The 56,503-nt window shown below is 57.4% G+C and carries 53 protein-coding genes (1 of these 53 cut by a window edge); 28 read left to right on the top strand and 25 right to left on the bottom strand.

The window, feature by feature from the left end; genetic code table 11:
- The 3 genes from GFN93_RS16190 to GFN93_RS16200 all read right to left on the bottom strand — a co-directional run.
- On the bottom strand, nt 1-773 hold the 5' portion of the coding sequence (locus tag GFN93_RS16190; RefSeq protein ID WP_153502341.1) for a glycerophosphodiester phosphodiesterase family protein. It extends 502 nt beyond the left edge of the window; only the first 773 of its 1,275 coding nucleotides appear in the window; the start codon lies at nt 771-773; its stop codon lies off the left edge, out of view.
- A 249-nt stretch (nt 774-1,022) separates the two neighbouring features.
- Nucleotides 1,023-3,848 (bottom strand): excinuclease ABC subunit UvrA, encoded by a 2,826-nt coding sequence (uvrA, locus tag GFN93_RS16195; RefSeq protein WP_153502342.1) that lies wholly within the window; start codon nt 3,846-3,848, stop codon nt 1,023-1,025.
- Nucleotides 3,849-4,015: 167 nt separating this feature from the next.
- Entirely contained in the window at nt 4,016-4,666 is a 651-nt protein-coding gene (locus GFN93_RS16200) for a response regulator transcription factor (RefSeq protein WP_153502343.1), read from the bottom strand.
- Between the two features lie 336 nt (nt 4,667-5,002).
- Between GFN93_RS16200 and GFN93_RS16205 the strand changes: the two genes are divergently transcribed.
- The 5 genes from GFN93_RS16205 (at nt 5,003) to gspD (ending at nt 10,774) form a co-directional block, all read left to right on the top strand.
- Entirely contained in the window at nt 5,003-6,370 is a 1,368-nt protein-coding gene (locus GFN93_RS16205; protein WP_153502344.1) for an MFS transporter, read from the top strand.
- Nucleotides 6,371-6,463: 93 nt separating this feature from the next.
- The gene (ssb, locus tag GFN93_RS16210) at nt 6,464-6,985 is read left to right on the top strand and encodes a single-stranded DNA-binding protein (RefSeq protein ID WP_153502345.1); all 522 of its coding nucleotides are present in this window, start codon (nt 6,464-6,466) and stop codon (nt 6,983-6,985) included.
- A 9-nt stretch (nt 6,986-6,994) separates the two neighbouring features.
- On the top strand, nt 6,995-7,726 hold the full coding sequence (locus GFN93_RS16215) for a type II secretion system protein N (protein WP_153502346.1): 732 nt from the start codon (nt 6,995-6,997) through the stop codon (nt 7,724-7,726).
- A gap of 132 nt (nt 7,727-7,858) precedes the next feature.
- Complete coding sequence (locus tag GFN93_RS16220) at nt 7,859-8,713, top strand: type II secretion system protein N (protein WP_328594820.1); 855 nt, start codon at nt 7,859-7,861, stop codon at nt 8,711-8,713.
- A 12-nt stretch (nt 8,714-8,725) separates the two neighbouring features.
- A complete protein-coding gene (gspD, locus tag GFN93_RS16225; RefSeq protein WP_153502347.1) occupies nt 8,726-10,774 on the top strand; it encodes a type II secretion system secretin GspD in 2,049 nt (682 codons plus the stop codon).
- A 261-nt stretch (nt 10,775-11,035) separates the two neighbouring features.
- Here gspD and GFN93_RS16230 read toward each other — a convergent pair whose 3' ends face one another.
- A complete protein-coding gene (locus GFN93_RS16230) occupies nt 11,036-12,052 on the bottom strand; it encodes a tetratricopeptide repeat protein (RefSeq protein WP_328594821.1) in 1,017 nt (338 codons plus the stop codon).
- Entirely contained in the window at nt 12,036-13,529 is a 1,494-nt protein-coding gene (locus GFN93_RS16235; RefSeq protein ID WP_328594822.1) for an adenylate/guanylate cyclase domain-containing protein, read from the bottom strand. Before GFN93_RS16235 ends, GFN93_RS16230 begins: the two co-directional genes overlap by 17 nt.
- Before the next feature lie 175 nt (nt 13,530-13,704).
- On the opposite strand from GFN93_RS16235, the gene GFN93_RS16240 reads away from it, so the two are divergent.
- Together GFN93_RS16240 and GFN93_RS16245 are read left to right on the top strand one after the other, a co-directional pair.
- Nucleotides 13,705-14,670 (top strand): alpha/beta fold hydrolase, encoded by a 966-nt coding sequence (locus tag GFN93_RS16240; protein WP_153502348.1) that lies wholly within the window; start codon nt 13,705-13,707, stop codon nt 14,668-14,670.
- Nucleotides 14,657-15,157 carry a pyrophosphohydrolase domain-containing protein gene (locus GFN93_RS16245; RefSeq protein ID WP_153502349.1) on the top strand — a complete coding sequence of 167 codons (501 nt, stop codon included), beginning with the start codon at nt 14,657-14,659 and terminating at the stop codon, nt 15,155-15,157. The genes GFN93_RS16240 and GFN93_RS16245 overlap by 14 nt, the downstream gene beginning before the upstream one ends.
- Nucleotides 15,158-15,298: 141 nt before the next feature.
- On the opposite strand, the gene GFN93_RS16250 is transcribed toward GFN93_RS16245, so the two are convergent.
- The 4 genes from GFN93_RS16250 to GFN93_RS16265 form a co-directional block, all read right to left on the bottom strand.
- A complete protein-coding gene (locus GFN93_RS16250; RefSeq protein ID WP_153502350.1) occupies nt 15,299-16,276 on the bottom strand; it encodes a hypothetical protein in 978 nt (325 codons plus the stop codon).
- Nucleotides 16,276-16,716, bottom strand: coding sequence for a hypothetical protein (locus GFN93_RS16255; protein WP_153502351.1), 441 nt, complete (start codon nt 16,714-16,716; stop codon nt 16,276-16,278). The genes GFN93_RS16250 and GFN93_RS16255 overlap by 1 nt, the downstream gene beginning before the upstream one ends.
- The gene (locus tag GFN93_RS16260) at nt 16,713-18,671 is read right to left on the bottom strand and encodes a GMC family oxidoreductase (RefSeq protein ID WP_153502352.1); all 1,959 of its coding nucleotides are present in this window, start codon (nt 18,669-18,671) and stop codon (nt 16,713-16,715) included. Before GFN93_RS16260 ends, GFN93_RS16255 begins: the two co-directional genes overlap by 4 nt.
- 326 nt (nt 18,672-18,997) lie before the next feature.
- Nucleotides 18,998-21,004 (bottom strand): SDR family oxidoreductase, encoded by a 2,007-nt coding sequence (locus GFN93_RS16265; RefSeq protein ID WP_153502353.1) that lies wholly within the window; start codon nt 21,002-21,004, stop codon nt 18,998-19,000.
- Nucleotides 21,005-21,242: 238 nt separating this feature from the next.
- Between GFN93_RS16265 and GFN93_RS16270 the strand changes: the two genes are divergently transcribed.
- The 6 genes from GFN93_RS16270 to GFN93_RS16295 all read left to right on the top strand — a co-directional run bounded on the left by GFN93_RS16270 (nt 21,243) and on the right by GFN93_RS16295 (nt 25,975).
- On the top strand, nt 21,243-21,875 hold the full coding sequence (locus tag GFN93_RS16270) for a TetR family transcriptional regulator (protein ID WP_153502354.1): 633 nt from the start codon (nt 21,243-21,245) through the stop codon (nt 21,873-21,875).
- 116 nt (nt 21,876-21,991) lie between these two features.
- Nucleotides 21,992-22,309: a hypothetical protein gene (locus GFN93_RS16275; RefSeq protein ID WP_153502355.1), complete on the top strand. Its 318-nt coding sequence runs from the start codon at nt 21,992-21,994 to the stop codon at nt 22,307-22,309.
- Between the two features lie 132 nt (nt 22,310-22,441).
- The gene (locus tag GFN93_RS16280; protein ID WP_153502356.1) at nt 22,442-23,119 is read left to right on the top strand and encodes a nitroreductase; all 678 of its coding nucleotides are present in this window, start codon (nt 22,442-22,444) and stop codon (nt 23,117-23,119) included.
- A gap of 76 nt (nt 23,120-23,195) precedes the next feature.
- Entirely contained in the window at nt 23,196-23,558 is a 363-nt protein-coding gene (locus GFN93_RS16285) for a putative quinol monooxygenase (RefSeq protein ID WP_153502357.1), read from the top strand.
- Nucleotides 23,559-23,672: 114 nt separating this feature from the next.
- Nucleotides 23,673-24,602 carry an AAA family ATPase gene (locus GFN93_RS16290; RefSeq protein ID WP_153502358.1) on the top strand — a complete coding sequence of 310 codons (930 nt, stop codon included), beginning with the start codon at nt 23,673-23,675 and terminating at the stop codon, nt 24,600-24,602.
- Nucleotides 24,602-25,975 (top strand): vWA domain-containing protein, encoded by a 1,374-nt coding sequence (locus GFN93_RS16295; RefSeq protein ID WP_153502359.1) that lies wholly within the window; start codon nt 24,602-24,604, stop codon nt 25,973-25,975. The genes GFN93_RS16290 and GFN93_RS16295 overlap by 1 nt, the downstream gene beginning before the upstream one ends.
- Before the next feature lie 10 nt (nt 25,976-25,985).
- On the opposite strand, the gene GFN93_RS16300 is transcribed toward GFN93_RS16295, so the two are convergent.
- Nucleotides 25,986-28,400, bottom strand: a complete 2,415-nt coding sequence (locus GFN93_RS16300; protein WP_153502360.1) for a hybrid sensor histidine kinase/response regulator — start codon at nt 28,398-28,400, stop codon at nt 25,986-25,988.
- 195 nt (nt 28,401-28,595) lie between these two features.
- Here GFN93_RS16300 and GFN93_RS16305 point away from each other — a divergent pair, with 195 nt between their 5' ends.
- Nucleotides 28,596-29,147, top strand: a complete 552-nt coding sequence (locus GFN93_RS16305; RefSeq protein WP_153502361.1) for a porin family protein — start codon at nt 28,596-28,598, stop codon at nt 29,145-29,147.
- Between the two features lie 75 nt (nt 29,148-29,222).
- Here the strand turns inward: GFN93_RS16305 and GFN93_RS16310 are convergent, their stop codons facing one another.
- Nucleotides 29,223-30,560: an ABC1 kinase family protein gene (locus tag GFN93_RS16310; RefSeq protein ID WP_153502362.1), complete on the bottom strand. Its 1,338-nt coding sequence runs from the start codon at nt 30,558-30,560 to the stop codon at nt 29,223-29,225.
- A 245-nt stretch (nt 30,561-30,805) separates the two neighbouring features.
- Complete coding sequence (locus GFN93_RS16315; RefSeq protein WP_153502363.1) at nt 30,806-31,234, bottom strand: hypothetical protein; 429 nt, start codon at nt 31,232-31,234, stop codon at nt 30,806-30,808.
- Between the two features lie 287 nt (nt 31,235-31,521).
- Here GFN93_RS16315 and GFN93_RS16320 point away from each other — a divergent pair, with 287 nt between their 5' ends.
- On the top strand, nt 31,522-31,902 hold the full coding sequence (locus GFN93_RS16320) for a hypothetical protein (RefSeq protein ID WP_153502364.1): 381 nt from the start codon (nt 31,522-31,524) through the stop codon (nt 31,900-31,902).
- A gap of 4 nt (nt 31,903-31,906) precedes the next feature.
- Here GFN93_RS16320 and GFN93_RS16325 read toward each other — a convergent pair whose 3' ends face one another.
- Both GFN93_RS16325 and GFN93_RS16330 read right to left on the bottom strand, forming a co-directional pair.
- A complete protein-coding gene (locus GFN93_RS16325; RefSeq protein ID WP_153502365.1) occupies nt 31,907-32,110 on the bottom strand; it encodes a hypothetical protein in 204 nt (67 codons plus the stop codon).
- A gap of 163 nt (nt 32,111-32,273) precedes the next feature.
- Nucleotides 32,274-33,107 (bottom strand): SDR family oxidoreductase, encoded by an 834-nt coding sequence (locus GFN93_RS16330; protein WP_153502366.1) that lies wholly within the window; start codon nt 33,105-33,107, stop codon nt 32,274-32,276.
- Between the two features lie 165 nt (nt 33,108-33,272).
- Between GFN93_RS16330 and GFN93_RS16335 the strand changes: the two genes are divergently transcribed.
- From GFN93_RS16335 to GFN93_RS16345, 3 genes are read left to right on the top strand one after another with little or no spacing between them, the layout of a single operon-like run.
- Complete coding sequence (locus GFN93_RS16335; RefSeq protein ID WP_153502367.1) at nt 33,273-34,289, top strand: AraC family transcriptional regulator; 1,017 nt, start codon at nt 33,273-33,275, stop codon at nt 34,287-34,289.
- A 55-nt stretch (nt 34,290-34,344) separates the two neighbouring features.
- Nucleotides 34,345-34,755 (top strand): HIT family protein, encoded by a 411-nt coding sequence (locus GFN93_RS16340; protein WP_153502368.1) that lies wholly within the window; start codon nt 34,345-34,347, stop codon nt 34,753-34,755.
- Nucleotides 34,752-34,946 carry a CPXCG motif-containing cysteine-rich protein gene (locus tag GFN93_RS16345; protein ID WP_328594826.1) on the top strand — a complete coding sequence of 65 codons (195 nt, stop codon included), beginning with the start codon at nt 34,752-34,754 and terminating at the stop codon, nt 34,944-34,946. Before GFN93_RS16340 ends, GFN93_RS16345 begins: the two co-directional genes overlap by 4 nt.
- A gap of 145 nt (nt 34,947-35,091) precedes the next feature.
- Here GFN93_RS16345 and GFN93_RS16350 read toward each other — a convergent pair whose 3' ends face one another.
- From GFN93_RS16350 to GFN93_RS16360, 3 genes are read right to left on the bottom strand one after another with little or no spacing between them, the layout of a single operon-like run.
- Nucleotides 35,092-35,367, bottom strand: a complete 276-nt coding sequence (locus GFN93_RS16350) for a SelT/SelW/SelH family protein (RefSeq protein WP_153502370.1) — start codon at nt 35,365-35,367, stop codon at nt 35,092-35,094.
- Complete coding sequence (locus tag GFN93_RS16355) at nt 35,367-35,948, bottom strand: YajG family lipoprotein (protein ID WP_153502371.1); 582 nt, start codon at nt 35,946-35,948, stop codon at nt 35,367-35,369. Before GFN93_RS16355 ends, GFN93_RS16350 begins: the two co-directional genes overlap by 1 nt.
- A gap of 34 nt (nt 35,949-35,982) precedes the next feature.
- The gene (locus tag GFN93_RS16360) at nt 35,983-36,954 is read right to left on the bottom strand and encodes a polyprenyl synthetase family protein (RefSeq protein WP_153502372.1); all 972 of its coding nucleotides are present in this window, start codon (nt 36,952-36,954) and stop codon (nt 35,983-35,985) included.
- Nucleotides 36,955-37,230: 276 nt separating this feature from the next.
- Here GFN93_RS16360 and rplU point away from each other — a divergent pair, with 276 nt between their 5' ends.
- The 4 genes from rplU (at nt 37,231) to proB (ending at nt 40,328) form a co-directional block, all read left to right on the top strand.
- Entirely contained in the window at nt 37,231-37,542 is a 312-nt protein-coding gene (gene rplU / locus GFN93_RS16365; RefSeq protein ID WP_153502373.1) for a 50S ribosomal protein L21, read from the top strand.
- A gap of 31 nt (nt 37,543-37,573) precedes the next feature.
- Complete coding sequence (rpmA, locus tag GFN93_RS16370) at nt 37,574-37,834, top strand: 50S ribosomal protein L27 (protein WP_153502374.1); 261 nt, start codon at nt 37,574-37,576, stop codon at nt 37,832-37,834.
- 147 nt (nt 37,835-37,981) lie between these two features.
- Nucleotides 37,982-39,169 (top strand): Obg family GTPase CgtA, encoded by a 1,188-nt coding sequence (gene cgtA, locus GFN93_RS16375; protein ID WP_153502375.1) that lies wholly within the window; start codon nt 37,982-37,984, stop codon nt 39,167-39,169.
- Between the two features lie 28 nt (nt 39,170-39,197).
- Nucleotides 39,198-40,328, top strand: coding sequence for a glutamate 5-kinase (proB, locus tag GFN93_RS16380; RefSeq protein WP_328594828.1), 1,131 nt, complete (start codon nt 39,198-39,200; stop codon nt 40,326-40,328).
- An 89-nt stretch (nt 40,329-40,417) separates the two neighbouring features.
- Here proB and rpsT read toward each other — a convergent pair whose 3' ends face one another.
- Nucleotides 40,418-40,684, bottom strand: coding sequence for a 30S ribosomal protein S20 (gene rpsT / locus GFN93_RS16385; protein ID WP_022986431.1), 267 nt, complete (start codon nt 40,682-40,684; stop codon nt 40,418-40,420).
- 292 nt (nt 40,685-40,976) lie between these two features.
- Here rpsT and murJ point away from each other — a divergent pair, with 292 nt between their 5' ends.
- The 6 genes from murJ to ispH all read left to right on the top strand — a co-directional run bounded on the left by murJ (nt 40,977) and on the right by ispH (nt 48,492).
- Complete coding sequence (gene murJ / locus GFN93_RS16390; RefSeq protein ID WP_153502376.1) at nt 40,977-42,554, top strand: murein biosynthesis integral membrane protein MurJ; 1,578 nt, start codon at nt 40,977-40,979, stop codon at nt 42,552-42,554.
- A gap of 121 nt (nt 42,555-42,675) precedes the next feature.
- The gene (gene ribF, locus GFN93_RS16395) at nt 42,676-43,626 is read left to right on the top strand and encodes a bifunctional riboflavin kinase/FAD synthetase (protein ID WP_153502377.1); all 951 of its coding nucleotides are present in this window, start codon (nt 42,676-42,678) and stop codon (nt 43,624-43,626) included.
- Nucleotides 43,627-43,637: 11 nt separating this feature from the next.
- Nucleotides 43,638-46,445, top strand: coding sequence for an isoleucine--tRNA ligase (ileS, locus tag GFN93_RS16400; RefSeq protein ID WP_153502378.1), 2,808 nt, complete (start codon nt 43,638-43,640; stop codon nt 46,443-46,445).
- A gap of 66 nt (nt 46,446-46,511) precedes the next feature.
- Nucleotides 46,512-47,006, top strand: a complete 495-nt coding sequence (lspA, locus tag GFN93_RS16405) for a signal peptidase II (RefSeq protein ID WP_153502379.1) — start codon at nt 46,512-46,514, stop codon at nt 47,004-47,006.
- Nucleotides 46,999-47,469 carry an FKBP-type peptidyl-prolyl cis-trans isomerase gene (locus GFN93_RS16410; protein WP_153502380.1) on the top strand — a complete coding sequence of 157 codons (471 nt, stop codon included), beginning with the start codon at nt 46,999-47,001 and terminating at the stop codon, nt 47,467-47,469. Before lspA ends, GFN93_RS16410 begins: the two co-directional genes overlap by 8 nt.
- 84 nt (nt 47,470-47,553) lie before the next feature.
- Nucleotides 47,554-48,492: a 4-hydroxy-3-methylbut-2-enyl diphosphate reductase gene (gene ispH, locus GFN93_RS16415; protein ID WP_153502381.1), complete on the top strand. Its 939-nt coding sequence runs from the start codon at nt 47,554-47,556 to the stop codon at nt 48,490-48,492.
- 104 nt (nt 48,493-48,596) lie between these two features.
- On the opposite strand, the gene GFN93_RS16420 is transcribed toward ispH, so the two are convergent.
- From GFN93_RS16420 to GFN93_RS16450, 7 genes are all read right to left on the bottom strand, one after another.
- Complete coding sequence (locus GFN93_RS16420; protein ID WP_153502382.1) at nt 48,597-49,013, bottom strand: type IV pilin protein; 417 nt, start codon at nt 49,011-49,013, stop codon at nt 48,597-48,599.
- A gap of 86 nt (nt 49,014-49,099) precedes the next feature.
- Nucleotides 49,100-53,221, bottom strand: a complete 4,122-nt coding sequence (locus GFN93_RS16425) for a pilus assembly protein (RefSeq protein ID WP_194285838.1) — start codon at nt 53,219-53,221, stop codon at nt 49,100-49,102.
- Between the two features lie 50 nt (nt 53,222-53,271).
- Entirely contained in the window at nt 53,272-53,883 is a 612-nt protein-coding gene (locus GFN93_RS16430) for a pilus assembly PilX family protein (protein WP_194285839.1), read from the bottom strand.
- 1 nt (nt 53,884) lies between these two features.
- Nucleotides 53,885-54,688 (bottom strand): PilW family protein, encoded by an 804-nt coding sequence (locus GFN93_RS16435; protein ID WP_153502385.1) that lies wholly within the window; start codon nt 54,686-54,688, stop codon nt 53,885-53,887.
- The gene (gene pilV / locus GFN93_RS16440; protein ID WP_153502386.1) at nt 54,685-55,203 is read right to left on the bottom strand and encodes a type IV pilus modification protein PilV; all 519 of its coding nucleotides are present in this window, start codon (nt 55,201-55,203) and stop codon (nt 54,685-54,687) included. The genes GFN93_RS16435 and pilV overlap by 4 nt, the downstream gene beginning before the upstream one ends.
- Entirely contained in the window at nt 55,200-55,688 is a 489-nt protein-coding gene (locus GFN93_RS16445; RefSeq protein WP_194285841.1) for a GspH/FimT family pseudopilin, read from the bottom strand. The genes pilV and GFN93_RS16445 overlap by 4 nt, the downstream gene beginning before the upstream one ends.
- A gap of 244 nt (nt 55,689-55,932) precedes the next feature.
- Nucleotides 55,933-56,466: a pilus assembly FimT family protein gene (locus tag GFN93_RS16450; RefSeq protein ID WP_153502388.1), complete on the bottom strand. Its 534-nt coding sequence runs from the start codon at nt 56,464-56,466 to the stop codon at nt 55,933-55,935.
- Nucleotides 56,467-56,503 lie beyond the last annotated feature (37 nt).

Genomic DNA, 56,503 nt, shown 5'->3' on the forward strand with positions numbered 1-56,503 from the left:
ACGCCGGCCTCACGATATTCCTCGATCATCTGATGGGCATAATCCTGCTGGGTATAGTTGCCCTGCCAGGGCATGGCAACCGAAGGGGTCTTCAGTTCCGGCGTCATTTTTACGCCTAGCTCCTGAAACAGGGCAATGCTTTCCTTGTGGCTGAGCAAGGTACCGTTGTTGCTGTAGAGATCGGTACGAAAGGCTGCCGTACCCCGGAGGTACTCCTGTACTGTCGTTGCTCTGGGGTTGGTGCCATCCATCTTGCCTTTCAGGGTCTTGAATTGCGCAAGGGTAATGTCACTGGTGCAGCACCGGGCGCTGGCGGTGTTGGTGCCATCAAACGGACTGAACGGGGTGCTGCATTGGCTGGCCAGCCCGGTTTCCAGAATGTTGGTCGTCGCGTGAAGATCACACTGTGAGTGTCGGCAGACCAGCTCCTGATCCTTGGTAAAAGCCACGTCACACTCGAGAATGCCAGCCCCCATACGAGCAGCCGCGCGGTAGGATTCCTCTGTGTGTTCCGGAAACTGCAGCGGTGCTCCGCGGTGGGCGATCGAGAAGTCGGATACCTTCATGGGGCGGGGGCTGCGGGCACATTCTTCCAGCGCCCGCTTGAGCGGCCCATCGTCCATATCCGCAACCAGATAATACGGGCGAGGGCCAAGTTCGATGCTGGCCGTTACGGCAGCGTTTGAGTGGGTCGATGGTGACGCGCAAGCAGCGGTGACCATTGCCAGAGTGGCAGCGGCGGCGAAGCTTCTAAGGGCCCAGATCCGTTTCATGATCAACCTCCAGTGTTGTGATTGAGGATGAGTCTGAGCGGAAGTTATGACGTCCGGATTGGGGTCTGACTGCGGCTGCATGACAGAGGCAAGATTCGTGCTCCCGTTCACAGCGGGGAGGGATAAACCGCCTCCGCGCTGCGGTCGACTGGGAACGAGCCTGGCCGAACCAGGGTGTCGCACCCAACAGCCAGGAATGAAGCCTCGAATAGCATCCACGGCTGACATGCCTGCATGTTGCGTGGCGCGCTACTTGAGCATGGGTTTCAGGAAGCGGCCGGTATGGCTGCCTTTCACCTTGGCCACCTCTTCCGGGGTGCCTTCGGCAATGATTTCTCCGCCGCCGTCACCCCCTTCAGGCCCCAGATCCACAATCCAGTCAGCGGTCTTGATGACATCAAGATTGTGCTCGATGACGGCGACGGTGTTGCCGTGATCGGCCAGCCGGTTCAGGACATCCAGTAGCAGCTGAATGTCATGGAAGTGCAGGCCGGTGGTTGGCTCGTCAAGGATGTACAGCGTGTTGCCGGTGTCGCGGCGGGACAATTCCTTGGCCAGCTTGACCCTTTGGGCCTCACCACCGGAGAGGGTGGTCGCCGCCTGGCCGAGTTTGATGTAGCTGAGGCCTACGTCGATCAGGGTTTGCAGTTTACGGGCCAGGGCGGGTACCGCATCGAAAAATTCGCGGCCTTCCTCGATAGTCAGGTCCAGCACTTCGAAGATGTTCTTCCCTTTGTAGAGAATCTCCAGGGTTTCGCGGTTGTAGCGTTTCCCTTCACACACTTCGCAGGGCACATAGATGTCCGGCAGGAAGTGCATCTCTACCTTGATGACCCCGTCACCCTGGCAGGCTTCACAGCGGCCGCCTTTGACGTTGAAGCTGAAACGGCCGGGTTTGTAGCCGCGCGCGCGCGCTTCCTGGGTGCCGGAGAACAGTTCTCGCACCGGGGTGAAGATGCCGGTGTAGGTGGCCGGATTCGAGCGCGGGGTGCGGCCGATGGGGCTCTGATCGATATCCACCACCTTGTCAAAATGCTCGAGCCCTTCAATGGCTTCGTGGGTCGCTGCCGTGAGGGTGGTGGCCTTGTTAAGTTTGGTGGCCGCCAGCGGGTACAGAGTGCTGTTGATCAGGGTGGACTTGCCGGAACCCGAGACCCCGGTAATGCAGGTCAGGAGCCCGACCGGGATGTTGAGCGGATGTCCTTTGAGATTGTTGCCGGTGGCGCCCAGCAGGGTCAGCCATTTGTCGTCCTTGTTCTGGCGACGTTTCTTCGGAACGGCAATCTGTTTGCGACCGGACAGGTAGTCCCCGGTGAGAGAGGCCGGGTTATCAGACACGTCCTGTGCGCTACCCTGGGCGACGACCGTGCCGCCGTGCACACCTGCACCGGGTCCGATATCGATGACGTGGTCAGCCAGCCGGATGGCATCTTCATCGTGCTCCACCACCAGCACCGTGTTGCCGAGATCGCGCAGACGGGTGAGGGTGTTGAGCAGGCGTTCGTTGTCGCGTTGGTGAAGACCAATGGAGGGCTCGTCCAGCACATACATTACGCCTACCAGCCCTGCGCCGATCTGGCTGGCCAGCCTGATGCGTTGGGCTTCGCCGCCGGACAGGGTTTCGGCGCTGCGCTCCAGCGTCAGGTATTCCAGCCCCACGTTTACCAGGAACTGCAGGCGGTCGCGAATCTCCTTGAGAATCTTGTCGGCGATCTCGCCCTTGCTGCCGGGCAGATTGAGTTCGCTGAAGTAGCGGTGCGCCTTGCCCACGGCCAGGCGTACCACGTCCGGCAGGGTGGTTTGTTCGATAAAGACATGCCGGGCGGCTTCACGCAGGCGCGAGCCGTTACAGCTGGGGCAGCTGGAGGTGGACATGTAGTTGAGCAGGTCCTCGCGAACGGCATCCGATTCGGTTTCCCGGTAGCGTCGCTCCATGTTCGGGATAATGCCCTCGAACGGATGGTTGCGTTTAATGATGTCACCGCGGTCGTTCAGGTACCGAAATTCGATGCTTTCCTTGCCGGTGCCATGGAGGATCTTCTTTCGGGTGGCCTTGTCCAGTTCCTGGAAGGGCACATCCATGTCAAAACCGATGCTTTGCGAGAGGGAGTTGAGCATCTGGAAGTAATAAACATTGCGACGATCCCAGCCACGAATGGCGCCCTCAGAGAGGGACAGCTCCTCGGAGTTGATCACCTTGTCTTCGTCGAAGAACTGCTTCATGCCCAGGCCGTCACAGCTTGGGCAGGCGCCGGCCGGATTGTTGAAGGAAAACAGTCTCGGCTCCAACTCTGGAATCGAATAGCCACAGTGGGAGCAGGCGAACTTGGCGGAGAAGGTGATTTCTTCGCCTTCCTCGCCCTCCATCGGAGCCACGATGGCGATGTCGTCAGCAAGATTAAGGGCCGTTTCAAAAGATTCCGCCAGACGATTCTGCAGGTCGCCACGCACCTTGAAGCGATCCACCACCACTTCAATAGTGTGCTTTTTGTTCTTTTCCAGATCCGGGGTGTCATCCATGTCGTAGATGCGGCCATCCACCCGCACGCGAATAAACCCCTGGGCGCGCAGCTCTTCAAAAAGGTGGACGTGCTCGCCCTTTTTCTCGCGAATCACCGGGGCCAGTAGCATCAGCTTGCTGCCTTCCTCCATGGCCAGAACCTGGTCGACCATCTGACTGATCGTCTGGGCGGCGAGAGGGGCGTCATGTTCAGGGCAGCGGGGCTCGCCGACACGGGCAAACAACAGGCGGAGATAGTCGTAGATCTCGGTAATCGTGCCGACGGTGGAGCGGGGGTTATGGCTGGTGGACTTTTGCTCAATGGAAATAGCCGGACTGAGACCTTCGATGTGATCCACATCGGGCTTTTCCATCATGGACAGAAACTGGCGGGCATAGGTGGAAAGGGATTCTACGTACCGGCGCTGCCCTTCAGCATAGAGGGTATCGAAGGCCAGAGAGGACTTCCCCGAACCTGACAGTCCGGTGATGACCACCAGTTTGTCGCGAGGGATGTCCAGGTCCACGTTTTTCAGATTATGGGTGCGCGCCCCGCGAACCAGAATGGTATCCATCTACTGCCCCTGAGTACTGTCAAAATGAACAGGGCAGTATAGGCGAATTACTGTGAAGGGGAAAAGAATGTAGTGCCTGAAGCTAAGCGCCCGATGCTCGAGGCGGGAAATGACGACGCCATCAGGCTCAATGCGTCAGGCATCCGGCGTCGCACGTCAGGCGTTTACTAGAGGTTTTCCTGTGCCCAATTCACCGCTTGAAGGCGATTAGAGGCATTGATCTTCTTGAAGATGTTGTAGATGTGGGTCTTGATGGTGTGTGGGCTCAGGTTGAGGCTGCTGGCAATTTCTGAGTTCTTGGCGCCCGTGGCCATGACCTTGAGCACTTCCACTTCCCGGTCGGTGAGGTTGACCTCACTGCGGGAGAAAGTCTTGTTAAAGGTGCGGCTCTTCATCAGATAGGTCTGCAGCACCGAACGCGGGAACCACAGCTCGCCATCAAAGATAGCCTTGATGCCCTTGCTGAGCAGCGCCTGGGGGCAATCAAACTGGAAGCCGCCATTGACCATGGGCAGGCCGGCCAGTTTTGACAGGGACTCCTCGTCATCCACATTGAACACGGCGATCAGGACGTCATTTTCCACTTCCTGGTCGGCTTCCAGCAGGTGGGCGATCACTTCATTCACGTCCACGCTGTGATAGTCCACCAGAAACAGGTTCTGGTCATTGGTGCGCAGGGTCTCCACCGTGATGTCGAGGACGGTTGGGATGGGGTTTGCTGTAACCTCCTCCTTGACCAGGAACTCGGTGAGCAGCGCATTCTGCAGCTGCTGACTGCCGACTACGTAGACCTGTTGGCGTTGTTGTTGGGTATTCATTGTCCTGTCCATGACTGTTCGGGAGTTTCGGGCTTGTCTGACGCTCGCGAGACGCGCTGGCAAAATTGAAAGACTCCCTAGGCGTAAGCCTAAGAAAAAAAACTTATCAGCATGTGAATCTATCACCGCTTTGACGGGGGTTCAATTTACTGGTTCAGGCTTTTCGTGAAGTTTGACAATTTTCTTGCCCTGTTTGTGACCGGATAGGCCCTATGGCGCGGTGCATGGTGTGGTAGAGCGATGTCCCGGCTGAACGGGAATCTGCTACACTGCCCGCCCTTTAATATAGTGGCGAGCGGCCCTCGGGCCAGAACGGTTAGGAGCATCCAGGTTTCAATGACCGAATTATCTTCCAAGGCGTTGCAGCGAACCGAGCTGAAAACCACCGGGTACATGGCCACCATCTTTGCCCTGCGGATGTTCGGGCTGTTCATGATCTTGCCGATTTTTGCGGTGTACGGGCAGGAACTGGATGGCGCGTCGCCGTTGCTGATCGGTACCGCCATTGGCGCCTACGGCCTGATGCAGGCCATTTTGCAGATCCCGTTCGGCATGTTGTCCGACCGCTTTGGGCGGCGGCCACTGTTGCTGATCGGCTTGTTGCTGTTTGTTGCTGGTGGGGTGGTGGCTGCCATGAGCGACCACATTTACGGCGTGATCGCCGGGCGTGCTTTGCAGGGGGCGGGCGCCATTGCCAGTGTGATCATGGCACTGATCGGTGATGTGGTCAGCGAAAAGAACCGGACCCGGGCCATGGCGCTGATCGGCATGTCAGTGGGTGGCTCCTTTATTCTGGCATTGATTCTGGGCCCCTTGCTGGCGGCCTGGCTGGGCTTGTCCGGCCTGTTCTGGGCGACCTCCCTGCTGGGGGCGCTGGCCCTGGTGGTCGCCATGATTGTGCCTGCACCCAAAGCGTTGCAGGGGGAGTTGTTACCGGCCGGAGAGCGGTTTCGGCGCGTGCTGGGAAACAAGGCGCTGCTGCGATTCGACGTGGGCATCTTTACCCTGCATGTGATCATGACGGCATCTTTTGTGGTGGTGCCGGCGCTACTCACCGAACGGCTTGGGCTGAGTCTGCAGAGTCATAGCCTGCTTTACCTCGGGGTGTTGGTAGCCGGGTTCGTTGCCATGGTGCCGTTGGTGATTCGTGCAGAGCGGCGTGGCGCGGTGCCGGTGAAACGTCTGGCGATTGTCTTGATGGCCGTTTCCCAGTTGTTGCTGGCGCTGGCAGGCGCCGCCCTTTGGCACTATGTTCTTGCCCTGTTGGTGTTCTTCGCCGCCTTTAATCTGCTGGAGGCCTTGCTGCCTTCGCTGGTGGGGAGAGCGGCCCCGGCGGGTACCCGTGGTACGGCCATGGGAGTGTATTCAAGCTCCCAGTTCATGGGCGTTTTTGTGGGTGGGCAGCTGGGCGGAGCGCTTTATCAGTGGCTGGGTCCGCAGGCCGTTTTCTTTGGCTGTATGGCCATGGCGATAATCTGGCTGCTGGTGTTGACTGGGATGCAGGAATTGCCACGTCTGGAAAACCGGGTATTGCAGTTGCAGCAAGGTCAGGACTGGCTTGCGCTCAGTCGGCAGTTGCGCCTGCTACCCGGCGTGGAAGAAGTGGTGGTGGTGGAAGAGCAGGCCATGGTGCTGCTCAAGATTGATACCGGTTCTCTGGATGAGAACCAGTTGCAGGGTCTCGCCGCCGCAGCGCAAAGCTGACACAATGGCGGACTTGCCCTGCTTCTTTGCAGAAGCCGGGGGGCTGACTCGGCTCCCCCTGAATACTGACCATGAGAGTCACGGAGAGAAACGATGGCGCGCGGCGTTAACAAGGTAATTCTGATTGGCAATCTGGGTGCGGATCCGGAAACACGTTTCATGCCCAGTGGTGGCGCGGTCACCAATGTTCGTCTGGCCACCAGTGAGTCCTGGAAAGATCGTCAGAGCGGCCAGATGCAAGAGCGTACGGAGTGGCACCGGGTGGTGTTCTTCAACAAGCTCGGCGAAATTGCCGGTGAATACCTGAAGAAAGGTTCCAAGGTGTATATCGAAGGCTCCATCCGTACCCGCAAGTGGCAGGGACAGGATGGCCAGGATCGTTACACCACCGAGATTGTCGCCAACGACATGCAGATGCTGGACGGTCGTGGTGAAGGCGGCGGCCAGGGTGGCGGTGGCTTTGCTCCCCAGGGTAACCAGGGTGGCCAGGGCAACCAGGGCGGCTACGGCAACGACAACTATGGTGGCGGCGGTAATGCGCCCCAGTCCAGCCCGAATCAGGGTGGCGGATTCAGCGGCCCTGCAGATGATTTTGACGACGACATCCCGTTCTAAGGCGGCCTGATGCCTCGAAAGTGGATACTGGCACTGTTGTTTGTTGCCAGTCTGATGGTTTTTCTGGTGTTCCTGATGCCGGCGGCAGTGCTCATCGAGCGTGTCCCGGCATTGCGTCCAGGTGGCGCTCCTCTGGTGCTGCAGTCCCCCCGCGGCCCGTGGTGGAATGCCCAGGTGAACTGGCGCTGGCAGCAACTCCAGGGCGTGCTGGACTGGCAGCTTGACTGGCATGGGCTGACACCGGGGCTGAACATTGCTGCCCGAACCACCTCAGGCCCGGAAGCACGGGTGAAGGGCTGGCTGGGCGGCACCGGACAGCAGAACTGGTCGGTGGAGCAGTTGCGTCTGGCGTTGCCGGTGGCGATGGTGGCCGAGCGCATCCCCCAGGGCAATGCGGATGGTCGGGTCGATGCCACGATAATGGGATTGGCGGTGTCTGATGGTCAGGTTGAGGATGCCCGCGCCACGCTGCAATACAGTGGCGGCACCGTGACCTGGGGCAAGGGGGGCTCGGCCACGGTGCCAGTGTTACAGGGCAAGGTCAGCATGGAAGCCGCGGCGCCGACCCTGATTGTTACCGACCCGGATGGACAAGTCCTGATGAATGCCAGCCTGGCCGATGGACGTTTCCAGTTGGCAGTGTTGCGTGCCTGGCCTCAACTGTTGGGGGTCAGTCAGGGGGGCAACGCTGACGATGTAGTGTTCCAGATGTCACAGCCGTTTGCGTTGGCCGGCGGCTGAAGCAGGTAAAGAAAAGCCTGCTATTGGTAACACGACAGAGCAACAAATTGCTTTTATGATCCGGTATCTTGTTGATAGTCGGGTCAAGGTTTATACCGCGCCCACCAATAACGATAAAGGAAGAGCGGGACAGTGAAGTCGCAGTTGGCAGAAATAGGGAAGTGGGGCAAACCGGTCCGTGGCGTGATTGCTGTGGTGCTGGTGGTCGCGCTGGCCTGGCTGTTGGCGGAAACCGTCTGGCTATTGATGTACGGCCCCAACCAGCCCATTCCCGAATCCGATCGTACCCGTCTGCAAGTCTCAGGCAGTTCCCAGGGAAATACCCTTTCCCAGAATCAGGTGGATAGCTGGCAGCTGTTTGGTGAATACCAGGCCGTCGCCTCCGCCAAGAATGATACTCCCACCGAGGCCCCTGAAACCCGTCTGCGACTGGAGTTGCTTGGGGTGTTCCAGAATCCTGTTCCTGAACTGTCCAGCGCGATTATCGCGGAGAAGGGTAAGGAAGGAGAGGTTTACCATATTGGTGACAGCATTCCCGGCAATGCCAGCCTGGAGGAGGTCTACCCTGACCGTGTCATCCTGCGTCGGGCCGGCCGGCTTGAGGCGTTGCGCTGGTCAGAAACCGCCCTTGGCGGGGTGAATGAGGTGGCGCCTTCCAATGTCTCCCGTGCCAGTGAACTGCCGGCGGCCCAGGAAGGTGGGCCCGATGACATGGCCAAGCAGCGCAGGACCATTATCAGCCAGCTGGCACTGCGGCCAGTGGCGCAAGGCAGTGATCAGGGTTACAAACTGGGCAAGCGCGCGCCCAAGCAGTTGTTGAGTCAGGTTGGCCTGCAGGCAGACGATGTCATTCTGTCCGTAAACGGCCACGGCCTGGGCACCGAGGAAGGCGATCTTGCTGCGTTGGAGTCTTACAAGCAGACCCAGCAGGCCAGTATCGTGGTTCAACGTGGTGACCAGCAATTTACAGTGAATTATCCGCCCTAGATGGTGTTAACAATGTCCATTTTCAGAGCATCCGTGCTTAAAACCCTGTTGGCGGCCTGTTTGTCGGTGGTCGTTTTGACCGCCCAGGCCCAGGTTGAGGCCAGTGATGATGGCAAGAGCTGGACGGTGAATATTCGCAATGCGGACATTCAGGCGTTCATCAGCCAGATCGCGGACATGACCGGCAAGAACTTCGTGGTCGACCCGCGGGTGCGGGCCCGGGATGTGACGGTGGTGTCTACCAAGGCACTGTCCGCGGATGAGGTCTATGAATTGTTCCTGTCCGTGCTCCAGGTGCATGGTTACGCTGCTGTACCCGCCGGTGACATCATCAAGATTGTGCCCAATACGACGGCCAAGCAAAGCAATCTGCCGCTGGTGGGCAAGGGTATGGGAACCGGTGAGGAGCTGGTTACCCGAGTGATCCCGGTGGAAAACTCCCCGGTGGAAGAGCTGGTGCCGGTGCTGCGCCCGCTGGTGCCGCAGTATGGCCACCTTGCCGCAGTAGGCTCGGCCAATGCCCTGATCATCAGCGACCATCTGGATAACATCCGGCGCATGGAGGCGATCATTGCCAGCCTCGACAATGCTGAGTCCGAAGATGTGCAGGTGATCAAACTGGAGCATGCTTTTGCCGGCGATATGGTGAAGATGCTCGAGACCCTCACCCCGCAGACCGCTTCCCGTCGCAGCAAGGCAAAGGAAGGGGCGGTAACCGTGGTGGCGGATGAGCGTACCAATCGCCTGATCATCAAGGGTGACCGGATTACCCGCGAGCGTATGGCACGCATGGTTCGCAGCCTGGATACGCCAGACAGTGCCAGCAGTGGCGTGCAGGTGGTCCGCCTGACCCACGGTGATTCCAAGACCCTGGCGGAAATTCTCAAGAACTATGCGGATGGAGCGTCCGCCGCCAAACCCGGAGGAGATGGCAAGGCGGCGGTTTCGTCTTCTGCTTCCGGCAAGGTGTCGATTCAGGCGGACGAATCCCTGAATGCCCTGGTGATTCGTGCGGAGCCGGGCATGATGAAAGAGCTGCAATCGATCATCAGCCAGCTGGATGTGCGTCGTGCGCAAATCCTGATCGAAGCGGCCATCGTGGAAGTCACGGGTGAAAACGCCAAGTCCCTGGGTTTCCAGTATGTGGCGGGCAGTGATGAGACCGGGGTTGGCGCAGTGAACTTCAACAATGCCGGCCTGAGCGTGAATTCCATCCTGCAGGCACTGGTCACTGATGATCCGTCCGGGCTGGCGCTGGGTGATGGCGTGGCCGTGGGCCTTGGTGAGACTGATTCCAATGGGGATCTGAAGTGGGGCGCTTTGATGCAGGCGCTGGCCTCATCCACCGACGTGAACCTGTTGTCCACGCCCAGCATTCTGACCCTGGACAATGAGGAAGCATCCATCATCGTGGGTGAGAACGTTCCCTTTGTGACCGGCCAGAGCACCAGTACAGGGTCCGGGGTGTCGAACCCGTTTACCACGATTCAGCGTGAGGATGTGGGTCTGACCCTGAAGGTAACCCCCCATGTGGCGGGCCTGTCCACCATTCGACTGGAACTGGAGCAGGAAAACTCGGCGGTGAAGGAGTCCTCCGGTGAAGCGGTGGATATCGTGACGACCACCCGCAAGCTGCAGAGCACGGTGCTGGCGGATGATGGCGAAACCATCGCATTGGGTGGCCTGATCAAGGATGACATTCGCAAAGTGGTGCGCAAGGTGCCGCTGCTGGGCGATATTCCGCTGCTGGGCTTCCTGTTCCGTTCTACCTCGACTTCCCGGCAGAAGAGCAACCTGATGGTATTCCTGCGGCCGACCATTCTGGCTGACAACGACCGTCTGGTGCAGATGAGCCGCGAGAAATACATGGGCATCACCGCGCTGCAGTTCAAAGTCAATGGCGATGGTGAACTGGAGCAAGTGGTGAAGTACCCGCTGCCCGCTCAGGTGGAGAACGTTTTTGACGGTCGCAAGCCGGTAGATCAGGAATTCCGCGATGCCTATGAAACGGATCGCACCGATGACGAGGACGCTAAAGCGGAAGCGGCCAGCGAACAGTAGAAAGGCCCATGTTGGCCAACAAAAAAACGCGCCATCGAGGCGCGTTTTTTTTTGGAGGCGAGTTAGCAACCTGGAAGCAAACAGAAAATGTCCCGCCATGCATTCCTCTCCTCAAGCCGCAGAAGAGGGACGTTTTCGGGTCAGAGGGCGCGAATAATGTGTCGGCAGTGACCGGCTCAGAGGGGGCCTGTTACTTGCAAGCAAGCTCCTGCAGCAGGTTTCGTGATCAGGCGTGAGGCGTGCTGTGTGCCGCGTTGCTTCTCAAGATTGCTGCAGGCTTTTCAGGTTGGACAGTACCCGGCGGCTGCGCTCCAGTTTCTTGTTGAGCTCTTCGTCGTTGGGGTACAGCGGCGCCAGTTGTTTCCAGATCCGATAGGCTTCCTTGTACTGGCCCCGGGCGTAGAGAGCTTCGCCGGTGTTCATTTCTTCATTGAAACGGCGTCGTGACCATTGCTCCAGACGGTCACGGTGCTTGCTGAGAACCGGGTTGTTTTTGTGTCGGTCGAGGAAACGCCGGGCGGCCAGCAGGGAGTCCATGGTGCCGTCCCGCTGGTAGCGAACCATCAGCTGTTCCGCTTCGGTCTGGATCGCCTGGTTGTGTTTGGCGCGGGCGCGTTGATCCGCGTTATTCAGTACCTGTTGAGCCTTGGCCAGATGGGGCGAAGGTTGCTGTTCCGGCGCCAGTTGCTGCGCATAGCGAAGCAGATCACGGGCTTGCATCCACTTCTGTTGCTCGGCGAAATACTCGCCCAGGCGTTTAAGATCGGCGATGAGCAGTTCGCGTTCTTCATCAATGCGCTGTTTCTCGGCTACCGCCCGGCTGTCGCGGAATCTGGACAGGGTTTCCGAAAGCTGCATGCTCTCCAGCATGGCTTGGGCCTGCTCGACGCGGCGTTCAGCCAGCAGTTCGTTTAGCTGTCGCCCTTCCATGATCGCCAGCGTGGCGGTCAGCTCATCAATGGCGTAGGGGTCGACAACCTTGTTGCGGTTTTCCTGCAGGATGTCAAAGGCGTTGGCCCACTCCTGGCGGCGGCCATAGGCCTCGGCTTCCTGTACCAGGTGATGGCGGAAGTCATCGCTGGCTTGCAGGATGCCAGCGTACTGCTCCTGCAGCAGCGGGTACTGTTTGTGTGACTCCGGAGTGTCGTTGATGACCTCGATGGCACGGGCGTAGTTCTTCTCTTCCAGTGCTGCGATGACTTTCTTTTCCGGGTTGCCGAGGCTGGCGCAGCCGCTTATCACGGAGACGGCCAGCAGCAGGCTACTCGCCTTGTGCACGTTGATGCTCCGTATTCAGTTTGGCCAGGAACTGGGCAATGCGTTGTTCCATCAGGGTTTCTGAAAGGGCATGGACGCCATCGATACGGTAGGTGCCCACCGGTTCGGACTTGCCACGAATACGCATGGCGCCGTATTCAGTGGCCCGTACCCGTGAGCCGATATTGGGGTTCCCGAGCAGCGGTGAGGCGGCAATGATTTCGTTGCCGGCAGCCATATTGGACAGCCGCGAAGCCAGGTTCACGGCATCCCCCACCACGGTGTACTGCATGCGGTCGCGGGAGCCAAGGTTGCCTGCCAGCATGGCGCCAGAATTGATGCCGATGCGGAATTCCACTGTGGTCTGATTGTGGGCACGGCGGAATTCGTTCAGCCGCTCGACCAGCCGCTGGATCATCACCGCGCAACACAGGCCATGGAACAGGTGTTCGTCATCCTTTTCCGGCACCCCGAACACAATCATGGCGCAGTCGCCCATGTATTTATCGATGGTGCCACGATAGAAGCTGGTGGCAGTGGTGATGGCGTCGAAGTAGACATTGAGCATGTCGGCGATGGCCTCGGGCTCAAGTGTCTCGGAAAGGCGGGTAAAGCCAACGATGTCGGCAAACACCACCGTTGCCTGCACGTCCCGCCCGCCCAGCTGCACCTGATCCAGATCGGCCATCATGTTGCGGGCCACGGAGGGGCTGACGAAGCGCTGCAGCACCTTCTCGACCTGATCCTTCTCCAGCATCCCGTGGGCCATGGTGTTGTAGGCCTCAATCAGGCCGCCAATCTCGTCGTTGCGACGATCCTGGATACGGAAGTTCAGATCGCCCTTGCGCATGGCGCTGGTGGCTGCGAGCAGGTCCTGGATGGGCTGAGCCAGGCGACGGCTGATCAGGAAAGAGGCAATGATGGCGATGACGCTCATGATCAGGGTGGCGTTGATCATGGTTTTTTGTACGGCTTCCCGAGCCGCCATGATGGGGCGGTCAGACAGCGAGATAGCGGCATAGCCCGCGGCAGTGTCTCCCACCATGATCGTGGAGTAATAAGTGGTTACCGGTTCGCTTTCCAGTTCCCATCGTTTGATCTGCTCATTGAGCGGGCTGGCCGCGAGGGGAAGAATGCCGGCCTTGTCAGTGAGATTGCCCTCACGGTCGAACAGGGCGGCACCGCGAACGCTTTCACTGCGAGTAAGGTTGTTGAGTTGTACCTTTAGCAGGAAGGCGTCATCGGCGAGCATGGGCTCCCGGGAGGTATTGGCCAGTTGCTGGGCAATGGCGACCCCAAAGGTATCGGCCTGGTCGCGCATGCGGCTGAGCTGATTGTTCAGCAGCAGGGTGCCGAGCACCGTCATGCCACACAGAATAAGCAGGGAGATAGACAGACCGAGCTTCCAGGCTACCGGGAAGTAGTCCGGGACATAGGGCGCCAGCAACTCGCCAAGGCGAGTCCGCGTGGGTTGCTGTGGTTCGGCTGGTTCAGTCACGGTTTCATCCCTGTTATTGCCGTAACGTGAATGATGCAGGCTTGCCTGTGGCCGGCCTTGCTGTCAAATTCATGATAAATCAGTCATGTTTCGTATGCTAACAATAGCATTTTCGTCGTGCAGGGTAAGTAGCCGAGAAATGGTTTTTTCAACCTGCTGAAACCGGGATAAGAGTATGGCGTTTATTCAAGAGCGCAAGGTGGTGGCCAATGGCCTGGATATGTTCATCGCCGAGGCCGGAGAGCCGGGACGGCCGCTGGTATTGTGCCTGCACGGATTCCCGGAATGCTGGGCATCCTGGCGTTACCAGCTGCCCATGCTGGCCCAGTCCGGGTATTACGCCGTAGCCCCGGATTTACGGGGTTTTGGTCAAACAGGTGGGCCGGAATCGGTGGACGCCTACCGGATGTCGGTACTGGTGGAGGATGTGCGTTCGCTGGTGGCCGCCCTGGGTTACGACAAGGTCATACTGGTGGGGCATGACTGGGGTTGTGCGTTGGCCTGGCAGGTGGCACGGCAATACCCTGAAACTGTCGCCGCTGTAGTCGGTATGTCTATTCCCTATGGTGGCCCGGCCCCTGAGGCCCCCACCGAGGCCATGAAGCGCCTGTTCGAGGATCGTTTCTTCTGCATGCTGTACTTCCAGCAGCCAGCGGTGCCGGAGCAAGAGCTGGAAAAGGATGTGCGCGATTCCCTGCGCAAGATCTTCCACTCTCTGTCGGCGGATGGTATCGCCGAGTACAAGGTAGGCGAGAAAGATACCGGCCTGCTGGATTCGATGCATGCGCCTGAGCCGCCGCCGCGATGGATGCGCGAGGAGGACATGGATTACTACGCCGAGCGTTATGAGAGCAGTGGTTTTACCGGACCAATCAACTGGTACCGGGCGATGGATCTGTCATGGCAGGAGAGCCGTGGAGATGACAACTGGCAGTTGACCATGCCGGTGCTGTTTCTCGGTGGGCTTCAGGACCCGGTGTTGATGTTCAACCAGAAGGCGCTGCAGCGCATGCCGGACTACGTTCCGGATCTGCGCACGGTGCTGCTGGATCAGTGTGGCCACTGGATTCCCATGGAGCAGGCAGCGGAAGTCAATCGTGAAATCCTGGCATTTCTGGAGGAAATCCATGGCCAAGACTGATCCCAGCAATTTTCATCGGGTCGGCGAATTTCATCGCTCCTTCTCTCTACCGGTAGAGCCGTTGCCGGTGGTGCCTGATGATCGCACCATTCGTTTGCGGCTGGCTTTGTTGCTGGAGGAGTTTCACGAACTGGCAGAGGCGACCTGCCAGTCCCCGGATGCGGACCAGCAGGTGTTTCTGGATACGTTGGTGAAAGCGCGTGAGCAGCTGGAAGGGCTCAAGAATTTTGATGTGGACCTGGTGGAAGTGGCGGATGCGCTTACTGACATCAACTACGTCACCTATGGTGCCGGGCATACCTTCGGCATCGATCTGGATGCCACCTGTGAGGAAGTGCATCGCAGTAACATGAGCAAGCTGGGGGCCGATGGCAAACCGGTGAAGGATGCGCGCGGCAAGGTGCTCAAGGGGCCGGCTTATTCTCCTCCTTCTCTGGAGAAGGTGTTGGCGGCGCAGGGAGAAACATCCGCAACGAGTAACGAGTAACAAGTTTCGAAAGACAAGCCTTGCAGACTTCTGCAGGGCTGTTTTTACTCTTCGCAACTCGCAACTCGCAACTCGCAACTCGCAACTCGCAACTCGCAACTCGCAACTCGCAACTCGCAACTCGCAACTCGCAACTCGCAACTAGACCTGCAGCGCCATACCCGCAGGCAATATGTCAGTGAGAATCTCGAAGGCGCCGCCGTGCTGACTGTGGAGCACCCGCTCGGGCTTGCCCTTGCGCTGTAAAGTAGCGGTGACTCTTGCCAGCTTGCTGTTCAGGCAGATCTTGTTACCGCCGGGTGGGTTGTAATAGGTCAGTGCGGCAACCCGCTCGGCGGAGGTGTCCATTTTCACCGTCAGCCGGGCGTCACCCTGACGGGTTGCCAGTGACCACTCAAAAGGTCGGTACTGCGCTTTTGCTTTCAGCGCCGTGCTGATGCGGTTGAACTGGAAACGTTCTCCATCAAGACACAGCGCAGCGATAGACAGTTTCGGGCTGTACAGCGGCCCCAGTTTGATCTGCGCGGTAGCACATTCCAGAAATGCTTCAGGATCGTTATCAAACCCGGCCACTTGTCCCCAGGCGTAGCGATCCGTGTGTTGGCTGCCCCAGTTGTGGTTTTCGCTGCCGCGCCAGCCATTCAGCGTCAGGCGCTCACCGTTCACGCTGAGGGACCCATCCAGTGTGATCATGGGCCTGCTGACCAGTGACTTCGCCTTGGGCAGCGGCCGTTGGTAAAACGACTCAGGCAGAAACAGCAGTGTGTCCTCTCCCTGGTCGTAGTGCAGATCCCATTGCAGGGACTGACCACGGTGTTGAAGCTGGCCGGTCAGCTTGCCTGGTTGCAGATGGTTGTTGCCGGCCTCCACGTTCATGCCGTCGCTGGCATAGCGGCACTCCGCCAATGGGAATTCCTCCTTGGCTGCCACGGTACGCTGTTGCTCGCCATCGAACCACATGGCCCATACCTCACCCAGGGCCGGGCGATCATCGGCCGCGCGAAACAGGGTATAGCGAATCCACAGGGCCAGTGGCCGGTCAGGATGATTGGCGCGCACAAACCAGGATTCGTAGTGGCCACCGCTGGACGGGGCCTGCAGTCCATAAAACGGAATCATCAGGTCGGGCTCCGGTAGGCGTTGTCATCGTTGGTCAGGCGCAGTGCTTTAAAAGGGAAGGCCAGCATGCTGTCGCGGTAGGCAACTTCGGCATGGCCGATAGGTTGGTGATCCCGGCTGAGTGTCAGCGGACAGGTCACCAGCGAGGCAACCAGCCCATTGCGGCTGTAGTGCTTCTTGCCCTCGGCGCGGACCCGGCCCAACGTTGGATGGTCGAAGGTCAGCCAGTAATGGGGGCCGCTCAGCAGGATGGTCAGCTCGCCTTCGCAGCGCATTGAGTGTTTTCCGATGGTGACCGTGCCCTGGAAGTAGCGCGGCACAGAAAGACTGAATATCTGCGTGGTGAAGGCGCGGATTTCGAACGCAAAGTCCTGCTTCGCTTCGCCCTCCAGCTGTAGCCAGCCGCTCATGCGTTCTTTCAACAGTAATCCCAGGCTCATGCGCATTCTCCTTGTTGTGTCGGTGTTTGTTCTTCGCCGTCGGTGAGTAGGCGGTCGGCCAGTTGGCTGGCGGCACGACTGGCCAGAGTCATGATAGTGACCTGCGGATTGGCGCCGAGGCTGGACGGTACGCAGGAGCCATCCATAACCGATAACCCGGCGTAACCGAATACCCGATGCAGCGGGTCGCAAACCCCCTGCCCGGGGGTGGCGGCCAGCCTTGCAGTGCCCAATGGGTGATACGCCGTGATCAGAAAATCCGAAGGTTTGTGGCGTTGTTTCATGAACCTGGCCAGCGCCTGTTTGCTGGTCAGAGTCTCGATTCGCTGTGGGCCCGGAATCTGGACCTCACTGGCACCGGCATCAAAATACCAGTTGGCGAGGGTCTCGATACCGCGGAGAAACAGACGGAAGTCCTGGCGGTTCATATGGTAGCGGATCAGGGGTATTCCGCGGGCGGGACCGCGATGCACGCGTCCCTCGCTGGTGTCGCGAATCATGAAACCAAAGTAGGCGGTGTGCGGGTAATTTTCCACCTGTTCGACCCAATTGCGGCCATAGACATTGCCAAGCAGACCATGGCCGGCCAGAGGAACTGTGCCACCTTCAAACATAAGCCCTTCCCCGGCCAGATCGGCCACCCCGAAACCCTGCGGGATGGAGCGACTGTTACCCAGTTTCTGATCCGGGAACAGCGCGTTGACCACGCCGGCAGGATGCAGGGTCAGGTGCCGGCCCAGGTGCGGATTGCGGATTCCCTGCTGCTTGAGAAACGACGGGGTGAACAGGGTGCCCATGGCCACCACCACATGACGTGCACGAATGGAGAGCCGGATGGGTTTGCCTTCGTGGTTGATGCCGACCGCAGTCACACCGTTGATGGTCGTACCCTGGCGATGCAGTTGGTCGGCACGAAAACCGCAGTACAGAAAGGCACCGCGCTCCAGTGCGCGGGGAATATAACTGACGTTGGTGGACTGTTTGGCATCGGTGGGGCAGCCGAACTGGCAGAGTCCCTGGCCATCGCAGCCTTCCGCATTGCGCATCAGTCGGTGGCGTTGCTGGAAGCCGTTGGCGGCGGCACCCCGGTCGATGATGTCGCCAATGGGTCCCACCGCTTCGGCAGTTGCACGCTGCACTTTCAGCATGGCCTCTACCTGCTCGAACCAGGGCGCCATGTTGTCCGCATCAAACACCCCCCGGCCGTCGACCTGCCATTGATCCAGCACGGCCTGGGGCGGGCGCATACAGGTTCCAGAATTGATGGTGGTCGTGCCGCCCACATTGCAACCCACTGGCACGGGTATGGTGGCGTTGCCGGTGGCGATGGTGGCTCCGCTGCTGCGATAGAGCTTGGGAATGACCTCGCTGAGTTTGCCGGTGAAGTCGCGGCGATCGTAGTAGTGACCCTCTTCCAGAATAACAACGGCCAGGCCGCGGCAGGCAAGCTCATAGGCGGCCGCGGCCCCGCCGGCGCCGCTGCCAATAACCACCACGTCTGCCTCCAGTGTCTGATCATCGCTGCAGTTTCCGGCTGCGCAGATCTGCTGTTGCCAGCGAAAACGTTCCAGCTGGGCCGGTAGCTGGACGGGAGGTCGACAATCAGTGGCTTCGGCTGTGCGCTCGTCGAGCAGGTAGATGGCCTTGAAGGGCAGGCACAGTAGCCGCAGCAGTTTGCCTGAAACCGGCGTGTGCGACAGCTTTTCGATAAAGCGGCTTTGTTGCCGGGCACCGGCCTGACGAAAGGCTCGACCATGGAAAAACCGGTGACGATGATCCAGCCAGGTCAGACCTGCGAGCAGGCTGCGGCGCAGGGCCGGGTGGCCATCCAGTTGTTCATCAAGAAGGCCGAGCATGGCGTCCACGTCGGCAGCGGGCAAACGCTTACCGGCCGGGAACAGTGCCTGGCAAAGCGCGATGGCAACGGGGTGCTGATGGAGCGTTGTTGTTTTCATGATGACCAGTATGGCCGATGAGAAAAGCCCTCGCTTGACCCTGGCTACCCGAAAAATGGGTGAGCCAGGGCAAACGAGGCAAAAACTGATTTGAATCAAGGCGGGAGAAAGAGGCTCGAGAGACTATAGCTGCGGGACATGGTCCCGCTGCGTATGCTTCCGGTAGTCTCCGGAACATTTTAAGGCCCCGCTCGCGGGGCCTTTTCTTTATTTGGTCCCTGGACGCTTGATGCTGGAAGCCTGACGCTAAAAGCAAAACACAAAAAATGAAAACCGGCATTGCGCCGGTTTTCTCTTCAAGGTCTCATTGTTGGCGTCAGGCGACCTCACCAATGAATACCCTTGAACAGACGGGAGAAGGCGGCCTGCTCCCGGCTGATCTTCTTGGGTGTATTTTCCTTGCCGCCCAGTGCTGCAGCGGAATCGGAAAACAGCTTGTAGCCAGTATTCATGATGGTTTCCGTCACTTTCGGGGTGAGGAAGTGCATCACCTGGCCCATGATCCCCAGGTTGGTGGCGATCCGTTTCGGTTGACGCACGATGGCGTCGCAGATCATGTCGGCTGCCTGGGCTGGGCTGATGGTCGGCACGTGGTTGTACATCTTGGTGGGCGCGATCATGGGGGTGCGCACCAGCGGCATGTTGATGGTGGTGAAGCGAATACCCTCGTGAGCCAGCTCACTGGCGGCACAGCGAGTGAACGCATCCAGTGCTGCCTTCGAGGCCACGTAGGCAGAGAAGCGTGGAGCGTTGGTGAGCACCCCGATACTGGAAATGTTGATCACATGGCCAGCGCCACGCTCGACCATGCCTGGCATCAGCTGCATGATCAATCGCAGGGCGCCGAAGTAGTTCAGCTGCATGGTGCGCTCGTAGTCGTGGAAGCGATCAAAGGAGTGCACCACGGAACGACGGATGGAGCGGCCAGCGTTGTTGACCAGTACATCCACGTGGCCATGATCGGCGATGACCTGCTGCACCAGCTGATCCACACTGTTCAGATCGGAAACGTCACAGCTGTAAGCCTGGGCGGTACCGCCCAGCTGATCAATTTCGTGCAGCGTTTCGTCCAGTTTCTCAGCGGTACGGGCGATCACCAGCACCGTGGCGCCAGCGCGGGCCAGCTTCAGGGCAGTGGCCTTGCCGATACCGGAGGTGGCGCCGGTGACCATTACAACTTTACCTTCCACGCGTTCCGGCAGGGTGGGAAGCGGTTGCAGCTCATCCTTGCGCTCGCCGCGGTCAGGGTCCAGATGGTTTTCCCAGAAGTCCCACAACAACTGGATATAACCCTGCAGCTCAGGTGCTTCAATGCCGCTGTCAGCCAGGGCTGCTTTGGCGCGACGGTTGTCGTACTCCGTAGGGAACGTCAGGAACTGCATGGCAGAGGGTGGAATATCCAGATTTTCCAGCGCGGCATTAAGCACCATCTTGGGGGTCATGGCGCTGACACCTCTCTTGACGATGCCGGGGACCGCATTGAACAGGCTGTTATCCAGCTTCACTGGCCAGCGTGGCGCCTGGGCGGCACCGGCGATCACATCCATCATCTCGCCAAGGCTGTAGGAACGGTCAGCAGTCAGGTGGAAGCACTGGCCGTTGCCGTCTTCCTGATGGGCAATATGGTCCAGCGCATCGGCCACGAAATCCACCGGCACGATATTGAACTTGCCACCTTCAACGCCTACCAGAGGCATCCAGTTGGGCAGGACATCCTTGAGCTTCTGGATGAATTTGAACAGGTAATAAGGGCCGTCGACCTTGTCCATCTCACCGGTTTCAGAGTGACCGACGACCATGGAGGGGCGATAAATGCGCCATGGAATACTGCTTTCCTGACGCACCAGCGCTTCGGATTCGTGTTTGGTCAGCAAATAGGGGTCGTTGAGACCGGTGGCTTCTTCAAACATGTCTTCGCTGAACACGCCGTCGTAGAGACCCGCAGCAGCAATGGAAGAAACATGGTGGAAGCAGCCTGCTTTGAGCTTCTCCGCCAGTTTCAGGGTCTGACGGGTGCCTTCGATGTTGGTGTAACGCTGGCTGTTCTCATCGGCGGTGAGGTCGTAAATGGCCGCCAGATGAAAGAAATGGTCGACCTGGCCTGTCAGATCGTCCTGATCGCGTTTGCTGACACCCAGCAGCTTTTCATTGATGTCGCCATGAATGGCAACCAGCTGGTCGGCGTCGACGCCGAGACGACGGCGCAATGCATCAAGCTTGTATTCCGACCCGGAGCGGACCAGAGCGAAGACGCGGGCATTCTCACGCTTGAGAAGGCGAGCAACCAGAAAACGGCCGATGAAACCTGTGGCACCGGTAACGAAGTAGTTCATGTTTAGCCCCTTTGTAGCTTCCCTGCTGTCGACATCCGTCGACAGTCATGTGTTGTAGCGCTTTCTGATAATGCGCTGCCTGACGATAAGTGACAAATCACCTTGCCTTACATTTGTAAGGCGAATTCTGGTTTAACTTACACTTGTTTGTCAAAGATTATTTTGTAACCGGCATGTAGTTGTAATTTGAACCGTTTTCATGGGATTATTAAACCTTACAGTTGTTAGTGGAACGGTTATGGCAGAGACAGTGCGACAGCGCCAGAAGCGACAAACCCGGGAGCGTATCCTGGAGGCGGCGCGTTCGCTGATGGAAGGAGGTCGGGGGCTGGATAGCCTTGGCTTGCGTGAAGTGGCCCGGGAGTGTGGGCTGGCGGCAACCTCTATCTATAACCACTTCCCTGATATGGAGGCGCTGGGTCTGGCGCTGATTGATTCCTGTTGTTTCCGGCTGCGCTCCGCCATGGAGTACGAGCGTCGCAACATGATTGAAATCGGCCCGGCCAAGGCGGTGGATGAGCTGGTGGGACGGTTTGTACGTTACCTGAATGAGCACGGTAATGATTTCCGTCTGCTGGTGCAGCAGCGTCTGGGCAACCATGATCGCTATCGTTTGCGTATTCAGCGCGAGTTGCAGTTACTGGTGGATGAGCTGGCGGAAGATGTGCGTCAGGCGGTGTCCGCCCGTGGCGGGCAGGGAGTGCCGGCAGAGCAGGAGGCGGAAGCTGCCATCGCGATCATGTTCGGTTCAGGTATCTCCATGCTCGACGGTAGCGCGGCCGCCCGCAAGGTGCTGGCGGACCACGCCCGCCTCCAGCTTGAGATGTTGGTATTAGGTGGTCGTGCCATGGCCTCGGGTGAACGGCTATAAGCGGGCATGTTGTGATCTGTGTCACAGGCTTGCGTCCAGACATGCACTATAACTGGGCGGTTAAAGCATATGCCCTCGCAAGGATGAGCAGGCAGGCCACAATTCAGGAGGTGGCAATGGCATTCGATTCCCGGGATCCCTACGACGCTGCGGCGCTGTATGACATGTGGCTCAATTGTAGCCGTTGTCCCACCACGTTTGATTTTGAGCCTGGTGGCGACATCAATCTCGACTACTATCATCGTATCGGTCAGCAGGCCCGACGGGAGCACTGGGCGGTATTGCCTGCCTCAAGCCAGGGGGGCGAGCTGGTGTTCAATATCCTATGCCCCGACTGCGCCACCCGATTGGGCGTGCAGGGGTTTGAAGGTCGACTGGATGGCGCTGAACCCATCATTGACCAGATTTGTGAGGCCATGCTCAAGGCATCCTGAGGAAGACACCAGGGTGCCTGACCTGCCGTTTGGGCTGAGCGTTCCTGTCATCGCGCCCACGATCGAGGCTCGCTAGACTCCGGGGTTGATCAATTTCCCTTCCCGCCCGGTAAACGCAGTCAGGAGCCTTCCATGAACGCCGATTCCATTACCCTTGCTGACGCCCTCAAGCAGCGTCGCTCCGTCCGTGGTTTTCTTGACAAGCCTGTTCCACAGGCAGTACTCGATGAGGTGTTCTCTTTGGCGCAGCACGCGCCCTCCAACTGCAACATCCAGCCCTGGCAGGTGTGGGTGGCCAGCGGTCAGTCCCGTGATGCTCTGCGAGAGCGGATGGTAGACAAGGTCAGTCGCGGGGTACCGTTCGAGCCGGACTACGATAGCCTGCCCCGCTTTGAGGGGGTTTACCGCGACCGGCAGGTGGATTGCGCCATGGAACTGTATGGCAGCATGGGCATTGCGCGAGAAGATCGTGAGGGGCGTCGCCGTGCCGAGTTACGCAACTTCCAGCTGTTCGATGCCCCTCATGTGGCCTTTATCGGCATGGAGAAACAGTTTGGTGTGACCGTGGCGCTGGATGTGGGCATGTATATCCAGTCGTTACTGCTGACCATGAGCGCTTATGGCCTTGGGGCCTGTGCCCAGGGCAGCATGCGTTACTACCCGGCTGATGTGCGTGAGATTCTGGGTATTCCGGACAGCACCGCGATAGTGCTGGGGATCAGCTTTGGCTACGAAGACCCGGATATTGCGGCCAACAAGACCCGTGTAGGGCGCGTGCCACTGCAGGACTCGGTGCGCTTCAGCGACTGAGTTCATGCTCTGGGGGCCAGTAAAGGGACGAAAAATGTGCTAACATTGTCGTTTTATTGCAGCGGTTCCCTCCTACATGATCATTGTCAAAGGCTCCTTTCCTATCAAGGCTGACCAACAGCCCGTTGCGCTGGATCTGGTGCAGGCGCTGGCCGCAGCCTCCCGCAAGGAGCCCGGCTGTCTGTCCTATGAGGTTTATGTGCAGGCGGATGAACCGCGGGTGATCATGGTCTGGCAGCAATGGAGCAACCTCGATGCCCTTGAAATCCACTTTGGTTCTGACCATGTGGATGCGTTTCTGGACGCCATTCCGGACCTGATCGACGGTGACGTGCAGTCCGCCCGTTATGATGTCAGCAGTGTGGATGGTGAGCCGGTGGTAGAAGAAGTCCAGGAAATCGCCCCTGTGGTGCTGGCGGGCAACATCATCCTGCATTAATGACCTTTGCTCCTCTGACCTTTCTTCCTCTGGCGACAAACGGGTGTCGTTTTCCACCCGTGCCTGAATAGCCTGTACTGAGGTACCCTGTTGGGTCTTGGTGCAGGAGCCTTCATGAAGACCCGTATAGATTCCATAGAAGACATCACTCGCAGCTTTGCTGAACAGGGTTATATCTGCAGTGACCAGATTGCCCTGGCGATCTATCTCGCCGCCCAGCTGCACAAGCCGGTGCTGGTGGAGGGCCCCCCTGGCGTTGGCAAAACCGAGTTGGCCAAGGCGGCCGCAGCCTTTCTGGAAGCCCCCCTGATTCGTTTGCAATGTTATGAAGGTCTGGACGAAAGCCGCGCTCTGTACGAATGGAAGTACGGTAAACAGCTGCTTTATACCCAGTTGCTGCGTGACAAGCTGGGAGGCATGCTGGCGGATACGGACAGCCTGGAGGCCAGCATGGCACGGCTCGGGGATCTGGGGGAGGCGTTTTACAGCGATACCTTCCTGGAGCCACGGCCGTTACTGCAGGCATTGCGAAGTGAAGAGCCAGCCGTACTGCTGATTGACGAAATCGACAAGGCAGATCAGGAGTTTGAGGCGTTCCTGCTGGAGTTGCTGTCGGATTTCCAGATTTCCATTCCTGAGATGGGCACCGTCACGGCGCGCCATCAGCCGCTGGTGTTGCTGACCAGTAATGACCAGCGGGAACTCTCTGATGCCCTCAAGCGCCGTTGCCTGCATCTCTATATCCCCTACCCGGAAGCGGCCCATGAGGCCGCTATCGTGGCTGCCCGTGTGCCCGAGCTTGAAGCGGAACTGCGTGATCAGCTGGTGGCGTTCATTCAGTACCTGCGTGAGCAGGAAATGAAAAAGCTGCCGGCCATCTCTGAAACCCTGGATTGGGCCAGGGCGCTGGTATTGCTGCATGCAGACAGCCTGGATCAGGCTGTGGTCGCCGATACCCTCAACCTGGTATTGAAAACCGAGCAGGATGTTACCCTTGCGCGGGAGCTGCTGCCCGCCTGGCTACGTAAATTTGGAAAGCGCTGATGCTGACCCGTCGCCTTGCGGAATTTGTCCAGGCTCTGCGGGGTGCCGGACTGAGAATTTCCCCGGATGAAGCGACCGTGGCAATGCAGGCGGTGGCGCTGGTCGGTTATGAGTCCCGACAGCAATTCCATGATGCGCTTTCGGTGAGCCTCCTCAAGGAAGAACAGCACCGAGTGGCGTTTGAAGAGACCTTTCAGCGCTACTTTGATCAGCAAGGTCGGCAGGACAGCAAGGCAGAGGCTGGCCCGGAGGACACCGCCACAGGAATGCCTGAGCCGGTGGTCCAGGCGACGCAGTCCGGTGAAGGAGAGCGGGCCAATGCGGCACTCAACGATTTACTGTCTGCCAGCGCAGAGCAGTTGCAGCAGCGCATGGCTGAAGCGGCGGCAGCCATGGACTTTACCCAGATGCAGGTGATCACCCAGCAGGGCCTCTACACCCGGCGCTTGCTCATGAATATGGGCATGGGTGCCGTGGATGAAAGAGTCCTTCAGTTGTCTCAGGGAAATGCTGCCAGTGAGGCTCGGGCGGATGACTTGCGAGAGTGGCGCGCCCGGGTGCGTGAACAGGCGGCCAGTCTGGTGCGAAGGCAATTCCTGCTGCACGGCGCGGCACGTGGCCGTGAACTGCGTGAACAGACTATGCGTCAGGTGGCGTTTCGGGATCTGCGCGAGTTTCGTGAAGTGAAGACGCTGGTGCGCAAGATGGCCCGTAGGCTGGCCAGTGCCCACCAGCGCCGCATGAAAGTATCGCGGCGCGGGCAGCTGGATGCGCGCCGTACTCTGGGTCGCAGCATTCGCCATGACGGGGTGCCTGCGTCACTGGTGTGGCGCCAGAAACCACCGCACAAGAGTCGGGTGATGGTGATCTGCGACGTGTCGAGTTCGGTAAGCGATGCGGCTCGTTTCCTGCTCCAATTCCTCTATGCGCTCAACGACGTGCTGCCGCGGGTGCGCAGTTTTGCGTTTGCTTCGCGTTTTGATGAAATCAGTGACGACTTCCAGCGCTTCCCGCCGGATGTGGCGGTGGGTCGAGTGCTGGACCGGTTATCGGGTAGCGGCACGGATTACGGGGAGATGCTGGAAAGCTTCCTGCGTCTGTGTGAGAGGGAGCTGGATCGGCACACCACGGTGATCATCCTCGGCGATGCGCGTAATAACTATCTGCCCGAAAGGGCCGAGCTGCTGGGTCAGGTACGCCGGCGGGTGAAACAGATCTGGTGGCTGAACCCGGAATCCCGGGGCCAGTGGAACAGTGGTGATGCGGTCATGGCGAGCTACCTTCCCCACTGCAGGGTGGCAAGACGCTGCGGCAATCTTGATGACCTCGAGCGAGTGGTGGACGGGCTTCTGGGCAGCCTGCGCTCCGATTAAACTGCCGGGATCAGGCGCTACGACCCGGAAGCCGAATATCCGGGTCGCGCAACACCTGCTTGAGGGTCATCAGCAAGCGCTCGCTGTTGATGGGTTTCGCCAGGTGACCCACCATGCCGGCATCATGGCAGGCCTGAATCTTATCCGGCACCGCATGAGCGGTAAGGGCAATAATCGGCACCCGCGGCAGCCGCCCCTCCTTCTGAAGCTTGATGATCGAGCGCGAGGTTTCAAAGCCATCCATCTCGGGCATTTCACAGTCCATCAGAATCAGATCAAACGGCTCATTCGCGGACAGCAACACCGCAATCGCTTCCATGCCGCTCTCTGCCACCTCGGTGGTATAGCCGAGTTTCTTGCACAGCCCCTCAGCCACCATCAGATTGATGTGGTTGTCATCAACAATCAGCAAGCGCCCCCCAGAGCGAGTCGCATCGCTGATATCCTGCACAACCGGTAGCTTTGCACTGGCCTCGGTCTTGGGCAGTGGCAGACGGAACCAGAATCTTGATCCTTCATTGCGCCGGCTTTCGACCCCGATTTCGCCACCCATGATTTCCACCAGCTGCTTGCAGATGGCCAGACCCAGTCCGGTACCGCCATAGCGACGACTGGTGGAGCTGTCTCCTTGCTGGAAATGGTCAAACAGATGGGTGATCTGTTCCGGGCTGATGCCGATGCCGGTGTCGATGATCTCGAAAAGCACGTAGTCCGCGTTACCACTGTCACGGTGGGCTGTCAGGGTGACCGTGCCGTTGTCAGTAAATTTCACCGCGTTGCTGATCAGGTTGACCAGGATCTGGCGCAGGCGCACCGGGTCGCCGATACAGAAATGGCCAAGATTGGCGTCCAGCTCGCAGCCGAGCACGTTGGACTGTACCCGGGCCTTGTGCTGGAACAACCCCAGGGAATCGTTGATCAATCCGTGCAAGTCGAAGCGGGTTTGTTCAATGGGCATCTTGCCGGCTTCGATGCGGGAATAATCGAGGATGTCGTTGATCAGGTTGAGCAGGCTGTTGCCCGACTGCTCGATGATATTCAGGTTGTGCTGCTGTTCACTGTCCAGTGGCGAGCTCTTGAGCATATCCACCGTGCCGATGATGCCGTTCAGTGGTGTGCGGATTTCGTGACTCATGACAGCGAGGAACTCACTGCGGGCACTCAGGGCGCTGTTTAATTCCCGGGTACGCTCCTCAACACGTTGCTCAAGTGCTTCCGTGGCCTCGCGTTGGATTCGGGCATTCTCGCTCTTCAAAACGGTCATGCGGTGAGCCAGGGCAAATGACAGCAATACGGCTTCCAGGAAGGTGCCCAGCTGCATAATGTTCTCGATCAGCCAGCTGGCCTCGATAATCTGGAATGCCTTGAGAATATACAGCGTGGTGGCCAGTGCCACAGAGAGAAAGGCCAGCAGGAAATAGCGCGCAGGGCTGTAGCCCTGGAAGATCAGCCACAGAGAGAGTACTACCATGATGAACGGCCAGGGGAGTACTGCTGCGGTGGTGACCTGGATGCTGTAATGGAAGCTGATCAGCGTAAAGGGAATGGCAAGAAGTGACATTACCGTAACGGCACTAATTGCGCGGCTGATCTTTGGTAGCCGGGTGCGCAGTTCCAGAAAGTGCGATACGAAGAGCATTGAGAACGCGAGAGTTAGCAGGTTCAGCGCCGGCAGCGAGTAGTGGTTCCACATGGGGGAGTCTGGCCACAGCCACTGGTAGCTCAGTCCTTCGCGGGTGAACAGGTTGAGCCCGAAGGTGCCGAGATAGAGTACGTAGAGCATATAGCTCGGCTCCCGGATGGAAATGAAGATCAACAGGTTGAACATGCACATGGCGATAATGGCGCCATAGTAGATGCCATGAAGCAGGGAGATCTGGTTGTCCTGCTGGCTGAATGCCACCGGCGTTTTGATGCTCACCGGCATTTCAATGATGTTGTCCCCTTGGGCGCGAATCAGCAGGTAGCTGCGGTCCTGGGGAGGGAAGCTCTGCAGGCTGATCAGGTGGTAATGCTTGAACTCCCTTTGGGTGAACGGGATGCGGTCACCCATGCGTTGATGGTCAATGGCATCACCGTTGCGATCGAACAGGTAGATGTCCAGAAAATCCAGATGTGGTCGGCTGATGCGCAGGAACCAGTAGGGAAAGCGGGTATTGTTGTCCAGGGTGATGAGAAACCATTGCAGGCCATCCTGGAAGCCCAATGACGGGTAGCCATTCATCATGGTGGCGCCGGCGCCTTCCCTGAGTGCCTTGAGCGCGGTAGAGGGGGTCAGGCTGTGATCAGGGTCGGCCAGCCACTGCATGCCGATGGCGCCCTGATACTCCTGCCGGTCGTCCGTCAGGGTAAGGCTGTGCCCAAGCAATGGCAGGGCAAGTGCCATCAGCATGAGCCCAATAGGCAAGACGCGTCCCTTTGTCATTCCTGATCCTGTTATTTGCTGTTATGTGGAACTGTCTGGTGAAGCCTGTCTGCCTTTCCGCCGTGTTGTTGAAGGGAAATAGGGTGGGCGAAAAGCCTGACTCAAGCTTGATTTTACAGAATTTACCGGAATAACAGGAACATTGCGCCTGACCGCATCTCGAAATACGTGACTTAATTGGAAAAGGAGTCTCGAATGAAAGTCATGATGCGCGGTGCATTGATGTTGTCCTGTTCACTGCTGGTGGCTCAGGGAGCCTGGGCTGCAGGCCCTTACATCGGTGGTAGCTACAGCCAGATTCAGTACGACAATGAGGAGTTTGATACGGATACGCTCAAGATTGATGCGGCCACAGTCAGTGCCGGCTTTGAAGTCTCCGAGTTTCTGGCGTTGGAGGCTCGTGGTGGCGTAGGCCTGGATGAGGACACCCAGGGCATTGCGGATTTCGAGCTGGATCACCTCTATGGCGGCTACCTCAAGTTGGGCCTGCCCCTCAGCGAAACCGTGCGTCCCTATGTTATTGGTGGCTATACCAAGGCGAAAGGCACGGTGTCCGCAGATGGCACGCTGGGCGGTGTGAATTATTCGTTTAGTGACAGCGAAAACTTTGAAGATGAGTCCTATGGTGCGGGGCTGGACATGAATATCACCGACACCCTGGGAGCCAACCTTGAATATATGCGCTACATCGATACCAGCGAGGAGGAGATTTCAGGTATCAGCGTGGGGCTGCGTTCGGCCTTCTGATGACATTCGCGTGCAAGAAAAAGCCCGGCAACGGATACGTTGCCGGGCTTTTCTGTCTGCAGGAGTGGGCGCAGCTCAGGCGCTGGCCTGGTCGTGACGGCTGAGTGCTTTCTCAAGGTTGGGTCTGAAGGCGGCATTGACGCCCAGGTTCATGAGCGTCCAGTAGTGGCCGCTGACCACGCGCTCAATCAACAGTGAGCGTGGGGAGGGCTGGAACTTCATCATCTGCTCCAGCGGCGTCTTGCGAACCTGTTTCATGATATCGGTATGCAGCCTTGAGTTGGCGAAATCAAAGGGTTCGCTGGAAAAGGCGCGCAGCAACATTTCAATCCAGGTGGCGTAGAACTGGTCACTTACCTGACCATCCTGTTTGCGCGCCCCGAGAGTTTGCAGCAGGTCATCCAGTTCCACCCAGTTCTGGTTAAGTGCGGCCTGGACAATGCGGCGAAGCAGGTCCGCGTCTTCGCCGGGCAGGCGTTTCACCGCGCCAAAGTCATACATCACGATGCTGCCGTCGGGCCGGAACGCGAAGTTCCCCGGGTGCGGATCGCAATGGACGGTCCTGAACTGGAAAATCTGTTCGCCGATGGCATCAAACAATCGCTCGCCCAGCAGGTTGCGCGTGGCCTGGTCAAAGCCGTTTGCGTCATTGGTCTGCTCTAGAGGCGTTCCGGCTTCCAGGCTCAGGGTCAGCACCTTCTCGCTGGACAGGTCGTCATAAACCGTCGGGATTACCAGCCAGGGCTGGTGTTGGTGGAATTTCCGGAACTGATTAAGGTTGATGGCCTCCTGGTGGTAGTTCAATTCTTCTTCAAGTTGATTGCGGATCTCCCGGAAGACACCGTCGAGAGCGGCTTCATCTACTTTCAGCAAGCTACCCAGACGAAGAATCCGGCGCAGGTGTTTCATGTCGGAATCGATGGATTCCTTCACCGCCGGGTATTGCACCTTTACAACCACTTCGTCGCCTTCCAGGGTGGTGGCGCGGTGGACCTGACCAATAGAGGCGGCTGCGAACGGGGTCTCGTCAAAGCTGGTGAAGCGTTCGTCGATGCTGCCCTGCAGTTCACGCTCCAGCTGACGGCGGATGACATGGAAAGGCATGGGGGCAGAAGCATTCTGCAGCACTTTCAGTTGCTCGCTGATTTCCCGCGGCAGGATATCCTGCATTTGCGAGGCAATCTGCCCGACCTTCATGACCGCCCCTTTCATCTCTCCCAGGGTGGCGGCGACTTCCTTGCCGATATGCTGCATCAGCTTTTCACGGTCTGCGGCCTTGGCGCTTTCCGACTGGAACAGACCTTTCACCTGATGGCTAGCCACGCGGGTGGCTATTGAGGTGGTCATACCCGTCAGCCGGAAGAGCCGGCCGGTGGTCGTGGTGGGGCGTTTGCGACGGCGCTGTTCAGCCATGATGTCTCTCGTAGCGATGTATTGGCATTATTTATATTTAGATTATATAGCCGTTAACTTAGCGCTGATGGGTGAAGGCTGTACAGGGTAAGAAGGGACAGATACGGGGGTAAAGTTAGTCAGAAGCGGACAGCGGCGACGGGAGGCTTAAAAAAACGTGCGGGGATGCGTGCTGCGAGATGTCCGTGCAAAAGAAAGGGGCCAAGATGGCCCCTAAAGGAGAGTAACAACAAAAGGGTTCAGAATCAGCTACGGTTCTGACCGGCAGAAACCAGTTCGTTGAACAGTTTCTCGCCTTCTTCACGTGCGGTGACAACGGCACCAAAGCCGGCCAGCACGAATTCGTTGGTTTCTTCAGCTTTCTCGCCGCGCTCTTTCTTGCCAGCTTCTACCAGCTTCTCGTAGAGGGCCTGACGCTTTTCCGGAGCGTTGTCCAGCAGTTCGCGAGCAGCCAGCAGGGCGCCACGGCCAGCCAGCAGAGCCTTCGGCTTGCTTTCAGCTTCTTCACCAAATGCCTCGGTGCCAGCAGCGACATACTTGTTCAGCAGCTCTTCAGAGTTTTCTTCGGCCTTGTCATAGGCTCCCAGGCCAGCCAGGTACAGTTTGTTGCCCAGTTCCTTAGCGCGGTTAACCAGAGATTCGCTTTGTGCACGCAGATCTTTCAGCTCGCCCATGATTCATACTTCCTTAAATTTGTCCGGTGTAAGAAAAGTGCAGCCATCAAATTTGCTGCGTGGGATAAAGAGTAAAAGGGATTGGGTGAGAGGCGTGTCTTGTTTGTCAGACAATTATACAGGTGGCTGATAGTTGTCATGCTTCAAGGTGTGATATCCATCAAAGTCAGTAAGCCAAACCCCGCATGGTCGTTATTTCTTCCCATGCGTACACTGGCAAAAAAGGTTTGAGCAGAATTGGGAGCGCTTGGCGCTATTCAGGGGTTTGTGAGACCAGAGAGATAAGAATGATAGAAAAATTCATCGCCAAAGTGCCTTCGCGCATCTGGGCGGAGGGTCGTCCGGGCAAAGCAAAGCAATGGGAGGCCGAGTTTAATGTGGCTTCCTGGGTGCGGGTTGCAGGTGCATCAGGGCAGGTGCAGCTGGTTGTGCGCTATGTGGATAACAGCAATGACCGGTCTGTGCTGGTGGATTCTGCTGAGGTGACCGGGGAGGGCAGTGCATTGCTGTCTGGCTCAGTCCTGTTGCGGTTGAGCGCTGAGGTTGAACAGGTACAGGTGTCCCTGCGGCTTGCCGATGCCGCCATGAACTTTGTGGTAGAAGAGTTGTTCATGCAGCGCCGGGGTTCGGCACTGGGTGCATCCGACAAGCTCATTTCCAATTTCTGATCGACTAGCCCTGTTTAATATACGGCTCTGTCCCAGCCTGTCCGGATGCTTTTCGGGTGGGCTTTTGTTGCTCAGAGAGTGAAAGCGAGCCAACCGGTTGCTCAAGCAGGGATTCCGGCCATTGTTCGAAATCCAGTCCAGTAAGCCGGTTCAGGTTTTCCAGTGCCGTGTCAGGCCGCAATGTGCTGACTTTCAGTATCCTGCTCATGATCCGGTCCCCGTTTGTCTATACCGACAAAAGCGAGAACCGTGCCAGTCTTGTTCATTTTATTTAATCAATATTATCAGTGGGTTGGCGAATTGCTGCCGGAGCGTTGTCGCGCCAAAAGCCGGTGCCCGGCAGCATGTGACAATTTTTGTAACCTTGGCTGTCAGTCGAGGAAGAAATCGGGCAACAGCTTGTCATCGTCCAGGTTCGGGTCCACACGGTAGCCGCTGAAGTCCGTGGTGCCGGTATCGCGCAGCACATCTTCATCCACAAAGAACTGGCCGCTGGCAGCGGAAACCGGGCGGGTGAGAATGGCGTAGGCTGCATCAGCCATGATCGACGGCTGGCGGGCAGCTTGTACCGACGGCACACCGCCCAGCTGGTTCTGTACGGCGGCGGTATTGATGACCGTTTTCGGCCACAGGGCATTCACGGCCACCTTGCCCTTGTATTCGTCCGCCATGCCGAGCACGCACAAACTCATGCCATATTTCGCCATGGTGTAGGCCACGTGGCGACCGAACCAGTGAGGGGCCATGTTCAGCGGTGGGGCCAGATTAAGGATGTGCGGATTACTGGCCTTGCGCAGATGGGGCAGACATAGCTTGCTGGCCATGAAGGTCCCGCGGCTATTGATCTGATGCATCAGGTCATAGGACTTCATGCTGGTGCCTTCGGTGCCGGTCAGCGAAATGGCGCTGGCGTTATTGACCAGAATATCGATGCCGCCAAAGGTGTCTACGGTCTTGTCCACGGCAGCCTGTAACTGATCTTCGTGGCGTATGTCGCCCACGCAGACCAGTGGGTTGCCACCCGCTTCGCGAATTTCTTCCGCTGCGGTGTAGATAGTGCCCGGCAGTTTGGGGTGCGGCTCGGTGGTTTTCGCAAACAGAGCGATGTTGGCGCCATCCTTTGCCGCCTTGAGTGCAATGGCCTTGCCAATGCCGCGGCTGGCGCCAGTGATAAAAAGGGTTTTGTTTTGCAGTGAGTTGGACATGTTGCTCTCCCGGGAATCTGGCCTGCAAACCTACCAAGCGCTTGGTTTATTGGCAATAGCGCCCTGTCCAAGTGTCCCGTGGTCACTTGTAAGATCTGGAATGGCAGGATATGGTGTCTGGCTCGGTCATTTGGGGCCATGGACGGCTTTATCAGGATAATAGCGATGACAATATTGAAGATGGATCCGGCGGAGTACTCTGTCTCTGCGGAATATCTGTCCCTGATGCTGGACGTGTTGGCAAGACGTGGAATTGCCAGTGAGGAACTGCTCGCGGGCACTCAGATTGAGCCCGGCTGCTGGCGGGACCCCAAGGCACGGGTGTCGGCCCAGGATTTTGAGAAGGTGTCCTCCCGGGCCATCCGCATGACAGGGGAGCCCTGGATTGGCTGGGAGCTCGGGGCGTCGATGACCCTGTCTTCCCATGGTTTTCTGGGCTATGCGGCCATGAGCAGCGCGACCCTGGGGGAGGCCCTGGAGTTGGCGGTGAAATATTTCCGGACCCGCAGCACCATGGTGCAGCTGGAGACTTTCCAGGAAGGGGATATGGCGGTGCTGCAGGTTAACGAGCTGCTCTCTCTGGGGGGGCTGACTCCGTTGACGATGGAAAGCCTGTTCTCCAGTTTCCACTTCATGGGGCAGAAGTTATTGCCGGGCATGGATGTGCTCGGTGAGCTGCGCTTCTCCTACCCCGAGCCCGATTATTTCGAGCGTATGCGCCCATTGATGCCCGTGCCGGTCTATTTTGACTGTGCCTATAATCAAATGCGCTTCCCGGTGTCCCGTCTGGACAGCCCCCTGCAGTTTGCCGATCCGCGACTGGCACGGATGGCGGCGGATCAGTGTGAGCAGGAAATGGCGACCATCAAGGCGCCGCCGGCCCTGCTGGGTCAGGTGCGCCGGATCATCCTGACAGGTGGCGGTCGTTTCCCCAGCGTCGAAGAGGTGGCGAGTGAGCTGCATATGTCCTCGCGTACGCTGAAGCGCAAGCTCCAGCAGTTGGGCACCAGCTACCAGGAGATTCTCGATGGTCTGCGCAAGGGGCTGGCAGTGGAATTTCTCACCCAGTCAGATCACACCGTGGACGAAATTGCCATGTCGCTTGGGTATTCTGATGCCTCGAATTTTGCCCGTGCCTTCCGGCGCTGGACCAGCCGCAGCCCTTCTGATTACCGGGCATAGGTTTGCTGGATGCTGATGCAGGCGGGCCCTTGCCTGTCTGCTTAGGGAGTCAACTATGTCGACGCTACACCCCCGCCTCGCTGCGGACACCCGTGCGCTGGGAGAAACCGCTCTTTGCTGGTTGCGCTGGATGAATGACCAGCGTTTTGCCTGGATCATCGTCGTGCCCAAGCGTGAGGGGCTGCGTGAATGGCATCACTTGCCGGCAGATGAGCAGGTGGAGCTGTTAAGGCAAGTGAATGCGCTGGCGGGTCAGCTGGAAAGGGTCACCGGTGCCGACAAGATCAATATCGGTGCCCTGGGCAATATGGTTCCGCAGTTGCACATCCACGTGATTGCCCGTTTCGCAGATGACCCGTGCTGGCCTGGCCCGGTATGGGGGCAGGGGCAGCCGCAGCCATGGCCGGAAGGCGGGAGGCCTGACTGGTTGAATCAGCTGGATCTGGCAGTGCTGGAGGGCATGTGAGCGGCCTATTACCCGCATCTGTGCAGTGCCCCTGTTGCTGGGAAACCATTGAGGTGTTGATCGATGGTTCGCTGGAGGAGCAGGAATACGTGGAGGACTGTCAGGTGTGCTGCCAGCCGCTACTGTTTACGGTGCGGGTGCCGTTTGACAGTGACGAGCCAGTGGTGGATGTCCGGCCCGAGAATGAGTAGCTACAAGTGACAAGCTGCAAGCTACAACGCGTCACCTTCCCGGAATTTGTAGAAACGATATTGGCCGCGCACCAAGGTTTGCGTCGCGGCGCCACCGTTTGAGTCAATGCCAGCCTTTCCCCGCGTTGTAGCTTGCAGCTTGTCGCTATTTCTTGCGGTCGATGTGGCCCAGATCCCGTTCCGGAAATAGCGCATCGCGCACCCGCCGCTTGAGTTCGGTAATTTCCGGAAAGCCGCCTTCCTTTTTTCGTTCCCAGATGCACAAGTCGTTTGCGCTGATGCGGAAAACTCCACCGGTGCCGGGCTGAAGCGCGACTTCATCCAGCTCGTCACTGAAGGTATTCAGTAACTCCTGGGCGTACCAGCCGCTTCTCAGCAGCCAGTTGCACTGGCTGCAATAGAGAATGGTGACGCGTTTCATCAGGCGGGGTCGTTGCCCTGCAGGAAGCTCTGCATTTTCGGATCTTCCAGCATGCGGGTGATGGCGCCGCTGAGGATATCGTTGATCATTTCCTGGTTGCGGTTGGCGCTGGGGGTGATGGGCAGATCGTGCTTGATGCTGCTCTTGTAGGTGCCGGTATAGGCCGCCTCAGGGCGGCTGGCTTCGCCGATCAGGATCAGGGAAATGGTGACTGTGTTGACCACATTGCCCTGCTCGGGCACATAGTCCAGCTGCTCCAGACGCACTTCAAGGCGGCTGGCGTTCTGGTCGGGGTTAAAAGCATTGAAGCCTTGCTGCTGCAGACCTTTGCGAACCGCTTCTTCAACCGCCGCTTTGACGTCGTTGGCGGGCTGCACCAGCGAGGTTTCCTTGTATACGCCGCCGCGGGTGCCGAATGCCAGCTGGTTTCGGGAGTCCACCGCGATGACCTGGACAGACTGGTTGTGGCCAATATTGGTGGTCTGGACCTTCGCGACGGGCTGGACATTAATGGACTGGGGGCTAAGGGCACAACCGGCAAAGGTGGCGCTCAGGGTCAGAAGCAGGGCAGCACGCAGCATGGTGGCTCCTTGTTGATCGTTGGGTTGTTGGGTGTCAGTAGGTGCGTTTCAGCGACTCTTCGGCAAGCGTCACCAGAGCATCCTTGTAGGGGGAGGCTGGTACGTCCGCGATCGCATCCAGTGCCAGCCGGGTGTGCTCGGCGGCCTTGTCCACTGTGTATTGAAGACCACCGCTGGCGCGAACAGTTTCAACAATTTCTTGCAGATGATCGAGGCCGCCACTGCGGATGGCGTCCTTGATCACTTTGGCCTGCTCTTCGGAACCGTTGGCGATGGTATGAATCAGCGGCAGAGTGGGCTTGCCTTCAGCCAGGTCGTCGCCCACGTTCTTGCCCAGCTCGCTGGCGTCACCCTGATAATCCAGCACATCGTCAATCAACTGGAAGGCGATGCCCAGATGGCGGCCATACTCGGCAAAGGCGGCGGTGAAGTCCTGGTTGTCAGTAATGCCGAGCACGGCGCCGGTCTCGGCGGCAGACTCGAACATCTTCGCGGTCTTGTGGTGAATCACCCGCATGTAGTTCTGTTCGGTAGTGTTCGGGTCGCGCACATTGATCAGCTGCAGCACTTCACCTTCAGAGATGGTGTTGGTGCTCTGCGAAAAGATATCCAGCAGGCGCGGGTGGCGCAGGGCAACCATCAGTTGCAGGGCCCGCGAGATCAGGAAGTCGCCCACCAGCACACTGGCTGCGTTGCCCCACACCGCATTGACGGTAGGGCGGCCGCGACGCAGGTTGGATTCATCCACTACATCATCGTGGAGCAGGGTGGCGGTGTGCAGAAACTCGATGATTGCTGCCACATCCACGTGGTTATAGCCGGTATAGCCGGAGGCGCGGGCACATAGAATCGCCACCAGCGGACGCAGGCGCTTTCCACCGGATTGCACAATGTAGTCACCCACTTCGCGAATCAGCGGGACATTGGAATCGAGATGGTGGGTGATAAAGGAGTCTACGGCGGCAAAATCCTGCTCGACCGGGGCATAAATGGCCTTGAAATCCATGTACTTGAGTCCAGGCGGAATGAAGGTGGCGCAACAGCCGGCAATGCTAACAGGGGGGGGCTGGCAGTCAACGTATTCTGTCCTATTGTCATTGGGTGATGTCAAAGCCACGCGAACTCCGGCAGAGTGCGGGCAATTATTCGGGTTTGGCGTTGCGCAGGGTGGTTAATTGCCGTACACTTCGCGGCCCGATTTAACCCTCTGCCTGGCCTGCAAGTGGTTAGCGCCCTGATAAGGGTGGCGCCCGCCTGAGTGGAGTCGTGCTGGAGCACACAGATGTACGCAGTAATCAAAACTGGTGGCAAGCAGTATCGCGTAGAAGAAGGCGATGTTGTTCGCATCGAAAAAATTGAAGTAGCAACCGGCGAATCCGTTGATTTCGACCAGGTGCTGCTGGTATCCAACGGCGACGACGTAAAAGTCGGTCAGCCGGTTGTGGAGGGTGCCAAAGTGACCGCTGAGGTACTTGAGCAGGGTCGTCACAAGAAAGTGAAGATCGTCAAGTTCCGTCGTCGCAAGCACTTCCGCAAGCAGCAGGGCCACCGTCAGTGGTACACTGCTATCAAAATCACCGGGATCCAGGGCTGATCCTTAGACACACTTTCGAGAGGATTAAGACATGGCGCATAAAAAAGCCGGTGGTAGTACTCGTAACGGTCGCGATTCGCAAAGTAAGCGCCTTGGCGTTAAGCGTTTCGGCGGCCAGCTGGTAAATGCAGGCGAAATCATCGTTCGCCAGCGCGGCACCAAGTTTCACGCTGGTGTGAATGCCGGCATGGGTAAAGACCACACCATCTTTGCTACTGAAACTGGTCGTGTGAAGTTTCAGGTTAAAGGTCCGCTGAACCGTCAGTACGTGGTTATCGAGCCTGTGGCCTGATCCGTCCGGATCATCAAAAAGCCCCGCGAGGCTCTGCCCGCGGGGTTTTTTTGTATTTAAATCCAGCCGTGTCCCGTCTGGTGCATCTGTCCCCAAAGTGAATTCATTGCCGTAGAATGGCATCGACCCCAAAGAGAGTCCTTTTCCATGCAATTTGTCGACGAAGCTACCATTGAAGTGCATGCCGGTAAGGGCGGCGATGGCTGCCTGAGTTTCCGTCGTGAAAAATACGTGGAATTTGGCGGTCCTGACGGCGGCGACGGCGGCGCTGGGGGTAACGTTTTCTTTCAGGCTGACAGTAATCTGAACACCCTGGTGGACTACCGCTACGAGCGAATCTTCAAGGCCCGTAACGGTGAGGGTGGCAGAGGTCGTCAGATGACCGGTAAATCGGCGGACGATGTCATTCTGTTGGTGCCGGTGGGCACCACGGTCATCGATGTGGATACCGATGAGGTGCTGGCGGATCTGACCGAAGCAGGCAAGCCGGTCATGATTGCCCGTGCTGGCCGCGGGGGGCTGGGCAATATCCACTTCAAGAGCAGTACCAACCAGGCGCCGCGCAAGACCACCAAAGGCAAGCCGGGAGAGTCCCGACGTCTGCGTCTTGAGCTGAAAGTGCTGGCCGATGTGGGGCTGCTGGGTATGCCCAATGCGGGCAAGAGTACCCTGATCCGGGCCATTTCTGCGGCCAAGCCAAAAGTGGCAGATTATCCTTTTACAACCCTGGTGCCGAACCTGGGTGTGGTGAAGGCGGATCGCCATCGTAGTTTTGTGGTCGCTGATATTCCCGGTCTGATTGAAGGTGCGGCCGAAGGTGCGGGGCTGGGCATTCGTTTCCTCAAGCATCTGGCGCGAACCCGGCTGTTGCTGCATGTGGTGGACGTGGCCCCAATGGATGAAAGTAATCCTGCGGACCATATCGATGCCATTGCCGACGAGCTGGACCGATTTTCGCCAGCGCTGGCCGAGCAGGAGCGTTGGCTGGTCTTTAACAAAATTGATTTGCTGGCAGATGACGAGGCCAAGGCCAGAGTTGATGCCATCGTGGAAGAGTTGGGCTGGCAAGGGCCGGTTCACTGCATTTCTGCAGCGGCAGGCGTGGGTTGTGAAGAGCTGGTCTATGCGCTGATGAATGCCATTGAGGACCGTCGTCGCCTGGAACAGGAAGACCCGGATTACGCAGCTGCTCAGCAGGATCTTCGTGCACGCCTCGAGGAAGAAGCGCGTGAGCGGGTGCAGGAGCTGAAAGCGGAAGCGCGACGTGCCCGGGATAACGATCATGATGATGACGACGACGATGATCACGATGTGGAAATCGTTTACGAACCCTGAATGGCCCGGTAGAGCTTAAGGAGCAAAGGTGTCTGATCGCCAGCGTTGGGTTATCAAAATTGGTAGCGCCCTGCTGACCAATGACGGCAAGGGGCTGGATTGTGCGCTAATGCAGTCCTGGGTGGACCGCATGGTGATCCTGCGTGAGCGGGGGATCGAGGTGGTCATTGTCTCCTCAGGTGCGGTCGCCGAAGGGATGACGCGCCTTGGTTGGCAGCGTCGTCCCGATTCCGTTCATGAATTGCAGGCTGCCGCTGCGGTGGGACAGATGGGGCTGGTGCAGGCCTGGGAGTCCCGTTTTCAGAAGCACAATCTGCATACTGCCCAGGTGTTGCTGACCCATGATGACCTCTCTGATCGCAAGCGCTACCTGAATGGCCGCTCCACGCTGCTGACCCTGTTGGGTTTTGGGGTGGTGCCGGTGGTTAACGAGAACGACACTGTGGTCACCGATGAAATCCGTTTTGGTGACAACGATACCCTGGCTGCGTTGGTGGCCAACCTGGTTGAGGCGGATCGTCTGGTGATTCTCACCGATCAGGAAGGGCTTTTCGATGCGGATCCGCGCAGCAATCCTGATGCCAGGTTAATCAGTGAGGCTCAGGCTTCTGATCCCGCCATTGAGCGGGTGGCGGGCGGCGGTGGTTTGTTGGGGCGTGGTGGTATGGCCACCAAGGTGCGTGCGGCAAGGCTGGCTGCCCGATCTGGAGCGCTTACCTCGATTGCCTCCGGGCGCAGCCCGGACGTATTGATCGAGCTGGCGGAGGGGCGGGAGCCGGGTACGACCCTGCTGCCTGATACCTCGCCCATGAATGCGCGCAAGCAGTGGCTGGCGGGGCATCTTCAGATGCGCGGCCGGGTGGTGCTGGATGCGGGGGCAGTGACGCGGGTCAAAGAGGGTGGGTCGAGCCTGTTGCCGGTGGGGGTGGTCGATGTGTTTGGCCAGTTCTCTCGTGGCGAGATGGTGGCCTGTGAGACCGAGCAGGGCGAGCGAATTGCCTGTGGTCTGGTCAACTATGATGCTGCCGATGCTCGCCGTTTGTGTGGCAAGAAGAGCTCGGAAATTGCAGAAGTGCTCGGCTTTGCCAATGAAGAGGAGCTGATCCACCGGGATAATATGGTGGTGATCGGCGCGGGAGGTCTGGCGCCGGACGCCTGAACCAGGCTTCGAGCCTTTGGCGGCATCAGGTGGACATAAAAAAACCGGCTCAAGGCCGGTTTTTTTATGTCCAACGTGAACACGTCAGATCAGGCAGCCATGGCCTTGATCTTGGTGTTCAGGCGGCTCTTGTGGCGAGCAGCCTTGTTGGGGTGAAACTTGCCCTTACGGGTGGCTTTGTCCAGCACGGATACCGCTTGGGTGTAAGCTTCCTGGGCGGCACCTTGGTCGCCGGACGCAATAGCCGCGTTCACCTTTTTCAGGTATGTGCGCACCATGGAGCGCATCGCTGCGTTGTGCTGACGGCGCTTTTCCGCCTGACGCGCACGCTTGCGTGCTTGCGGTGAATTAGCCAAGGTCCTGCTCCTATCTTGAATTCTGAAGTCGAAATTGGTTTATGACACAGGCCGGTTACCGGCCAGCTCGCACTGCTGCGACCCGGTTTATGGTCAAAAAACAGGCGTGCCACGGTCTAAAGACGCGCAACTATGCCGATCTCGCCGGGTGTTGTCAATGGGAAACGGCGTCTGAAATGATCATCGGTAGCGGCGATGGCGGCCTTTCGCTACTCTTGCCCGATTCTGCCATATAGATGCCGTTGCCATACGGCAAACAAGGCGCTGGTACGCTTGATCCGCCGGAGAACCCATGACAGACGTGAATAGTCCTGAGCAGCCTGCCGGCCCCAAACGATCGGGGTTGCTGGCCTCCACCCTGGTGGTGGCCTCGATGACCATGCTGTCGCGGGTGCTGGGGTTGGTACGGGATGTGGTGATTGCCCGTATGCTTGGCGCGTCAGCCGGGGCGGACGCCTTCTTTGTAGCGCTCAAGATTCCTAACTTGTTAAGACGCCTTTTTGCAGAAGGTGCATTCAATCAGGCCTTTGTGCCTGTGCTTGGCGAGTATCGAAGCAAGGGCAGCCTGGCGGCCACCAAGCTGCTGGTGGATCGGGTGGCGGGAACCCTGGGTGGCACCCTGATGCTGGTGACGGCGCTGGGTGTGATTGGTGCTCCCGCGATTATCTGGGTGTTTGCCCCGGGCTTTGCTGATGATCCCGACAAGCAAGCCCTGGCCGTGGAAATGCTGCGGCTGACCTTTCCGTACCTGTTCTTTATTGCGCTCACGGCCTTTGCTGGCGGGATCCTCAATACCTGGAACCGCTTTGCGGTACCGGCGTTCACGCCGGTGCTGCTGAATTTGAGCTTGATCGGTTGTGCGCTGTTCCTGACGCCATATTTTGCACAAGAACGCATGGCGGTGGCGCTGGCCTGGGGCGTGCTCATTGCGGGGGCTGCCCAGTTGCTTTTCCAGTTGCCGTTCCTGGCGCGTATCAACCTGATGCCGATCCCGCGTATGGGGTGGAAGGATCCGGGGGTGCGCAAGATCATGACCCTGATGGTGCCGGCCCTGTTCGGCGCCTCGGTCTATCAGCTCAACTCCCTGGTCAATACGGTGCTGGCCTCGTTGCTGGAGACTGGCTCGGTGACCTGGCTCTATTACACGGACCGGCTGATTGAGTTGCCGCTGGGCATTTTTGCGGTGGCCATCGGCACGGTCATTCTGCCCAGCCTTTCACGGCAGCATGCTGAGGCGGACCCCGAGAATTTCTCGCGAATGATGGACTGGGCCATTCGGATGGTGCTGCTGATTGGTCTGCCTGCTGCGCTGGCGCTGGCGGTGCTGGCTGAGCCTTTATTGTCCACCCTGTTTCAGTATGGTGAGTTTGCCGCCGGCGATGTGGTAAAGACGGCACAGTCCCTTCGTGCCGCCAGTGCCGGGCTGTTGGCGGCCATGTTTATCAAGGTTCTGGCGCCGGGTTTCTATGCGCGGCAGGACACCAAGACCCCGGTCAAGATTGGCGTGCTGGCCATGGCGGCCAACATGATTTTTGCGGCCTTGCTGGTCTGGGAGTTTCATCATGTCGGCTTGGCAACGGCCATGGCGCTTTCCAGCTGGCTGAATGCGGGGCTGCTTTACGCAGGCCTTCGCAAGGCCGGGGTCTACAAGCCGCAGGCCGGGTGGTTGCTCCACTGGGGGCGAATGTTGGGCGCCGGGGTCGGTATGGCGGGGGCGACCTGGTGGCTGTCCATGCAAACGTCGGTGTGGACAGAGGCGGGGGTATGGCATCGGGTGGGCTGGCTAAGCCTGATCGTGGTCTCCGGGCTGGTTCTTTACGCCCTGGCGCTGCTGATTCTGGGTTTGCGGCCGCGTCATCTGCGCCGTTGATACAGCATTATGACGCCCATGTTTGGCAAAAAAGCAGGAATATCCCCACCGGCGTTCAACCGTGTTGCGTGTTGCGTGCTGCGTTCCTGTATAATCGTGCGTCTTTCAAGGCGAGGGTGAGATGCGACTGATTCGCGGCATTCACAATCTGCGCGACAGGCATCGCGGCTGTGTGGCCACCATCGGTAATTTCGATGGGGTGCATCAGGGGCATCAGAAGATCCTCGATCAGGTGATCGCGGAAGCCCGCCGCCGTGGCAGCAAGGCCACGGTGATGCTGTTCGAGCCCCAGCCCCAGGAGTTCTTCGCGCCAGATCAGGCGCCAGCCCGACTGATGTCGTTGCGTGACAAGCTGATCGCGCTGCGTGAGGCGGGCGTGGATCAGGTGCTCTGTGTTCGCTTCGATGATCGTTTTCGCTCCCTCAGTGCGGATGCCTTTGTCCGTAGCTTGCTGGTGGAGGGGCTGGGCATCGAGTACCTGGTGGTTGGTGATGACTTCCGTTTTGGCTGTGGCCGGGATGGAGACTTTACCTACTTGCAACAGGCAGGCGAGCAATACGGGTTTGCCGTTACCGATACAGCCACCTGTGAAATTGAGGGTGAGCGGGTATCCAGTACCCGGGTCCGGGCCGCACTGGCCGATGGCAACTTTGCATTGGCGGAAACCCTGCTGGGGCGTCCCTTCAGCATTAGCGGTCGGGTGCGGCACGGCGACAAAATTGGCCGAACCCTCAATTTGCCCACGGTCAATCTGGCACTCAAGCGGTTGCGCTCTCCGCTCCACGGTATTTTTGCGGTCACTGTCAGCGGCGGCAAATTTCAGGAGCAGTCGGGGGCCGCTAACATGGGTACCCGGCCCACGGTGAACGGCACGGAGAACCGTCTGGAAGTCCATCTTCTGGACTACAGTGATGCGGGTGTCGGCAAGGACAGCCTCTACGGTGAGCACCTCACCGTTGCGTTTCGCCATTACGTGAGGGCGGAAGAAAAATTTGCGGACCTGGACCAGCTCAAGACTGCCATCTGGCAGGATGTGGAAGCAGTTCGGGCTTATTTTGAAAAGCGTACTTAACAGCGATATTTATGACGGACTACAAGGCAACGCTTAACCTTCCCCATACCGACTTCCCCATGAAGGCCGGTTTGTCCCAGCGTGAACCCGCGCGTCTGAAAGAGTGGCAGGAAAAAGAGCTCTACCAGAAGATTCGCGCGGCTTTTGCCGGTCGTCCCAAATTCATTCTTCACGATGGCCCTCCCTACGCCAACGGTAATATCCATATCGGCCATGCGGTGAACAAGATCCTCAAGGACATGATCGTCAAGTCGCGCACGCTGGCGGGTTTCGATGCGCCTTATGTGCCGGGTTGGGACTGTCATGGGCTGCCCATTGAGCTGATGGTCGAAAAGAAGGTCGGCAAGGCCGGCCACAAGGTGGATGCCCGCACCTTCCGTCAGAAATGTCGCGAGTACGCCAGCAAGCAGGTGGAAGGTCAGAAGGCGGACTTCAAGCGCCTGGGCGTGTTCGGTGACTGGGATAATCCCTACCTGACCATGGATTACGGCTTTGAAGCCAACATTATCCGTGGCCTGGGCAAGATCGTGGATAACGGCCATCTGCAGCAGGGCTTCAAGCCCGTGCACTGGTGTCTCGACTGCGCCTCGGCACTGGCCGAAGCGGAAGTGGAATATTACGACAAGGTCTCCTTCGCGATTGATGTGGCCTTCCCGGTGGCGGATGTGGCGGACTTTACTGCACGCAGCGGTATCGACGCGAAGACGCCAAGTCTGGTGATCTGGACCACCACGCCGTGGACCTTGCCGGCTAACCGTGCCGTGTCAGTTCATCCCGAGCTGGATTATGTGCTGCTGTCCGCCGAGCAAGATGGCGAGCCCCGTGAGTTGCTGGTGGCAGAAGCGCTGGCCGATGATCTGGTGGAGAAGTGGGGGCTGGAGAAGGTGTCCCGTTCCGCCACCGTAAAAGGCGAGAAGCTGGAAATGCTATCTCTGCAGCACCCGTTCCTGGACTATCAGGTGCCGGTGATCCTTGGCGAGCACGTGACCACCGATGCCGGTACCGGTCTGGTTCATACCGCCCCCGGCCATGGTGCTGACGACTTTGTGGTAGGCCAGAAGTACGATCTGGATCCGATCAGCCCGGTGCTGGATAACGGCAAGTTCCGTGAGGATCTGTCCGTGGTCGGCGGTATGCACGTGAGTAAGGCCAATGAGCCGGTGATCGATGCCCTGAAAGAGCAGGGCACACTGGTGAAGTTCGCCAAGCTGGAGCACAGCTACCCGCATTGCTGGCGTCACAAGACACCGCTGATTTTTCGCGCCACGGCGCAGTGGTTCGTGTCCATGGACAAGAACGGCTTGCTCAAGCGTGCCCAGCAGGAAGTGGAAAAAGTGCAGTGGCTCCCGGAGTGGGGCAAGGCCCGCATCGACGGTATGCTCAGTGACCGCCCGGACTGGTGCATCTCCCGTCAGCGCACCTGGGGTGTTCCCATTGCGTTGTTCGTGAACAAGGAAACGTCCGAGCTGCACCCGGATACCCCGGCGCTGATTGAGCAGGTGGCTCAGCGTGTCGAGAAGGAAGGCATTGATGCCTGGTTTGATCTTGAACCGGCCGAGCTGTTGGGTGATGAGGCTGACCAATACAGCAAGGTAGTTGATACCCTGGATGTGTGGTTCGATTCCGGCGTGACCCACTACTGCGTGCTGGATCAGCGCGAGCAGCTGCGCGCGCCGGCAGACCTTTATCTGGAAGGGTCTGACCAGCATCGAGGCTGGTTCCAGTCTTCCCTGCTGACCAGCCTGGCAATCCGCGATGCGGCCCCTTATGAAACCGTGCTGACCCACGGCTTCACCGTGGACGAGCAGGGCCGCAAGATGTCCAAGTCCATTGGTAACGTGATCGCGCCGCAGGAAGTGTGGAACGATCTGGGTGCCGATATCCTGCGCCTGTGGGTTGCGGCGACCGATTATCGCGGTGAGATGTCGGTGTCCAAGGACATCCTCACGCAAATGGGCGACAGCTACCGCCGTATCCGTAACACCAGCCGATTCCTGCTTTCCAATCTGAGTGGGTTCGACCCGTCGGTGGATGCGCTGAAACCGGAGCAGATGCTGGCGCTGGATCGTTATATTGTGGATCGTGCCCTGCAGTTGCAGGAAGAGATCAAAGGACTGTACGACGGTTATCACTTCCATCAGGTATACCAGAAGCTGCATAACTTCTGCGCTTTGGATCTGGGTGGTTTCTATCTGGATATCATCAAGGATCGCCAGTACACCACCCAGGCAGATTCCGTGGCGCGACGTTCTTGCCAGACCGCGCTGTACCATATTGCCCAGGCGCTAGTGCGCTGGATGGCGCCGGTGCTGAGCTTTACCGCTGAGGAAATCTACGAAAACCTGCCCGGCGAACGTCTCGACTCTGTGTTCCTCGCAGAATGGTATGACGGTTTGTTTGCGCTGGGTGATGTGGCCATGGGACGCGAGTTCTGGGCGCAGGTGCAGGATGTGAAGCAGGCGGTCAACAAGGCCATTGAAGCAGCCCGGCGCGACAAGATCATCAAGGGTGGTCTGAGTGCCGAGGTGGTGCTGTTCGTGGATGCGGACAAGCAGGCGCTGCTCGGCCAGCTGGGTGATGAGTTGCGGTTTGTGACGATTACTTCAGCCGCCAGGCTCAAGCCCCTGTCGGAAGCGCCGGCTGAACTTGAGGAAGGTACTACCGGTCTCAAGGTACTGGTCTCCGCATCCGAAAACACCAAGTGTGTGCGCTGCTGGCACCATCAGCCGGATGTGGGTACCCACGTGGGCCATGAAGAGTTGTGCGGTCGTTGTGTCACCAATGTAGATGGCGAAGGCGAAGAACGGCACTACGCTTAAGCACCCTGTCAGGCCGCGATGATGCTGAGTCATCACGGCCTGCCGATTGAAGAAGGTAGAGAATCAATGAAGTCAGCCAGGATTCCTGGGCAGTTGGTGTGGTTGTGGCTCACCGCCGTGGTGATCGTTCTTGATCAGATCACCAAGCACATGGCAGTAGAGCGGTTTTCGCTCTACGAACGGCTGGAAGTCTTTCCGCATTTCAATCTGACTCTGGCCTATAACTCCGGTGCCGCCTTTAGTTTTCTTGCGGACGCGGGAGGCTGGCAGCGCTGGTTCTTCACTGCTGTGGCGGTGGTGGCATCGATACTGATCCTGGTCTGGCTGGCGCGGTTGACCAAAGCGGAAACCCTGCAGGGAATCGCGTTGGCGCTCATTCTTGGCGGTGCGCTGGGCAATTTTTATGATCGGCTGGTGCTGGGGCATGTAGTGGATTTCCTGGACTTTTACTGGGGCAATTATCACTTTCCTGCCTTTAATATCGCTGATACGGCCATCACCATCGGTGCCGGCCTGATTATTCTCGACATGCTCCTGGGGGCGAAAAAGACTGATGACTGAGATTCTTCGCGCAGGCCCGGAAACCGTGGTGACCTTACATTTCGCGGTGCGATTGATGGACGGCACCGAGATGGACTCCACTTTTGGTGGTGAGCCTGCTTCATTCGTTTGGGGCGATGAGTCTCTGCTGCCGGGATTCGAAAACTCCCTGCGTGGCCTGAAGGCCGGCGACAAGCGTAGTGTATTCCTCGAGGCCAAAAAGGCCTTTGGAGAGTACAACGACGAGAATATTCAGCATTTCACCCGTGATACCTTCGTTCAGTACGACACCCTTGAGCCTGGCATGGTGCTGAGCTTTGCGGACGCTGCCGGCGGTGAGCTGCCGGGTGTGATCAGCCGGGTGGAAGACGAGTGGGTGTATGTGGACTTCAATCATCCTCTGGCTGGGCGCGATCTCACTTTTGAAGTGGAAATCATCGCCGTCGAACGTTATGCCCCTGAGCAGCCCGTCACCCTGAACTGACGGTGAATGTCTGGGGATTAACCGTTAGACTCGCAATAGCAGCCTTTCGCTGTTAACTATTCACTGTTAACTGTTCACTGCCTTATGGAAATTCGTCTTGCCAATCCTCGCGGCTTCTGCGCCGGCGTGGATCGCGCCATCGACATCGTCAACCGGGCTCTGGAAGTCTTCGGCCCGCCCATCTATGTCCGCCATGAAGTGGTGCACAATCGTTTTGTCGTGGATGACCTGCGCCAGCGTGGGGCTGTGTTCGTGGAAGAGCTGCATGAGGTCCCTGATGATGCCATCGTCATCTTCAGTGCCCATGGGGTATCCAAAGCGGTCCAGCAGGAAGCGGAACAGCGTCAACTCAAGGTGTTCGACGCCACCTGTCCGCTGGTGACCAAGGTGCATATGGAGGTGATTCGCTATGCACGCGAGGGTCGCGAGAGCATCCTGATTGGTCATGAAGGTCATCCCGAAGTAGAGGGCACCATGGGGCAGTACGACAAGTCCCACGGCGGTGATATCTATCTGGTGGAAGATGAGGCCGATGTGGCGTCCCTGCAGGTGCGCGACCCCGCCAAGCTGGCCTTTGTGACCCAGACCACCCTCAGTGTGGATGATACTGCCAAGGTCATCGACGCCCTGCGCCAGCGTTTTCCGGATATCCACGGTCCCAAGCGCGAAGATATTTGCTATGCCACCACCAATCGCCAGGATGCCGTGCGCCAGCTGGCGCTGGAATGCGATCTGGTGCTGGTGGTTGGGTCGGTCAACAGCTCCAACTCCAACCGCCTGCGCGAGCTCGCAGAGCGCTGCGGCACGGAGTCCTATCTGCTGGATGAGCCTGGCCAGATCAATAAAGACTGGCTGGAAGGCAAAAAAGTGATAGGCGTTACCGCAGGCGCCAGTGCACCGGAAGAGCTGGTCCAGCAGGTCATTGCCACCCTCAAGTCATTCGGTGGCCAGGAGGCTCAAGAAGTACCTGGCCGTGAAGAGAATATTCGTTTCACCATGCCACGTGGGCTGCGTGACCCCTAACATTGATAGCCGTTGCATCGCGTTATATCCCTAAGCGAAGCAACTATTAGCCCCCCAAAAAAAGCCCGCATAAGCGGGCTTTTTTTGGGGGGGCTAATAGTTCTTTAGTTCCAGGAGGGGTCTGTTCCTGGTGTACAGCTGGTATCGTTGGTTTTCAATAAACAGTTTTGGCCTGTTTCATTGATTGCCATCGCGCCAGTGCCGGTCTGGCCTGCTTTTGGGGTTGCAAGAAGTGTGTATCCCCGGAAGTCGGCGTCTACGTTCAGTGTGACGGTGTAATAAAGATTAGTAGGTGGAGTCAACGCTGTTCCCGCGTCTTCATAGGAAAAATTTTGGGCGCGATAATTTTCAAGTGCAGTTGCAAAGCCGCTAAGCAGCCCTTTCATCTCTGTCTGTCGTGTCTTTTGCACGTGAGACTGGTAAGACGGAAAAGCAATAGCAGCGAGAATGCTGATGACCGCTATGACGATCATTAACTCGATGAGTGTAAAGCCTCTGTTCGGCTGCTTTCCGGTTGTCATGTTAACTCCTGAAACTCTATCCGGGTAATCGGGTAAGCGTGGTCGTTATGGCCGCCCATGCGGTGCATGGGCGGATTTAATCCCGGCTACTTCTGCAGGGCAGCTTCAGCTTGAGCTTCTGTCTCAGCCTGGAACCAGCGGGTCTTGCGAACGCCCTTACCTACATTAAGGTTGCCGCCTTGCAGTGCTTCGGTACCAATGATCAAGGTTGTTTCATTGGTGCCATCAAGTAGAACCTGAGGCGATGGTGGCAGGCCTGGAAGATTGATATCGGTGCTGCGATCCAGTGTCCCGTCATTGTTGAAATCAAGTGCCGGAGAGCCGTCAATCACATTCAGGGCGTACAGCCTGGAACTGCCTACAACGCGATTACAGGCATCCTGGAATACGCTATCCGGTAAGTAGCTGGTGACATACATCACGCCACTGCTCACCACTGCGCTGGAAAGCGTTTTCTCCCCACTATCCTGCAGCTCGATTTTCCAACCTTTATTTCCAGTGAAATCGGACTCGCTCGGGCTGGTGTTAAGCGTTACATCAACCATGTCGCTGGGTGTGATGGCGGCTGAGCTGGTGTTATTGAGTGCGTCGTAATCTTCAACAACAAAGATATAGTTGCTGGTTTGCTGGTTAAGCGGATAGGTGCGATACCCAGAGCCAATCCCTACCTGCAGGAAGGGGTTGCCATCACTACGCGCGTTGAGCGCTACCACGGGCGCGGCATAGAAGCGACGATTGTTATCCATGCCCGAGGCGCTTGAAGTGCCGAGCTTGGCCAGAGTGGTGACTCTGGTGACCAGGTTTGCAGTTCCTGTATTTCCATCATTATCGATATCGATACGGAAAATTTGCCCGCCTAAATCCGCAGCATACAAATGATCAACCAAGCCATCGAAATTGATATCTACTGCTGATACGGAGGCAGGAATTGCCCACTTCATATCTGCATTGGTTCCAGAGGAGGCAGACCAAATCAACTTTCCGTTAAAGGCATTGACCATGTAGATGCTATTGCCGACCTTGTCACCGGTGCTGACATTGGTTTTATCATCATGGTCGTCAGGGCTGTAGCCACCACCGAATACAAGCACTGGAACTCTGGTGCCATTGAGAGAGATCTGAGTCAGTGTTGGTGTTGACCAGGTCTGTCCCAGGTTGCCGAATTCGGCTTGCGTTGAATCAATCTTCCACAACAGCTTTGGCGTCGTCTTATCTGTCGCATCAACGGCGTAGTAAGCATTGCCGCCACGGCGCTGTGCGAGGTACAGGAAGACATGCTCAGGGTTTTGTGATGGATCAGTTGAATTGCTTCGGCGCCATATGGTGATACCGCCATCAAGTCCATAGGTTGACCGGCGTGGGTCAGCGGCATCAAGATCAATAGGGTCGTATCTTGATGCGGTTTTCGCCATTTCTTCTCCCGGAATATAGGCGAAGTATTCATCCCCTGATTCCGGGTCAATGGCGTGAAGCATGCCGTCATTAGTGCTCACAAATACAACATTGTCTTGCTTGCTGGCATCAGCGGCTGCTTCTTCAAAGGTGCCGGTATATCCGTAGTTGACCAGGCGAGGCTCGGAGTGAAGAGGATCGCCCCAACTGGTTAGCAAAAAGTCCAGGTGCTCCTGTACATCCGTATCCGTTGCTGTAGCGGGAAGGCCGAGTTCGGCTTTGGATACATCGTTAATAGTGCTAAGAGTATCCAGTGACTGGCCAGTAACAGATGTAGTGGTGTTGTTGTTGCCGCTAGGAGCAGGGCTGGTGCGGGATGTCAGCAGTTTTCTATTGGCATTGGCAGCTGTTTGTGCGCGGCTACCACCTTTGGTGACATCCCCTCCATCGACGACATTGCTCCACCAGCTACTGGCGGTGTCTTTAAAGAAACCGTCAGTATCAACAGCCTCGGCACTTGTTTCGTCCACAATTTGCTTGGAGGTGAAATCCACAGCATAACGTTTAAGGTTGCCATCCCAGCGAGTTTGAAAACTTGGACGGAACAGGGCGTAATACAGCTGGTCAAGGTGGCTGAATCGATTCAGCTGGTTCACAGCGACACCAGGCGCAGCCATGGATGCGTCGGTTGTGGTAAGACTATTGATCAGATCAGAAAGCACCTTGGCAAGCTCTTCTGCATTCGCGGTCTCTTGGGCGATACCTCCACTTGCTTCGGCAACTGCTCTAAGGCCATCAATGGTTTCTTGTTTTTGCGGTGCAAACGCAATGGAGTGAGTGGTGATGTCTTCCAATTTAAGGTAGGCAGAGAGCGCTTCTGCGCAGTTCCATGCATCGGAGTTGCTGTCCCCGGTGCAACTGATATCGTTGCCTTCGCTATCTTGGCCAAGTGGATTGCCTGCAACGAGTTCCTTGACCTGACTGGCAAATGATTCACCCGAAGACTCAGCATGCGTGACCATGATGATGTGGTTTCCGCCACAGGAATTGTATTCCTCGCTGGGCGACAGGTAGTTGGTTCTTGGTACTTCAAAAGAATCAATGTGGCTGAAAGCTTTGCCAAAAACGGCGTCCTGGCCCAGCATGTATTCAGCTGCCTCTACGTACGAAGAGGTAGGTTTGTTGTTGCCGCCGCCAGTGTTATTGGAAAACTGGTCAACGGCCAGTTTCATATCTGAACGTCGGTCGAACGACGCTCCGAACTCCTTCGGAGAGTTGGTTAACACATCCATGGTGATGCGCAGGCCTGAGGTCGCGCCAGCATCCACAGAGTGAATCCCGATGGCGGTGCCCCCTGTGCGATCAAGTCGCAGCCCAAGGGAGTTATTGGAGGCCCAGCTGGCATCACTGAAAACCTCGTTAAGAACATTGGTTACATCAACTGAGAAATCGCCGACCGCGGGTGACAGGGTTGCGGTCTGTGTTCCCTTGGGGTGCTTGGAGATATCACCATTGGCCGTGAATTCTCCAACATCTGCAAGCAGGCCGGAGACGGTCAGTTGAGGAGAGCCTCCGGTTACAGTGGTGATGGTGCCTGAGAGCATGGCATTGCTGACCTTGGTGCCCTGGCCGAAGGCCAGGTTACTAAAGCGAGCGCCAGCGATATAGTTGCCACGTTCCGAGGAGGGGCCTGAGGTAACGTTTTGCAGTAGTAGCTCTTCTTCTGTCAGTTGCAGGTTGTTTCCTGCGCTGGTTTCTGTCGCATCGTCATTTCGTCCGCCTAGTGTGAGTGTCACGTCATTCACGCAAGACATACGCAAATCAGCGCTCAATCCCGTGGGCGGAGTAACCTCGCCTGTGGCGCTCCACTTTACGTTCAATTCAGTTTTGCCAAGGCGAGCACCCGCTGCATCTTCTGCCCGTTGGGTATAGATTTTAGGGGCATTGGCATCAGGAAGGTCGCTGGACATTATCAGTAGCCGAAGATCCTGATTACCACACCACATCGGGTCTGCGATTGCAGACTGGACTGCCTTGGTTACGTCTACGCGAATAATGTTTTGATCGATAACTGCGAGAGCATTGTAGCCAGTATCCAGTTCCTGGTCCCAAGTCAGGCCGGATAAATCAGTGGGTGCTGTCGGGGTCGAGTTGACCTCGTAGGCCACAAGCGCTTCCATTTTTCTGCTGCTTGTGTCTGGAGTCGTGAAGCTCAGGATTGCAGAATCTACCTGTGCCCAGCGAGGCACACCAAGCCCGGTGAGCGTAACAGCCAGTACATTTTTATCCTGATTTGAAGACATCATTGAAGGAAAGGGTAGCGTGACGCTTGTGATGTCGATGGGGCCCCAGGTTCCCGCTGTGGTGGGTTGGGGGAGAGTCGCCCCACCCAGGTTGAAGACCTGTCCCGCCTCGCCATCGGTACTAATTACCTTGGCGTAGCCGGAAGGGAGTACAGTCTCGTCAATTTGCTTTACTGGATAATAAATAGCACCGCCATTATCCCCTCCAGACAACTGTGCTGCTACGCCGAGCCGGGTATTTCCCGACAGCGCCGGGATGGTCTGCCTAAGTGCGTAGGCGATTTCATCGATGGTCTTTACTGGAGACGGGGCTTCTGCTGCCGGGATGCTGGATGTGCCCGGAAAGTTTCGGTTGGTGGCGCCTGAATTATCGATGAGCAGAAGAATGTTGGCTCCGCTACCTTCGTTTTGGTAAAGGTAGATTTCAATGTCTTCTGCAGAAGCAGGAGGAGCTGAAAGCAGCACCGCCCCTGCGAGCAGTACTATTTTTTTTAGTTTGCTGAAAGCGTTCATTTTCGCCCCCTGTCGTTTTACACGAAAGCTCGATAAGTTGTGCGGGTCCATCAAATGTCCCCCCCGTCCGTTGGTGTCTGAACGCAACGGGCAAATTCCTGTACGGTATATGTGTCAATATCCAAGACGGCCATGCTGCCATGACCATAGCCAACAAACTGATAATCCAATCCACGAATGGTATTTTGATCCCCGCCTGATGTGCTGACCTGACTGCCCTCTCCGCCACTGCCAATACCGCAGGGCGCTACGTCATCTTTAATCTGAATTCTTGATTCCGATTGCAACAGTCCACGCTCATCAAAAACATCCGCGCTTCCGCAAGCTCCCGCTTTGTATAGGTCGCTCTTGGTAAGACATCTATCGATAGGGGTGAGTACGCCGGAGCTGAGTTGACCCATGGCAATGTGGATTACATTGGTTTGCGTCGATCCGTCGCCTTGGTACAAGGATGCTTCCTGGAATAGAGCTGCCAAAGCCGATTCAGCCGCCTGGAAAGTCATGGCAGATCCTTGGGCGCTGGTTGAAATCTTGGAATTGAAGATGCTTGCACGTAATGCAGCAATTCCGAGAATAGAGATCATCGCCAGAATGACCAAAGCAATGACAAGCGCCATTCCAGTTTGCCGGGATTTAGGTAGAGATGAATTTACATGAGACATATTAGATATCTCCCCAAGCAACATTTCTGATTCTTACGGTAGTGACAAACACACGACGAACAGCGGGCTCTTCAACTGGGCCGCCGCCGCCTGAGCTGAGTTGCCGATCAAGAATAAGGATATCTTTCGACGCCGCAGGGGTGGGGATGTTCTGCGTAGCTTGCAGAACCAGCCCCAGGCGCATGGTTACGATTTGATCCGTGGCGAGAACCGAATCGATTTTTTTGTACAGCGTTGCTGCAGGGACCCCATTGGGGCTTGAATCTATTCCTGCAAGTACCTGGAAACTATCCACACCGGAGATAACGCTGATTCCGGTTGTTGCGGCATCAACATTGCCCATGCAAAAAAGTTCGTCACCTTGAACCCAATATGTACTCACGACGAGTTTCGGTATGGCAAGGACGTCTCCTTCACAATCAGAGTCTCCAATGTCGCCATGCCGGGAGAAAGTAAGGCGGTCATTACCTGGGTTGCCTGTTCCCCCTTCCGCGCTGGCCGGGTAGGTGACGGCTCCATCGATGAAATCGTTAAGAACGAGACCTGCTGTATCAGCCAAGCCCAGATCTGGGTCCTCATAGCCCATCATGCGCATCTGGCGGGAAACAAAGTTCAGGCCAAATCTGCCCTGCTCCTGCACATCAGTTAGTCCACGCTGAAGCTGGAAAGCCTGGTTGTTGGTGGAAAAAAGCTGCACTGCGGCCAAGGTGATAAGGCTGCCAAGTAGCAAGGCAATCATGAGTTCAATCAGAGAAAACCCCTGAAATGCTCTTTTTCCTGGTTGGGATTCTGAAAAAGTCATCATGGTGCTGGCACCCAGGTTACGACTTCGAGGCGAATGCAGTCATCATCCGGCGGAGTACAAGTGGCGGGAGTTTGGTCGTTCCAGGTTACAGTGATGCAGGTTGCGGATGACCCTGCACATGCTGACGCAGAAACCTGCCCGCCGGGCAACAGTTGAGCCGCTTGTGTGCTGATCTGAAGTATGTCGTTTGTAGCCATGGCATCGGGTGTGCACGCGGCTGCAGTACAAGTGTCCCACCCTGCTGGCTTGGCAGAAGGGAAGTTCTGCTGAGTCCAGTTTCCGGTATCCAGATAGGCAGCTTCGGACTCGGGGTTGGCCGCTATCCGTTCTGCCAAATCATCAGCGATGGCAATTGCCTGGGTACGATAATGAGCACTTTCCGTGCCGCTGATGGCTTGTAGCTGAAGGCCTGCATAACCCAAGATCCCGATGCTAAGAACAAGCAAGGCGACGAGTACCTCGACAAGGCCAAAGCCTCGCTGTCGGTAGTGGTTAGGCCGTTGAGCAGCAGTCATGGGCAGGTGTACTCCTGGTTAGTGGTTCTACCAAGGCGGTTAATGGCAATTTCACGGCCAGTTTCACCGGTCAGATGGTTGTGGCAGATGCGAAAAGTTACCTGAGCGCTTGTTGTCCCGTCTCTTCGAAAGTCCAGGAAGGTTTCTCCGCCTGTGGTGGTTACAGTGACATTGGCTTTGGGGTCGAAGTCCTGATTTTCAGTGTCGTGAGGAGCCGGCATGGACATATTCCAACCATTGCTCCAAGAGGCACCATCTGTGGCCCCAAGTGTGGCAACAGTACCCAGGTTGACTGCCTGGGCTCTTGAATTGTTGATTGCAGCAACCAGGTCCATGGCGGTGGTTTTAAGGGCTGACTTGGCGCCGGCGTCCCGAAACGAAGGGGCAGCCAATGTCAAAATGATGGCGGTTACAATGAGTACGGTTAAAAGCTCCACAAGCGTGAAGCCGCTAATCGTAGTTGTTGTTCGAAATTGCCTTCTCATTTGGTATTTCCGCCCAAGGTTTAGCATTCTGGATTCTGTGATTAATGGTACGGGGCCCCCTAAACATCAGTAACCGACGGCAGACAGGCGGGAGGTTTTGTTAGCTGACCGGTGACGAGCGGTCTAAAATAGTTAACTGGTTCATAATAAAGGATTTTTTTTTGCGGCTTTATGCTAATTATTTCTACCCACAGGTATTAATTTAGCTAAGAAAAAATGACTAGGTGCTATTTAGGGGCATCGCCTAGCTGAGAGGTGGGCAGTGTTTGGTGGAGGCCTCAGTTGTGACCCGTGCTTTTGCCTGAAAGTTAAGTATCACTTTCCTGGCGTGACCTCGATAGCAGAGGAGAAAGTGGCCGTTTTGATAGTAAGCCACCCCAAAGCGGTTAATCTGGAGAGAGGGGAGGTTGCGGAAGCTGCGCCACTGAATGGTCATGCCCTGGGGCAGGCTGAGTTCCTCGATAACCTTGTCAGATTGATCCAGGATGGCGTTGGCGTTCTTGTCAGCAACGAGAATAAGTCTATTGTCCGGCTCATCAAACGATTCGCAGCGCCCTTTGCCAGAACAGATCAGCATGTTTGACCGGTAGGCCCCCTCCGCTCTTGCGGTAAATACCATGCTTTGCACCTGATTGGCGTTGGCCCGGAGCTGTTGGCTGATCAGCAGGTCTTGTATCACCGGTACCGCAAGCATGGTCAGTGTGGTGAGTATTGATGTGGTTGTCAGAGCTTCCAGCAGTGTGAAGCCTCTCTTGCCTCGAGCTCGGAGGTGGTTCATGGATCGCCTTCTTATGTTTCTTGCTCATGCAGCGCGT

Source organism: Alcanivorax sediminis (genome assembly GCF_009601165.1).
In the GTDB taxonomy this organism is placed as follows: Bacteria; Pseudomonadota; Gammaproteobacteria; order Pseudomonadales; family Alcanivoracaceae; genus Alcanivorax; species Alcanivorax sediminis.

Bases quoted from the DNA above. Each gene is read 5' to 3' on its own strand.
- ribF (WP_153502377.1), top strand. From the start codon at position 42,676: ATGCGACTGATTCGCGGCATTCACAATCTGCGCGACAGGCATCGCGGC.
- gspD (WP_153502347.1), top strand. From the start codon at position 8,726: ATGTCCATTTTCAGAGCATCCGTGCTTAAAACCCTGTTGGCGGCCTGT.
- GFN93_RS16265 (WP_153502353.1), bottom strand. From the start codon at position 21,004: ATGAACTACTTCGTTACCGGTGCCACAGGTTTCATCGGCCGTTTTCTG.
- GFN93_RS16200 (WP_153502343.1), bottom strand. From the start codon at position 4,666: ATGAATACCCAACAACAACGCCAACAGGTCTACGTAGTCGGCAGTCAG.
- GFN93_RS16275 (WP_153502355.1), top strand. From the start codon at position 21,992: ATGGCATTCGATTCCCGGGATCCCTACGACGCTGCGGCGCTGTATGAC.
- GFN93_RS16205 (WP_153502344.1), top strand. From the start codon at position 5,003: ATGACCGAATTATCTTCCAAGGCGTTGCAGCGAACCGAGCTGAAAACC.
- GFN93_RS16255 (WP_153502351.1), bottom strand. From the start codon at position 16,716: ATGAGCCTGGGATTACTGTTGAAAGAACGCATGAGCGGCTGGCTACAG.
- GFN93_RS16280 (WP_153502356.1), top strand. From the start codon at position 22,442: ATGAACGCCGATTCCATTACCCTTGCTGACGCCCTCAAGCAGCGTCGC.
- GFN93_RS16250 (WP_153502350.1), bottom strand. From the start codon at position 16,276: ATGATTCCGTTTTATGGACTGCAGGCCCCGTCCAGCGGTGGCCACTAC.
- murJ (WP_153502376.1), top strand. From the start codon at position 40,977: ATGACAGACGTGAATAGTCCTGAGCAGCCTGCCGGCCCCAAACGATCG.
- GFN93_RS16410 (WP_153502380.1), top strand. From the start codon at position 46,999: ATGACTGAGATTCTTCGCGCAGGCCCGGAAACCGTGGTGACCTTACAT.
- GFN93_RS16305 (WP_153502361.1), top strand. From the start codon at position 28,596: ATGAAAGTCATGATGCGCGGTGCATTGATGTTGTCCTGTTCACTGCTG.
- GFN93_RS16445 (WP_194285841.1), bottom strand. From the start codon at position 55,688: ATGAGAAGGCAATTTCGAACAACAACTACGATTAGCGGCTTCACGCTT.
- GFN93_RS16350 (WP_153502370.1), bottom strand. From the start codon at position 35,367: ATGAAACGCGTCACCATTCTCTATTGCAGCCAGTGCAACTGGCTGCTG.
- ileS (WP_153502378.1), top strand. From the start codon at position 43,638: ATGACGGACTACAAGGCAACGCTTAACCTTCCCCATACCGACTTCCCC.
- GFN93_RS16340 (WP_153502368.1), top strand. From the start codon at position 34,345: ATGTCGACGCTACACCCCCGCCTCGCTGCGGACACCCGTGCGCTGGGA.
- GFN93_RS16245 (WP_153502349.1), top strand. From the start codon at position 14,657: ATGGCCAAGACTGATCCCAGCAATTTTCATCGGGTCGGCGAATTTCAT.
- GFN93_RS16315 (WP_153502363.1), bottom strand. From the start codon at position 31,234: ATGGGCGAGCTGAAAGATCTGCGTGCACAAAGCGAATCTCTGGTTAAC.
- cgtA (WP_153502375.1), top strand. From the start codon at position 37,982: ATGCAATTTGTCGACGAAGCTACCATTGAAGTGCATGCCGGTAAGGGC.
- GFN93_RS16420 (WP_153502382.1), bottom strand. From the start codon at position 49,013: ATGACAACCGGAAAGCAGCCGAACAGAGGCTTTACACTCATCGAGTTA.
- pilV (WP_153502386.1), bottom strand. From the start codon at position 55,203: ATGACTGCTGCTCAACGGCCTAACCACTACCGACAGCGAGGCTTTGGC.
- ispH (WP_153502381.1), top strand. From the start codon at position 47,554: ATGGAAATTCGTCTTGCCAATCCTCGCGGCTTCTGCGCCGGCGTGGAT.
- uvrA (WP_153502342.1), bottom strand. From the start codon at position 3,848: ATGGATACCATTCTGGTTCGCGGGGCGCGCACCCATAATCTGAAAAAC.
- rpmA (WP_153502374.1), top strand. From the start codon at position 37,574: ATGGCGCATAAAAAAGCCGGTGGTAGTACTCGTAACGGTCGCGATTCG.
- GFN93_RS16325 (WP_153502365.1), bottom strand. From the start codon at position 32,110: ATGAGCAGGATACTGAAAGTCAGCACATTGCGGCCTGACACGGCACTG.
- GFN93_RS16270 (WP_153502354.1), top strand. From the start codon at position 21,243: ATGGCAGAGACAGTGCGACAGCGCCAGAAGCGACAAACCCGGGAGCGT.
- GFN93_RS16435 (WP_153502385.1), bottom strand. From the start codon at position 54,688: ATGATGACTTTTTCAGAATCCCAACCAGGAAAAAGAGCATTTCAGGGG.
- ssb (WP_153502345.1), top strand. From the start codon at position 6,464: ATGGCGCGCGGCGTTAACAAGGTAATTCTGATTGGCAATCTGGGTGCG.
- GFN93_RS16240 (WP_153502348.1), top strand. From the start codon at position 13,705: ATGGCGTTTATTCAAGAGCGCAAGGTGGTGGCCAATGGCCTGGATATG.
- GFN93_RS16215 (WP_153502346.1), top strand. From the start codon at position 6,995: ATGCCTCGAAAGTGGATACTGGCACTGTTGTTTGTTGCCAGTCTGATG.
- GFN93_RS16425 (WP_194285838.1), bottom strand. From the start codon at position 53,221: ATGAACGCTTTCAGCAAACTAAAAAAAATAGTACTGCTCGCAGGGGCG.
- rplU (WP_153502373.1), top strand. From the start codon at position 37,231: ATGTACGCAGTAATCAAAACTGGTGGCAAGCAGTATCGCGTAGAAGAA.
- lspA (WP_153502379.1), top strand. From the start codon at position 46,512: ATGAAGTCAGCCAGGATTCCTGGGCAGTTGGTGTGGTTGTGGCTCACC.
- GFN93_RS16430 (WP_194285839.1), bottom strand. From the start codon at position 53,883: ATGTCTCATGTAAATTCATCTCTACCTAAATCCCGGCAAACTGGAATG.
- GFN93_RS16290 (WP_153502358.1), top strand. From the start codon at position 23,673: ATGAAGACCCGTATAGATTCCATAGAAGACATCACTCGCAGCTTTGCT.
- GFN93_RS16330 (WP_153502366.1), bottom strand. From the start codon at position 33,107: ATGTCCAACTCACTGCAAAACAAAACCCTTTTTATCACTGGCGCCAGC.
- GFN93_RS16360 (WP_153502372.1), bottom strand. From the start codon at position 36,954: ATGGATTTCAAGGCCATTTATGCCCCGGTCGAGCAGGATTTTGCCGCC.
- GFN93_RS16450 (WP_153502388.1), bottom strand. From the start codon at position 56,466: ATGAACCACCTCCGAGCTCGAGGCAAGAGAGGCTTCACACTGCTGGAA.
- GFN93_RS16260 (WP_153502352.1), bottom strand. From the start codon at position 18,671: ATGAAAACAACAACGCTCCATCAGCACCCCGTTGCCATCGCGCTTTGC.
- GFN93_RS16285 (WP_153502357.1), top strand. From the start codon at position 23,196: ATGATCATTGTCAAAGGCTCCTTTCCTATCAAGGCTGACCAACAGCCC.
- GFN93_RS16335 (WP_153502367.1), top strand. From the start codon at position 33,273: ATGACAATATTGAAGATGGATCCGGCGGAGTACTCTGTCTCTGCGGAA.
- GFN93_RS16320 (WP_153502364.1), top strand. From the start codon at position 31,522: ATGATAGAAAAATTCATCGCCAAAGTGCCTTCGCGCATCTGGGCGGAG.
- GFN93_RS16355 (WP_153502371.1), bottom strand. From the start codon at position 35,948: ATGCTGCGTGCTGCCCTGCTTCTGACCCTGAGCGCCACCTTTGCCGGT.
- GFN93_RS16300 (WP_153502360.1), bottom strand. From the start codon at position 28,400: ATGACAAAGGGACGCGTCTTGCCTATTGGGCTCATGCTGATGGCACTT.
- GFN93_RS16310 (WP_153502362.1), bottom strand. From the start codon at position 30,560: ATGGCTGAACAGCGCCGTCGCAAACGCCCCACCACGACCACCGGCCGG.
- GFN93_RS16295 (WP_153502359.1), top strand. From the start codon at position 24,602: ATGCTGACCCGTCGCCTTGCGGAATTTGTCCAGGCTCTGCGGGGTGCC.